A 56,561-nucleotide genomic window follows, 5' to 3' on the forward strand; every position below is an offset into this window, starting at 1 on the left:
TACGCGCTCGGCCTGATGATCTGCTTCTACTACTCGCTGACCGCGTTCGCCTGCGCCTGGTACTTCCGCAGGGAGCTCTTCCGCTCCGGCCGGGACTTCGTCTACAAGGGCCTGTGCCCGGTGCTCGGCGGCATCCTGCTCACCGGTGTCTTCGGCAAGACGCTCTACGACATGTGGGACCCGGCCTACGGCAGCGGCTCCTCGGTCCTCGGCGTGGGCTCGGTCTTCGTGATCGGCGTCGGGCTGCTGCTGGTCGGCCTGGTGATCATGCTGGTGATGCAGCGCAGGAGCCCCGCGTTCTTCCGGGGCGAGGTGCTGACGAAGGAGACGCCGTCGCTGGTGGTGGCGGACTGAACCCCAGCCGTGTGAACCCCTGAGCTGTATGAACCCCAGCCGTGTGAACCCCTGAGTCGAACGACGAACGAGGTGGCGGGACCGTCTTCCGGTCCCGCCACCTCGTTCGTCCGTCGCCGCCCCCGTCAGCGGCCGGGGAGCAGCCGCTCCACCGTCGCGTTGGCGGCCGGCAGGTCGGCCGCGGAGGCGGGCTTCTCCTGGGGGTCCAGAAGGCCGCTCAGCGGCACGACGGACGGCAGCGTGGCGTTGCCGAGGTCGGTGGTGCCGGCGGCGGCGGGCCCGGCGGCGCCGAGGCCCGCGGCGACGGCGAGACCGGTCAGGGCGAGGTTGCGGATCATCTTCATGCCCCCACCAACGAGCGGCCCCCGTGCCAGGTGGCGCCCGGCACTTCCTAGGATGCGTCCGTGTACACGGAAACGATGTGGTCGCTGCGCCCCGGTCGGGCCGAGGACGTGGAGCCGATCGCCGATCTGCGGGCGGTCGTGATGCGCGACGATCTGGTGCGGCTCGGCCGCTACGACGAGCACCGGGTGCGCCAGCGGCTGCGCGACGGCTTCTCCACGGAGCACACCTCGGTCGTCGAGGCCGACGGGACCCTCGTGGGCTGTGTGACGCTCCGCCCGTACGGCGACGGTCCCGGGCTCTACCTCGAACACTTCTACCTGGCCCCCGAGGCCCAGGGTGCGGGCCTCGGGACGGCGGTCCTGCGGGAGCTGCTTGCCCGGGCGGACGAGCAGTCCCTCCCCGTGCGGCTCGTCGTGGTGCGGGGCAGCAGGGCCCAGCGCCTCTACGAACGCGAGGGGTTCACGGTGGAGTCGACCGAGGACCCGATCGACGTCCTGATGGTGCGCGAGGCGCCGCTCAGAGAGCCACGCCCGCCGGCTGCCTGATCGTCACGTTGATCCGGTTGAACAGGTTGGTGAGGGCGACCATCATCACGATCGCCGAGAGCTGCTTCTCGTCGAAGTGGTCGGCGGCCGCGTCCCACACCGCGTCCGGCACGGCGTCCGAGGTGTCGGCCAGCCGCGTCGCGTGCTCGGCGAGCGCCAGCGCGGCCCGCTCCTCGTCCGTGAAGTAGGGCGCCTCGCGCCAGGCGGCGACGGCGAAGAGCTTCTCGTCGCTCATCCCCGCCTTCCGGGCGGACTTGACGCCGTAGTCGACGCAGAAACCGCAGCCGTTGATCTGGCTGGCACGCAGGTGCACGAGCTCCAGCGTCGACTCCGGGACGCCGCCCTGACGGGTGGCCTTCACCAGACTCTGGATGGCGGCTCCGGCGTCGGGCAGGACGTAGGCGGGGTTGGTCATCCGGGGGGTGATCTCGTGCAGCATGGTCGCTCCTCAGCGGTTGCGTGGTGCCGTTCGTGTTGCCTTCACCGCACTGACGGAGCGCGCGACGCGGATGTGACACGTCCCGGGAAGTTTTTCTCAGGAAGCCGGCTCCGCGATGAGCGCCGTGCCGACCGTGCGGAAACCGAGGCGCCCGTAGAGCCGGGCCACCGACGCGTCCGACGCCGAGAGGAAGACGGTCTCCACACCCGCGGCCCGGGCGTCGGCGACCAGTGCGGCGGTCACCGCGAGGCCCAGGCCGCGGCGGCGGGCGTCCGGCAGGGTGCCGACGCCGACGACCTCCGCGACCGGGCCGACCGGCTGGTACTGCCCGGCGGACAGGGCGGTTCCCGTCGCGTCCACCGCGGCGGCGAGCCGGGTGAGCCCCGCCTCGATCCTGCCGGCCAGGTTGGCGGCGGCCCCGGGCGCCGGGGCGACCCCGAAGGCCGCGAACGGCGCGGCGGCGGCCGACTCCAGGACGGCATCACCGGCGCCCACGATCCGTACGGTGACGTCCTCGGGCGTCGTGACCGCTGCGGGCTCCCCGTCCAGGACCATCAGCGGGTGCTCGTGCACCACGAGCCCGCTCTTCTCCACGGCCGCGCGCAGCCCCGGGGTCGTCTCCGCCACCCACTCGAACGCCTCGGGAGCGCCCAGCTCGCGCTGTCGCGCGCGCACGCGGTCCACCGCGTCGGCCGTCACCTCCCCGGTGTGCCCGAGCGTCGGCCGCGCGTAGTACGGCCACCCCTCTCCCTCCCGTACGAAGAGGGTGAGCGGCCCGAACTCCTCGGTACGGGCGGCGGATCGGGGGACGGTGTCGTAATAGGTCTCGAGTCGGCTCAGCATGCCGCTCATCCAAGCAGCCGGGCCACGGCAGCACAGGCGGATTTCCCTGCGGCCGGTCCGGCCGGCGCCTGTGGAGAGCCGGTTGCCGAGGGTGCGAGACGATGAGGGCATGACCGAGATCCTCACGCCCCGCCTCCTCCTTCGCCGCTGGACCGACGACGACCTCGTGCCCATGGCCGAGATCAACGCCGACCCCGAGGTGATGCGCTGGATCGGCGACGGATCGACCCGCGACCTGGAGCAGACCGCCGAGGACATCGAGCGGTGGGAGGAGGAGTGGGACGAGGAGGGCTTCGGGCTCTTCGCCGTCGAGCTCCTCGGCTCCGGAGAGCTGATCGGCTTCGCCGGACTCTCCGTGCCCGAGTTCCTGCCCGAACTGCGGCACGAGGTGGAGGTCGGCTGGCGGCTCGGACGGCCCTTCTGGGGGCAGGGATACGCCTCCGAGGCCGCCCACGCGGCCCTGGAGTTCGCGCTCCAGGACCGCGGCCTCGAGCGGGTCGTCAGCATCACCCACATCTCCAACGGGGCCTCCGAGAACGTCATGCGCAAGCTCGGCATGACCCCGGAGCGGGAGACGGACCACCCGGTCTTCGGCGTCCCGCTGCGGGTGTACGCGATCGACCTCAGCGAGTACCAGGGCTGATCAGCGGAGCTCCAGGAACACGGGGTTGGTGAAGGCCGCCAGCGCGCCGGGCAGCGGCGGCAGCGTCGCCGGGTGCCGTACCTCGGCCCGTACGTAGGAGGCGTACGCGGCCGTCGTCACCCACTCCACCGGCTGCGCGGCCGCCGGCGCCGTGTGCAGCACGCCCTGGTCCGTGACGAGGCGGACCGTGCCGCCCGCCGGGGCGCCGCCCACCGCCAGCCGGACGGTGACCGGCTCGTCCGCCGGCACCCGCAGCCGCCCGCCGATGCCCGCCGAACGCCCCCGGCCGTCCGTGACCGAGAGGTCGACCGAGACGGACGAGGACTCCGCGACGTACGAACGGCCCGCGCGCAGGCCCTCCAGGATCGCCTCCCGGCTCAGCTCGTCGGCCAGGACCACGGTCTGCGGGGTCCCGACGCGGTCCGGGTCGCGGTGGGCGTCGGAGTTGCCCATCGCCGGGGTCCAGCGGCCCTTCGCGAGCGCCGCGTCCCAGCCGGCCAGCGACACCTCGTCGTCCGGGGTGTAGGGACCGTTCCACACCTCGACCGCGTCCGCGTCGCCGAAGCCGAACTTCCAGTTGCAGCCGATGCAGGTGGCGTGCGGATGCGCCGGGACGACCAGGCCGCCCGCCCTGCGGATCTCGCGCGCGAAATGCCCGAAACGATTCTCCCGCGCCCGGTAGCGCCAGTCCACGAACGTGCCCGGGTCCGTCCCCACGGCCAGGACGTGGCCGTTGCGGGTGGTGACCTCCTCGCCGAGCAGGACCAGCAGGTCGTCCCCGGCGGCCTCGGCCCACGCCCCGTGCCCGGCATGGGTGTTGTGCTCGGTGGCGGTGAGGAAGTCGAGCCCGGCGGCGCGCGCGAGCGCGGCGACCTCGGCGGGCGTGCGGCGCCCGTCCGAGTGCACGGTGTGCAGATGGCTGTCGCCGCGGTACCAGGCCCTGCCCCGGCCCCCGGCCCGCTCGGGCGGGTACACGGGCCTGGGTGTGGGCAGCGAGGCGCCGAAGCGCAGGGTGATCGTCACCGAGTAGGTGAGCCCGTGCGGGGCCACCGTGTACGGGGCGAGCACGACGAACCAGGTCCCGGCCTTCAGCGGGCCGGCGACGTAGCCGGGTGTCGCCGCGTCCGCGCGGAGGAAGAACTCCGTGCGCGCCCCGCCCGACCACCCGCGGAAGCCCTTGCCCCCGAGTTCGGTGCCGCGCTGGTCGAAGATGCCGATGTCCAGGGCGTTGCCCTGGGTCCCGGCGGGAACGGCGGGGCGCTCGTACGTGTACGAGACATGGATCTCGCGCACTCCGCGGGGGATCTCGACGGGGAGGTACACATAGTCGGGGGAGCCGGGCGGCAGCGTGCCGCCGACCGTCTCCGTCCGGTCGCCGCCGGGAGAGCCGTCGGAGGAGCCTTCGGGGGCGGCGGCCGCGTGCGCGAAGCTCACGCTTCCCAAGGTAAGGGCGGAGGCGACGCTCGTCGTCAGGAGCGTTCGTCGGGTCGGTTCGCTCATGTCGGGCACCCTCGTAGTAGGGCGTGAACTCCCGGACAACGCAAGAGGCCCGTCGCGCCGCGGCTCTCGGAAATCCCCGCCGCAGCCCCTACCGTGCCGCTATGCGGATCTCGACCACGATCTTCCTGACCGACGAGACCATCACCCCCGTCCGCCTCGCGCGCGAGCTCGAACAGCGGGGCTTCGCCGGGCTCTACCTGCCCGAACACACCCACATCCCGATCGAGCGGACCACCCCCTACCCCGCGGCGGGCACCGAACTGCCCCGGGAGTACGGCCGCACCCTCGACCCCTTCGTCGCCCTCGGCCAGGCCTCCGCCGTCACCGAGCGGCTCGAACTCGGCACCGGCATCACCCTGATCACCGAGCACGACCCGATCGCCCTGGCCAAGCAGATCGCCACCCTGGACCACCTGTCGGGCGGACGCTTCACGCTCGGCATCGGCTTCGGCTGGAACAAGGAGGAGGCCGCGGACCACGGCGTGGAGTGGTCGACCCGGCGCGAACTCGGCCGGGAGCGCATGGCGCTGATGCGGGCGCTGTGGGCCGACGAACCGACGGCGTACGACGGCGAGTTCGGCGTGTCGGTGCGGGCGTCCTACGCCTATCCCAAGCCCGCCGGCGGCGCCCCGCGCACCCTCCTCGGCGGTGCGGCGGGCCCGAAGCTCTTCGCGCAGATCGCCGAGTACACGGACGGCTGGATGCCCATCGGCGGCCGCGGCCTGACCCAGTCGATGCCGGTGCTCCGCGACGCCTGGGAGCAGGCGGGCCGCGACCCCAAGACCCTCCAGGTCGTCCCGTACGCGGTCCTGCCCAATCCGGGCAAGCTCGCGCACTACGAGGAGCTGGGCTGCGAGGAGGTGGTGCTCCAGCTGCCCCCGGGGGACGAGAGGGAGGTGCTCGGAGTGCTGGACGAGTTCGCCCGGTACCTGTGACCCGATGATGCGGCCGGCCCGCCCTGCGGCCCTGTGTCCGCCGGCGGGCCCTCGTATGCTCGGTGCATGACGGATCAGCAGCCCGGACCGGCAGGACGGCCCACCGAGAACGCCATGCGCCGTGCCCTCAAGAGGGCCAGGGACGGAGTGGCGCTCGACGTCGGCGAGGCCGCCGTGCTGCTCCAGGCACGGGGGACGGACCTGGACGATCTGGTCGCCTCGGCCGGGCGCGTGCGGGACGCGGGCCTCGACGCCGCCGGGCGCCCCGGGGTCATCACGTACTCGAAGAGCGTGTTCATACCGCTCACCCGCCTCTGCCGCGACAAGTGCCACTACTGCACCTTCGTGACCGTGCCGGGCAAGCTCCGCCGCGCGGGACACGGGGTGTTCATGTCCCCCGACGAGGTGCTCGACATCGCCCGCCGCGGCGCCGAACTGGGCTGCAAGGAAGCCCTGATCACGCTCGGCGACAAGCCCGAGGACCGCTGGCCCGAGGCGCGCGAGTGGCTCGACGCGCACGGCTACGACGACACCCTCGCGTACGTACGGGCCATGGCGATCCGGATCCTGGAGGAGACCGGCCTCCTGCCGCACCTCAACCCGGGCGTGCTGTCCTGGACGGACTTCCAGCGGCTCAAGCCCGTCGCGCCGTCCATGGGGATGATGCTGGAGACGACGGCGACCCGGCTCTGGTCCGAGCCCGGCGGCCCGCACTTCGGCTCCCCCGACAAGGAGCCGGCCGTCCGGCTGCGGGTCCTGGAGGACGCCGGCCGCTCGTCCGTGCCGTTCACCAGCGGTCTGCTCATCGGGATCGGCGAGACGTACGAGGAGCGGGCCGAATCCCTCTTCGCGCTGCGCCGGGTCTCCCGCGCCTACCACTCCGTCCAGGAGCTGATCATCCAGAACTTCCGCGCCAAGCCGGACACGGCGATGCGCGGCATGCCGGACGCCGAGCTGGACGACCTGATCGCCACGATCGCCGTCGCCCGGCACATCATGGGCCCCTCGGCCTGCCTCCAGGCCCCGCCGAACCTCGTCGACGAGGAGTACGGACGGCTGATCGCCGCCGGGATCGACGACTGGGGCGGGGTCTCGCCGCTCACCATCGACCATGTGAACCCGGAGCGGCCCTGGCCGCAGATCGACACCCTCGCCGAGAAGTCCCGCGCCGCCGGTTTCGAGCTGCGCGAACGCCTCTGCGTCTACCCGGAGTTCGTCGGCCGCGGCGAGCCCTGGCTCGACCCGCGCCTGCTGCCGCACGTGCGGGCGCTCGCCGACCCCGAGACCGGGCTGGCCAATCCGGACGCGACCGTCCGCGGACTGCCCTGGCAGGAGCCGGACGAGGCGTTCACCGCGGCGGGCCGCACCGATCTGCACCGCACGATCGACACCACCGGCCGCACCCACGACCGCCGCGAGGACTTCGACGAGGTCTACGGCGACTGGGAGGCCCTGCGGGAGGCCGCCGCGCCCGGGATGGTCGCCCAGCGCATCGACACCGACGTGCGGGCCGCGCTCGCGACCGCGGCCGACGACCCGACGAAGCTCACCGACGACGAGGCGCTCGCCCTCCTGCACGCCGACGGTCCCGCGCTCGACGCGCTGACCCGGATCGCCGACGACATCCGCAGGTCGGTGGTGGGTGACGACGTCACGTACATCGTCACCCGGAACATCAACTTCACCAACGTCTGCTACACCGGCTGCCGTTTCTGTGCCTTCGCCCAGCGCCGCACCGACGCCGACGCCTACACCCTCTCCCTCGACCAGGTCGCCGACCGCGCCCAGCAGGCGTGGGAGGTCGGCGCGGTGGAGGTCTGCATGCAGGGCGGCATCCACCCGGACCTGCCCGGCACGGCGTACTTCGACATCGCGCGGGCGGTGAAGGAACGCGTGCCCGGGATGCACGTCCACGCCTTCTCGCCGATGGAGGTCGTCAACGGAGCGACCCGCACCGGGCTCTCGATCCGGGAGTGGCTGACGGCGGCGAAGGAGGCCGGGCTCGACTCGATCCCGGGCACGGCCGCCGAGATCCTCGACGACGAGGTCCGCTGGGTCCTCACCAAGGGCAAGCTGCCCACCGCCACCTGGATCGAGGTGGTGAAGACGGCCCACGAGCTGGGCATCCGCTCGTCCTCGACGATGATGTACGGGCATGTGGACCAGCCCCGGCACTGGCTCGGCCACTTCCGCACGCTGGCCCGGATCCAGCAGGAGACCGGCGGTTTCACGGAGTTCGTGACGCTGCCCTTCATCCACACCAACGCCCCCGTCTACCTCGCGGGCATCGCCCGCCCGGGCCCGACGGTCCGCGACAACCGCGCGGTCACGGCGATGGCGCGGCTGCTGCTCCACCCGTACATCCCGAACATCCAGACCAGCTGGGTGAAGCTCGGTGCGGACGGTGCCGCCGAGATGCTCCGCTCGGGCGCCAACGACCTGGGCGGCACGCTGATGGAGGAGACCATCTCCCGCATGGCGGGCTCCAGTTACGGCTCGTACCGCTCGATCCGGGATCTCGTCGCCATCGCGGAGGCGGCCGGCAGGCCGTCCCGCCCGCGCACGACGCTGTACGGCGAGGTGGCGGAGGAGCGGATGGTGGCGGCGCGGGCGTCCGACGGGCACCTTCCGGAGCTTCTGCCGGTGCTGCCTCAGCAATGAGGGTGCGGTGAAGGTCCCGGGGGACGGCCCGGGACCCGCGGGGGGAGGCGGAGGTCAGCCGACCAGCAGGTCCCGCTTCAGCTCCCTGAGTTCGCGGGCGTCGATGCCGAGACCCTCCTTCAGGTAGGACCGGAACGAGCCGTACTCCTCGCGGACCTCCGTGAAGCTCGCATTGAGATACTCGGGGCGCACGTCGAGCAGCGGCTTGTAGACCGCGGCCTGCGGGGCCGGGAGGCGGGAGAGGATCGCCTCGTTGGCGGCGGCCCGGTAGGTGTTGCTGGCCAGGTAGTCGGCCATCACCGTCTCCTCGGGGACACCGAGGGCGGTGAGCAGGGCCGCGTTGTTCCAGCCCGTGCGGTCCTTGCCGGCGGTGCAGTGGAAGAGGACGCCGTGGCGGTCCTCGTCCGCGATGCCGTCGAAGACCGAGGTGTACGCGGCCCTGGCGGTGTCGCCGCTCACCATGAAGCGGTTGCCCTCCGCCATCATCGCCTCGGCCTCGGCCGGGGTCTTCGGCATGGCGGTGAAGGTGGGCGTGCCCGCGAGGACGTCGGCGACGACATGGGTGGCGCCGGCCGGGACACGGTCGGGGTCCTTGGCGCGCTCGCTCTCCATGCGGAGGTCGAAGACGGTACGGATGCCGAGGCGCTTCAGCTTGGCGAGGTCGTCCGGGGTGAGCAGGTTGAGGGCGTCGGAGCGGTAGATCTCGCCCATCCTGACCCAGTGGCCGTCGCCGGTGCGGTAGCCGCCCGCATCACGGAAGTTGACCGTGCCCTGGAGCTTGATCAGCCGGTCGGCGAGGCGCAGTCCGGTGCCCCGGTCGGGGACGAGGTCGAACCAGCGGCGGTCGACGGCGCGCAGGCCGGAGACCGTGACCCTGCCCGTCGAGCCGCCACGGGCGACCGTGCGGCCGTCGGTGCGGACCGTCACGCCACGGACGCCGGGGGCGGTCCAGGCGACGGTGAAGGTTCCGTCGGGGTTCTCGGTGACGGTGGCGGACGTGAAGGGGACGGAGGAGCGGTCCCGGTGGGCGGAGTGGCCGCCCCGGTCGGAGCGGTGGCCGTCGTGCGCCGTGGCGGCCGGTGCGGTGACGCCCAGGACGAGGGCGGCGGCGACGGCGGCGGTGGCGGAGGTCTTGAATCGTGTCACGCGGCGGATCGTTCAAGCCATGTCGGAACTGCCGGTGAACGGCGGTCGAAGATGGACAGAAAGGCGTCCGATCGCAAAACGTTCCGTCCCGCGAATGTGCGAACCCGGTCGATTACAGTGCTGCGAGATCTGGTGCGCCGAGGGTTTCCGGGGGAGGGCACGTCGTGACCACGACCGCTGCGGCCGTGTGGGGCCGCGCCGAACAGCAGGACTTCCGGGCCCGGGTCCGCGGCTGCCTCCTCGGCGGTGCGGTGGGCGACGCCTTCGGCGCGGGGGTCGCGGCGCTCTCCCTGGACGGGATCAGGGCCGCCCACGGCCCGGAGGGACTCATGGAGCCGGCTGTCGCGTACGGCAGACGCGGCGCGGTCACCGCCGCCACCCAGATGACGCTCTTCACCGTCGACGGGCTGATACGCGCCCAGGTCCGCCGCGACACCGGGGCCTGGCACCCGCCCACCGACGTCCACCGCGCCCATCTGCGCTGGGCGGCCACCCAGCGCGACTGGGGCCCGGACGAGCGCCGTACGGACAACGGCTGGCTCGCCCGCGAGGAGTGGCTCTACGCCCGCCGCGACCCGGCCCGCGCCTGCCTCACCGGCCTCGGCGACGAGCTCCTCGGCACCCTCGACAGGCCCAAGAACCCGGACGCCGCGGACTCCGGGGCGCTCGTCCGCTCGGCTCCCTTCGGTCTCCTCGTCGGCTGGGAGCCGCAGCTCGTCTGCCAGCTCGCCGTCGAGTGCGCGGCGCAGACCCACGGCGGCCCGGCCGCCCACCTCGCGGCCGGCGCGCTCGCCGTCGTCGTCCACGGTCTCGCGCGCGGCGAGAGCGTGGACGGCTCCGTCCAGCGGGCGCTGGCGCAGCTCAGCCTCCGCCCGGGCCACGAGCCCGTCACCGACGCGCTCCAGCGGGCGCTGGGAGCCGTACGCCAGGGGATGCCGAACGCCCTGCGGGTCACGGATCTCGGCGCGGACGAGGATCGGGCCGAGGGCCAGCTCGCCGCCGCCGTCTACTGCGCCCTGGTCGGCGAGGACATCCGGCACGGCCTGCGCCTCGCGGTCAACCACGACGGCCCGTCCGCCGTGACGGGTGCGGTCACGGGCGCGCTCCTCGGCACCCTGCACGGCGAGACGGCCCTCCCGCCGGCCTGGCTGGCCGAGCTGGAGGGCCGTGCGACGATCCTCGAACTCGCGGACGACTTCGCGATGGAGATGACCCAGGGCGCCGCCCTGCACAGCCCCGCGGAGTCGCACCCCGGCTGGCTGGCCCGCTACCCCAGGGGCTGACGCCCGGGCCGCCACACCCGCGGTCGGGCGAGTGCCACGACCGCGGGCAGCCCGGACTACGACCGCGGGCAGCCCGGACTACGACCGCGGCCGGGCGGCGGGCTCGTCCGACGCCTGCGGCGGTACGGTGGCGCCGCCGTCCTCGTCCGGGTCCTCGTTGATCCTGGCCAGGATCGCGTCGCGCTCCGGGGTGTCCTCGGGCTTGACGAAGCCGATGAGGACGTACAGGACCAGCGAGGTCGCGAGCGGCGAGACGATCTGGATCTGGAGCTCGATGCCGTCCAGGCCGTAGTTGGTCAGCCAGAAGACGAACAGACCCGCGGCCCAGGAGACCAGCGCCGCCGTGGGGCCGGACTTCCGGAAGGTCCTCAGCAGACCCAGCATGAACGGGATCGCGATCGGGCCCATCAGACCGGCCACCCACTTGATGACGACGGTGATGATGTCCTTGAAGGTCGGCGAATTGACCTGGGTGGCGACCGCCATGGACAGCGCGAGGAACGCGATCGTCGACCAGCGCGCCGCGATCAGCCCGGCCTGCTGCGTCCAGCGCCGTGCCGCCTTGCTCATGACGGGGGCGATGTCCCGGGTGAAGACGGCCGCGATGGCGTTGGCGTCGGAGGAGCACATGGCCATCGTGTGGGAGAAGAAGCCGACGATGACCAGGCCGAGCAGTCCGTGCGGCAGCAGCTGCTCGGTCATCAGGGCGTAACTGTCGGAGGCGTCGGGCTTCTTCGGGTCGACGAGCAGCGGCGCGACCCACATGGGGAAGAAGAGCACCAGCGGCCAGACGAACCACAGGACCGCGGAGAGCCGGCCGGAGCGGGTGGCCTCGCGGGCGTTGGGGGTGGCCATGTAGCGCTGGGCCTGGTTCCACATGCCGCCGCTGTACTCGAAGGTCTTGATGAAGAGGTAGGCGAGCAGGAAGGTCAGCGTGTACGGGCCCGCCGTCGGCGCGGTGTGGCCCTGGAGCTCGGGCCGGTCCCAGACGTCCCACAGCGCGCTGACCCCGCCGAGCTCGGCGAGGACCGCGACGAGCATCGCGATACCGGCGAAGAACTGGATGATGAACTGGCCGAGTTCGGTGAGCGCGTCGGCCCAGAGGCCGCCGACCGTGCAGTAGACGCCGGTGATCACACCGGTGATGAGGATGCCCTGGTTGAGGGAGATCCCGGTGAAGACGGAGAGCAGGGTGGCGATCGCGGCCCACTTGGCGCCCACGTCGACGATCTTCAGCAGGACGCCGGACCAGGCGAGCGCCTGCTGCGTGGGGAGGTTGTACCGGTTCTTCAGGTACTCCAGCGGGGAGGCCACATGGAGCCGCGAGCGCAGCCGGTTGAGGCGCGGCGCGAAGAGGTGCGCGCCGATCGCGATGCCGATCGCGATGGGGAAGGACCAGGTGACGTACGAGGTGACGCCGTACGTGTAGGCGATGCCCGCGTACCCGGTGAACATCACCGCGCTGTAGCCCGACATGTGGTGCGAGATGCCGGAGAGCCACCAGGGCATCTTGCCGCCTGCGGTGAAGAAGTCGGAGACGTCGTCCACGCGCTTGTGGGACCAGACTCCGATCGCGACCATGACGCCGAAATAGCCGATGAGCACGGCCCAGTCGAGACTGTTCATTGAGCCCCCTCCAGGGGTCCGGTCCGCCTTGTGAACGCCGTTCATGGTGTGGGGAGTTGTCGGGCGAGGACAACGCGACGACGGGTCAAGAGAGGGTAAAATCGTTCTCCTTGTTGACCTGTGTTCACATCCCTGAACACAGATGAGGTCAAAAAGGGCCGCACGGTACGCCGTCGCGTGCCGTGCGGCCCGGTCTCCGCCCGCGTCCGCTACCGCATCAGCTCGCCCGCGTTGACGAGCAGCGACTGTCCGGTGATCGCCCGCGCCCGGTCGGAGGCGAGGAACGCCGCCGCCTCCGCCACGTCCCCGTCGGTCGCCAGCTCGGGCAGCGCCATCCGCTCCGTGAGCCGGGCGAGCACCTCGGCCTCCGGTACCTCCTCCGTGAGCGCCGCGAACTGGACGTACGCCTGGACCGGCGGGCCCCACATCCAGCCCGGCAGCACGGTGTTGACCCTGATCCGGTGCGGTCCGAGCTCGTGCGCCATCGAGTACATCGCCGAGGTCAGCGCCCCCTTCGAGGCCGCGTACGCCGCCTGCCGCACCTGCGAGGGCGCCGCGATCGCCGACTGCGTACCGATGAGGACGACGGAGCCGCCCCGCTCCTTCAGTGCCGGCAGGCAGGCCCGCGTCATCCGCAGGGTGCCGAGCAGATTGACGTCCAGGACGCCCTGCCAGGTCGCGAAGTCGGCGTCCTCGATCCCGCCGAAGTAGCTGTCCCAGGCGGCGACATGGACGACGGCGTCGATGGCGCCGAACCGCTCGAGCGCGAGCGCGGCGAGGGCCTCGCACTGAGCCTCGTCGGTGATGTCGGTGGCGCGATGGGCGGTGCGACGCCCCTCCGGGTCGATCTCGGCCGCGGACTTGGCCAGGTTGGCCTCGGTGCGCGCGCCGAGGACCGCGTTGCCCCCGTCCCGTACGACCGTCTCGGCGATCCTGTGTCCGAGCCCGGCGCCGACGCCCGACACGACCACGGTCTTTCCCTGGAGCAGCATCCGGGTGCCTCCCGACTCTGGCGATCGATCTGACGACCCGTCAGAGTAGGAGCCTCCGAAGGACAAGGGAAGGGGTACGCGCATGAGTGACGAGACGTACGCGGAGCTGGCGGCGGTCGGGCCGTACGGGGTGCACCCCGGCCACGCCCTGATCACGATGGTCGAGCCGCACCCCGGGCACGAGTACGCCTACAACCGCTGGTACGAGGACGACCACTACTACGCGGGCGCGATGGCGATGCCCTGGATGTTCGCGGGCCGCCGCTGGGTCGCCACCCGCGACCTCCAGGAGCTGCGCGCCCCGGAGAAGTCCGCCGTCGCCCAGCCGGTCACGGCCGGCTGCTACCTCTCCACCTACTGGGTCACCGAGGGCCGTTACGACGCCCACATGAAGTGGACCGTCGCCATCAACAAGCGGCTCAACCGCGACGCCCGCGTCTACCGCGACCGCACGCACGTCTTCACGGCCTTCCAGGACCACGAGGCGACCGTCTACCGGGACGGCGCGGCCGGCCCCCGCGACTTCCACGCCCTCGACCACCCGTACCAGGGCCTGATCCTCCAGGTGGTCGACGCGGAGGGCCCCGAGGCGCGGGCGGAGCTGCTCGAACGGCTCGTCGCACGCGAACTGCCCAAGCGGCTCACCGGTTCGCCCGCCGCGATGGTCACCGTCTTCCGCCCGACGCCGCTGCCGGGGGACAGGATGACCTACGTGAAGCAGGTCGAGGGCGTGGACACCCGGCTGACCCTGCTCTGGTTCCTGGAGCGCGACCCGCGCGCCTGCTGGGCGGACCACTTCGCCGACCTGGCCACGCTCGGCGCCGAGTCGGGCCGGTCCGAGCTGATCGCGCCCTTCATCCCCACGGTCCCGGGCACGGACCGGTACGTGGACCGGCTCCGCTGAGGACATGGCCGAGCCCCCTCGGCCAGGACGGCGGACCGGTCGAGAGGGCTCTTTCCGTACAAACCTGTGGTGCTCCGAACACGCGGGCTCAGAACGCCCCGTTGCTCACTTCGCCGACGAAGGCGTTCCACGACGCCGAGCCGAAAGCGAGGGACGGACCTTCGGGGGCCTTGGAGTCCCGGACCGCGATCGCCGCGACGACGGGCGACTTGACTTCGACGCAAGCCCCGTTGCCGCCGGAATAGGAGGACTTCGTCCAGGTGTCCGTAGCGCCCTGAATAATCGCCATGATCTTCACTCCGGTTCTGCCAGTGGTGTGTCGCGCCAACCTCCAGGCTGGCGTGATCGACGCTACTCGCCGGTCCCGGCGCGTGGGGCCGACGTTCACCCGACCGGATGGCATATTCCAACTGGGCTTCCGTGGGAGCGATTCCGCGGTGTACTGTGCCGACCTCTTCAGTCGGGGGCCGGGCCGAATGGCCAGTTTCACCCCCGAATCAGAGAATTCGGATGGATCAACCGTTTCCGGCGATTCAGCCGGCCGCGTAGGACTTGGCGATGTCCGAAATGAACTCCCGGGTCTGCTCGACATTCAGCGCCTGCGCCCGCAGATGTTCGTACATCACGCTGTACTTGGCGACGTCCTGCGCCTTCTCCAGATACAGGTCGCTCGTGACGCCCTCGATGTAGACGACGCTCGAATCCGACGTGTCCGGGAATTCCAGGATCGCGTAGTGACCGCTGATGCCCGGATGCGCGCCCATCTCGAACGGCAGCACCTGGACGGTGACGTGCGGCAGCTGCGACTGCTCGACGAGGTGCTCAAGCTGCTGGATCATCAGCTGTCTGTTGCCGACCACCCGGCGCAGCGCGCCCTCGTCGATGACCGCCCAGAGCCGCAGTGGACGCTCCTCGTCCTTGATCCGGTCCTGACGCCGGGTGCGGACGGTGACCCGTTTGTCGATGTCCGTCGGGCTCGACTCCGGCAGCGCGCCGTTGATCACGGCCTCCGCGTAGCCGTGCGTCTGCAGCAGGCCGGGGATGATCTGCGGCTCGTACACCCGCAGGCTCTCCGCGTCCGTCTCCAGGCCGATGTAGACGCTGTACGGGATGTCGCCGAAGGCGTGCCACCAGCCCTGCTGGCGCGAGTCCTTGGCCATCTGCATCAGCGACTCGACGACGCGCTCGTCCTCGACCTCGTAGACCCCGCACAGGTCGCGGACATCGCGCTGGCTGATGGAACGGCGGCCGTTCTCGAGGCGGCTGATCTTCGACTGGGAGACGAGGAGACGCTCGGCGACCTGCTCGGCCGTCATGTTCTTCGCTTCCCGGAGCCGGCGCAGCTCCTGGCCCAATCGGCGTCGCCTGACGGTGGGGTTGACGTTGGACGCCACGGGCACTGCACCTCCGGCTGTCGGCAGCGTAGCTGTGAGTATCTACTGCTTGGCAGACTGCCACCAAAGGTGCGGTGTGCGCTGGGAAATGACGACAACGTGTGCGGTGCGGACCCTGAGGTCCGCCCCGCACACGTCGTCCGTGCGGCTCCCTGACGGGTTCTGTGGTGCGTACGTGCTCAGTGCGCGGCGACGCGGGCCATGCTGCCGCGACGCGGCTGCTGCGGCACGCCACCCGGCGCACTGCGGCGCGGCTGGGCCGCCACGCCGTTCTGGACGTCCATCACGGCGTGCGCCACGAGTCCGCCCATGGGGTCGTGCCGGATCAGGTCGCGCAGCCGGGACCGCGACGACCGTCCTTCGTTCCCCGGGTACAGGTGCTTGCCGAGACCGACCGCGTGGGCCAGCGCGGCGAGCGCCGCGGTCCGCGGGTCCGGCGGTACGCCGGTGCGGATCGCACTGTCCAGCCGGGCCCTGATGTCCCGGCTGATAGCCGTGTCCGTCGCCTGGTAGCGAGTCGTCGGCAGTACTCCGCACATCTGGCCCTCCACGGCATGCACCATGCCGCAGCGCTCCAGATGAGCGAGGTAGATCTGGCGCAGCCCCAGTCGGGGCCCGCCAATCCAGTGGACGGCCCGTACCGGGCTGCCGCGACGGCGCAGCAGTTCCAGTGCGGAGTCCAGAGTCGGATCTCCGGTCGGCCGTGGCATCACCACGGCGATACGATCCCCGTCAGGGGCTATCCGTCCTGCCAGAGCCAGCTCCACTAGCTGTGCTCCGGCCAGGCCGAGGTCGAGCGACTGCGGCTGCGCTGTGGTACCCGTGGCCGGGTCCAGAGCGAGCAGCAGAAGCTCCTCCGGAATTGTTCTGCGGCTCCTGCCCATCCATGCCTCCCCGCGTGGATGAGTCACAGGGTGACCCCTCTCACATTCATCTGTCGAGAGCGCCTGGGTGCTTCGTACGGGAACCAGTAGGTATGTCGTTCTCGTCTAGCACCGGGGCCAAGGGGTTCACACAGGACACTGGTACACGGTTCGGACGTACGCATGACGCATGGAGGAGGCACGGTGGCGGGCGAGTCCCCCGACAAGGCGGAGCAGCAGGAGTCCTCGGAGGAGACGACTGCCGGCGGTGGCGGCCGGGATCCGCGGCTGTCGGTTCTCCGCGAGCCCGCGTCACCGGTCCAGGTCGACCAGCCGACGGCCGTCTTCAGGGCCCTGGCACCCCGCACGCCGGAGGACGACGCTCCGGCGGAGCCGGCGGACGCCGGGGAGTCGGTGGACGCCGAGGACGCCGAGGACGCCGAGGAGTCGGTCGAGTCGGTCGAGTCGGCCGAGTCGGCGGATGCCGAGGGCGCAGGGGACTCTGCTGAGGCGGCCGGGGAAAGCGACCGGCTGAGGGCCGCTGTGGCGGCCTGGGTCGCCACGGACGCCCCCGAGGCCGACAGTTCCGACGAGACGGCCTCCGACGGCGACGAGGACGCCGCAGCCGAGGACGCCGACGACGCCACCGACGATGCCGCCGAGGAGCCCGCGGAGGCTCCGCAGGACACCTCCGACGACTCGACCGAGCCCGAGACGGCGGACAGCGACACCGAAGCCGACACCGACGACGACGCGGCCGAGGAGGCGCCCGAGGAGGCGCCCGCCTCCGACGCCGGCGGCAGCTCCGAGCCCGCGCCCTCCGGAGAGTCCTGGTTCGCGCGCAAGGCCGCCGCGCAGGAGGCCGCTCCCGAGGCCGACGAGGCCGACGAGGCCGCGGACACCGCTCCCGACTCCGACTCCGACTCCGACGCCGAGGCCGACTCCGACACGGACCGCGACGCCGGTCCCGTCGATCAGCCCACCACCATGTTCCGGGCCGTCCGGCCGCCGGTCGTGGACCAGCCGACGACCGCACTGAAGATGCCGGTCGCCCCGCAGTCCACCCCCAAGCCCGCCCCGGAGCGCCCGAGCACCTTCGTGCCCCTCCGGGCCGAGACACCGGCGGCCTCCCCGGCGACCCCCAAGGCGGCCCCGGAGGCGCCCAGGCCCGCCGCCTCCGCCCCCGTACCCCCGCCGTCGCTCACCGAGCCCGAGCGGACCAGGCAGCAGCCCATGCCGCCGCTGCCCCCGCTCGACCTGCTCGCCGAGCTGACGAACACCCCGCCCCCGCCGCCGACCCCGATGCGCAACACCATGCGGCGCGTGCGGATCTGGACGCCGCTCGTCGTCCTGCTGCTGATCGTCTTTGCGGTCGTACAGTTCGTCAGACCGCTCCCCAAGCCCACCCTCACGCTCTCCGCCGCCCCCACCTTCACCTTCGAGGGCGGCGAGCTGCAGATGCCGTGGCCCTCCGAGGGCCAGGGCGCCGCCGAGGTCGAGGGCGTCGGCTCGCTCGGCACGTACGGGGCCCAGAAGCCCGCCCCGCTCGCCAGCGTGGCCAAGACCATGACGGCGTACGTGATCCTCCGCGACCACCCCATCAAGGGGAAGGACGAGGGCCCGGAGATCGAGATCGACAAGAAGGCCGCCGACGAGGCCGGCGCGCAGTTCGAGTCGACCGCGGCGGTCAAGGAGGGCCAGAAGTACACGGAGAAGGAGCTGCTCCAGCTCCTCATGATCCCGTCCGCGAACAACGTGGCCCGACGGCTCGCCCGCTGGGACGCCGGCTCGGAGGCCGCGTTCGTCGAGAAGATGAACGCCGCCGCCAAGGACCTCGGGATGACGGAGTCGACGTACACCGACCCGTCCGGCCTGGAGTCGACCACCGTCTCCACCCCGCAGGACCAGCTGAAGCTGGCGAAGGCGGTCATGCAGTACGACGTGTTCCGCGAGATCGTGAACATGCCGAACCTCACCGTCGACGGCATCCCCGGCCAGATCGAGAACAACAACAACATCGTGCTGGAGCCCGGAGTCAGCGGGATCAAGACCGGCTCATCGACGCCCGCGGGCGGCAACCTGCTCTGGTCCGCGAACACGGTGATCGACGGCAAGCAGCGCCGGATCCTCGGCATCGTCATGGGAGTGAAGGACGCCGCGACGCTGCACGAGAAGCTCCAGAAGTCGATCGACCTCAGCCTCGAGCTGATCCAGCAGGCACAGAAGGACGTCACCTCCGCGGCCGTGGTCCGCAAGGGCCAGGTCATCGGCCACATCGACGACGGCCTCGGGGGCCGTACCGCCGTCGTCGCCGACAAGGAGCTGAAGGCCGTCGGCTGGCCGGGTCTGAAGGTCGACCTGGAGCTCACCGACGGCGGCAAGGCCCTCCCGCACACCGGCAAGGCGGGCGACGTCGTCGGCCAGGTGTCCATCGGCACCGGCACCGGCAAGGTCAGCGCGCCCGTCTCCCTCCAGAAGGACCTGGTGGAGCCCGGCTTCGACAAGAAGCTGACCCGTCTGGGCTGACATGTCAGGGCGCCCCGGTCTCTCCGGGGCGCCCTGCTGTTAGCGTTCCGGAGACCAGGACATGGGCGAAAGGCAGTTCGGGAGTAGCACGGGAGAGGGCCGCGAGTGACCACCGCCGAGCCGACACGCGCCGACGAGAGCGTGCCCCCGCGTTCCTCCGCGCCCGAGCGCCCCTCCGCGCCCGAGCGTTCCTCCGCGCCCGCGCGGACCTCCGCGTCCGCGCGAATAGACCTCCCGACGCCCCGGAGACCCGCCGAACCGGCTCCCGCGCGGCGCCCGCGCAGGCGCCGCCGCTACCCCGTCATGATCGCGACGGCTCTCGCCGCGCTCACCCACGTGCTCTGGTTCTTCCTGTTCGCGAACAGCGGCGGCGACCTCGCCGCGCAGGACGCGTGGGCGGAGTTCGTGGGACGTCACCCGGACTCCGCGTACAACCTCGCCTGGTACGGCGGGATGCACCCGGTCTCGTACAGCGTCGTCTCGCCGTACGTGATGTCGGTGCTCGGCGTGCGCTCGACCATGATGATCGCGGGCACGGTCTCGGCCGGGCTCACGGCGCTGATCCTCGTGCGGGTACGGGCGGTGCGCAATCCGCTGGCGTGCTCGCTGGCGGGCGTCTTCGCGTTCCTGTGCAACGCGCTGTCGGGGCGGGTGACGTTCGGGCTCGGCATGATGTTCGCGCTGGGCGCCGTCGCGGCCGTCTTCTGCTGGCCGTACCGCTGGCGCCGCAGACGCTGGGCGAAGGCGGCGGTCGCCGCCCCGCTCGCCGGGCTCGCCACCGCCTGCAGCCCGGTCGCCGGGCTCTTCCTCGGCGTCGCGGCGGCGGCGCTCTTCCTGAACCGGCGCCGCCCGGGCGCGTACGCCCTCGGTCTCGCCCCGGTGCTCGTCGTCGCGCTCTCCTCCTGGCTGTTCCCCTTCTCCGGTACGCAGCCGATGTCGTGGGCCTCCACCGCGCTGCCGTTCCTCTTCGGGGTGCTGTGCCTCCTCCTCGTGCCGCGCGACTGGCGCACGGTCCGCACCGGCGCTGCCGTGTACTCCGCGGGCACGCTGCTGACCTGGCTGATCGACTCGCAGATCGGCTCGAACGTCTCGCGGCTCGTCATGCTCTTCGCGGGCGTGGTGCTGCTCGCCGCGCTGCCGTACGCGGTCCCGCGCTCCCGCAAGTGGTACGCGATCCTGCTGGCGTTCGCGGGGCTGAACGTCTGGATCGGGTTCAAGGGCGTCGACGACGTCATCCGGACCGCCCCGGACGCGTCGTGGACGCGCGAGGTCGCGCCGCTGATCAACCAGCTCCAGGTGCGCGGGGCGGAGAAGGCGCGGGTCGAGGTCGTGCCGGCCTCCAGCCACCGTGAGTCCTCCGCGCTCAGCCCGTACATCAACCTGGCGCGGGGCTGGAACCGGCAGGCGGACATGGAGCGCAACCCGCTCTTCTACGACGACACCCTGAACGCCACGAACTACCAGGACTGGCTGGACCGCTGGGCGGTGCACTACGTGGTCCTGCCGACCGGGGCACCGGACTCGGGCGCGGAGCTGGAGGCGGAACTCGTCGCGGACGGGCTGCCGTACCTGAAGCAGGTCTGGTCGGACGAGAACTGGCGGCTGTTCGAGGTGGAGAACCCGACCCCGCTCGCCGACCCGCCGGCCGACGTGCTGCGGGCGGGCGCGAACGAGGTCGTGATCGAGGTCGACGGCCCGGGGCGGGTGCTGATCCGGGTGCCGTACTCGCCGTGGCTGGCGCTGGTCGACGAGAACGGCGGCAAGATCGAGCCGCCGCAGGAGACGGAGGCGTCGAAGGCGGCCCGCGAGGAGTCGCCCGCGGAGCTGGAGAAGGTCTTCCTCAACGAGTCCGGCTGCCTGTTGAAGGCGGAGGCGGACGGGGAGGGAGACGAGTGGACGGAGCTCCTGGCGCCGAAGGCGGGCGTGTACCGGCTCTCCGCGCCGTACAAGTTCTTCCCGCGAGGAACCGCATGCCCGGAGGAACTCCGCTGATTCGGCCGTAAGGTGTGCGGCTATGGCATGCGAGGAATGCGGTGGAGCGGGCAGGGGCCCGCTGCCGGGGATGGCGTGCCGGCGCTGCGGCGGCGTCGACCTCACCGGGACACGGCGGGGCGGCGGCATCGACCGGACGAGTACACGGCGGGGCGGCGCGTGGGCGCTCGTGGCCGTGGTGGCCGTGGGCTGCCTGGCGCTGGTGGTGGCCCTCGGCGACGAGTCGGAGGAGCGGCCTCCGGCGGCGGCGTCGGATCCGCCGGTACGGACACTGCCGACGCGGAACGGCCCGACGGCCTTCCCCGGCGCGCCGGGCGGCGGTCCCGCCCTGCCGAGCGCGAGCACACCGCCCGACGGCTCTCCCTCGACGTCCGCCCACCCCTCCGCCGCCACGCGGCCTCCGCACCCCACTCTCCCTCCGTACGAGGTGTGGGCGGGCCCGGGCTGCACGGGAGCCGGCGCCAACTACACGGAGACGGGCCGGTTCAGCGACGGCTTCGAGGGCTGGTACACCGTGAACGTCGGCGGCTTCCGGGGCGGGGGCTGCGACGGCCGCTTCTCGGCCATGCCGATGTCGGGCAGCTCGACGAAGGACCGTGACAACCGGGCCACCTGGAGCTGGCACGTGGGCGAGGGGTACGGGACGTGCGCCCTGGCGGTCCACGTCCCGACCCCGCCGCGCCCCCAGGACGCGGCGGGCGAGCCCTCGGTCTACCAGGTCCTGGCGAACGGCACTCCGTACGCCACGTTCACCGTCTACCAGCCCGCCAACGTCGGTGCGCTCCTCCCGGTCGGCAGCTACCCCCTCGGCACCCCCACCTTCACGGTCCGCCTCCTGGACCGGGGCCTGGACTGGGGCTCGGAGGCGCGTGAGGGGGCACACCACGCGGCGGGCCAGATGCGGCTGACGTGCCGAGCGTGACCCCCGGCGGTACCGGTCACGGCCGCTGATCGGGGCGCTGGTGGGCGCCGATGTCGGTCGTGCCGTACAGACGGTTGCCGAAGTAGTCGTGCGGGCCCGCGTTCTCGACCGGCGTGCCCGCCCCGATCGCCGGAGAGCCGGAGCGCAGCCGCAGGTCGCGCGGGCTGTCCGGGGTGGCGTAGAGGAACTCGGGGGCCGCGGTGACGGCGCGGGCGTCGCTCGCCGGGACGGCGCCCACGCCCACGTAGAGGTTGTGGTCGTACGTGTTCAGCGCGTCGATGATCGGCGAGCCGCCCTCGGCCGTACTGACGAAGACGTTGTTGCGGAAGGTGACTCCGCCCTTGCCGTTGTCGCTGACCATCGCGGTGCCCGCCTGACCGGTGACGACGGTGCTGTTGTACACCTGGGTGTTGGTGCCTGGGGCCGGGGCGCCCGCGTACCCCAACTGGTCGTCCGCGTCCGCATGGAGCGTTCCCCTCTGCCGGTGCGTGGCCGTTCGGTGCGTGGCCGTTCGATGAGGGAGGCTTCCAGGGCTCGCGGGGTCCGGGCCATGCACAGAACGAGCGGGAGCTTGTGTTTCTGTCCCCGCCTCACGCACCGGCTTGACCCTCACGCCGCGTGAGGCTGAAAGGTGGGGCCCATGAGCGACCTTTACGAAGCGTTCGAGACGAGTCCCGTGCCCACCCCCGGCCCGGACGCGGTTCCACCGGAGCCGTTCCACGGCATCTACGGCATGCCCGCGTTCGTGACGATCCCCACGAACGACCTTGCGGAATCGGTGGACTTCTGGGTTCGCGGGCTCGGGTTCTTCGCGCTGTTCACCCTCCCCGGCAGACTCGTCCATCTGCGCCGGTGGCAGTTCCAGGACGTCCTCCTCGTCGCGGCCGACGGGGTCCCGGAGCAGCCACCGGCGATGAGCGCGAGCTTCGCGTGCGTCCTCAGCCAGGTGGATCCCCTGGTCGAGGCCTGCCGTACGCTGCGCCCGAACGCGGTCGACGGACCCCGGGACACCCTCTGGAACACCCGCGACGTGGCCGTGATCACTCCCGAGAACGCACGGATCGTCTTCACCGCGGCGAAGCCCTTCGATCCCGCCGGTGAGGAGGCGCGGAACCTTGAAGCCATGGGGATCACCCCACCGGGCGCGGGCTTCGGAGATCATGAGGAGCATGCGTGACGAAGCCGACCGCGATGCCCCTACCGAGGCTCACGGCTGGAGCGGGCCCGACGGCCGGACCGGTACCGAGGGCTGGACCGGCATCGACGGCTGGACCGGTACCGAGGGCCGGACCGGCACCGACGGCCGTACCGGCTCCGAGGGTCTGACCGTCGGTCAGGTCTCCGCACGTCTGGGCGTGACGGTCCGCGCCCTGCACCACTGGGACGAGATCGGCCTCGCCCGACCGTCGCTGCGCACGCCCGCCGGATACCGGCTCTACACCGCCGGCGATCTGGAACGCCTGCACCGCATCGTCGTCTACCGGGAGCTCGGCCTCGGCCTGGACAGGATCCGGGTCGTCCTGGACGACCCGGCCGCGGACCTGCCCGGTGCGCTGCGCGCGCAGCGCATCCAGGTCGACGAACGGATCGACCGCCTCCGGCGGCTCGGCGCCGGGCTGGACCGGATGATCGAGGCCCACGAGCGTGGTCTGCTGCTGACCGCCGAGCAGCAGGCCGCGATCTTCGGCCCCGACTGGGACCCGGACGCGTCCGCCAGAGCCCGTGAGCGTTACGGAGACACGACGCAGTGGCGGCAGTACGCCGAACGCTCGGCCGCGCGCGGACCGGAGGAATGGCAGGCCGTCGCGGACGCCAACGCCGAACTCGACCGTGCGCTCGCGGAGGCGATGGACGCCGGTGTCACACCCGGCAGCCCGGAGGCGAACCAACTCGTCGAACGTCACCGGGAGATGTTCGCCTCGTACTTCCCCCTCTCCCGGCAGATGCAGGTCTGTCTCGGCCGCATGTACGAGTCCGATCCGGGCTTCGCCGCCCACTACGACGGCATCCGGGCCGGCCTCGCCACGTGGTTCCGGCGGATCGTCGACGCCGGTGCGCGCGCCCACGGCATCGACCCCGACACGGCGACCTGGGAGTAGGGCCGTCGGGGAACGCCAGGCGTTCTCCCGTACAACCCTGGGTTCACGTCAGGGGTCCAAGAGGTCGGTGGGCGCCGACGTGCCGATGCCGGGCTTCCGCATGACATATAACCGTCGTACCCGAACATTCATTGCAGATATGTACAACCGTCCGGTCTTCTCACGGGTCTTGTGGGCGCGGCGTTCCACACCGCACCCACACGTCCTTCTCCGAGGAGGCCCCGCCCCATGCCACGCGCCCGCACCCGCGTCCGTACCTCCCGGTTCCGGCTGACCGCCGTCGCCGTCGCCCTGGCCGCCACGACCGCCGGCACGCTCGCCGGCCCGGCCACCGCCGCCACGGCACCCCCCGCCGGTGCGGGTGAGGCCGCGAGGCAGGGGGCCGGGGACGCGCCCTTCCCGTTCACCGGCGGCTATCTGACCGCCGGGCCCAGCGGGTTCCTGGGCGTCCGGACGGACGGCGTCCACGTCTGGATGCGGTACGCCGACGGCGCCGGCACCACGTTCCCGGACGTACCCGGGGTCACTTACCGGGGGGCCGCCGGAGCGGATGTCGTCGTGGCGAGCGAGGGCACCCGCCACACCGTCCACGACATGGCGGGGGGCGGCACACCGGTCGTCATCGACGTCCCGTACACGCTGCACGAGGTCAACGGATCGACGCTCGTGATGGTCGACACGGCCACCAAGGAGCTCCACCTCGTCAGCCGGGCGCCCGGCGGTGAGGTCGTCGACCGCAAGGTGACCGGGATGCCGGCCGGAGTCCCCTGGACGTTCTACGGCTCCACGCCCGGCACGGTCGCCGTGGAGACCTCGGCGCCGGACTTCGACTTCCGCCTCGCCCTGGTCGACGTGGCCACGGCCACCACCGTCGAGACGTACCTCACCGGCCGGCACAGCGGCTTCGCGCAGGTCACGCCCGACCGCGTGCTCTGGGAACCGCGGCTGGGCCAGACCAGGATCGTGGACCGGAAGACCAAGCAGGCCGAGACCCTCCCCTACCGGGCGCAGATCGTCCTCGGTGGCGACTGGCTGGCGATCACCGGCGCGGATCTCGTCGTCGACGGGGTCAGGTACCCGAACAGGCCCATGGTCCTGAAGTCGCTGAAGGACGGCCGGAAGATCCCGCTCCTCGACCTCGCGAACCACGGCACCCCGGTCGGCGACGGCACACTCCTGCTGGCAGGCGGCACCTTCGCGCAGGGCCAAGGTCTCTTCCGCCTCTCGATCGACGCGAGCGGCACCCCGGTGGCGTCCATGATCGCGGACGGGCAGCGCCCCCTGGGGCTGGTCGTGGAGCGGGCGAACGTTCCGAGCACGTACCGCTTCGACGGCACCGACAGCCGTGTGACCTGGCAGACCAGCGATGCGGACCTGGGCGTCTCGCTCGACCTGACGCACGTGGCCACCGGCCGCACGGTGTCGCTCTGGAGCTACTACGACACCTTCATCGGGTGGGACGGATACCTCGACCAGGTGATCGGCGCCTACAACGGCGCGTACACCTGGAAGCTGACCGCCCGCCCGGCCTCCGGGGTCGGTCCCGCGGGCGTGAAGACCGGTACGACCACGGTGGACCGCGGCACCGCGCCGCGCGACTTCAACGACAACGCCCACGCGGACGCCCTGGTCCGCGACAGCTCGGGCAACCTCTCCGCGTACGACATCAGCCAGTTGCTGGCCATGGGCAACAGCCCCGACTGCCACGAGGAGGGCTGCCCCCCGGTCGTGCGCGACCCGAAGCCGGACGTCCTCGGCACGGGCTGGAACACGTACACGCTGATGGCCGCCACGGACGATGTCGTCGGCCGCGACCGCGACGGTGTGCTGTGGCTCCACCGGAGCGAGAAGCAGAAGCTCCTGCCCCGTACGAAGGTCGGCGGCGGCTGGCAGGTCTACGACAAGCTGGTCGGCGGCTCGGACCTGAACGGCGACGGCCGCGGTGACCTCCTGGCCACGGACAGGTGGGGTGCGCTGTGGTTCTACGCCTCGACGGGTGATGCCAAGTCCCCGTTCGGGCCGCGGAAGAAGATCGGTGGCGGCTGGGGCGCCTACAACCTCCTCACGGCCCCGGGCAACATCGCGGGCGCCACGGGCGGCGACCTCCTGGCCCGCGACACCTCGGGCACGCTCTGGCTCTACCTGGGCAAGGGCGACGGCACGTTCACCGCCCGCCGCAAGATCGGCGGCGGCTGGCAGAAGTACACCCACGTGATCCCGGCGGGCATCAACGGCAAGGGCGTCGCCGACCTCTACGCCGCCGGCCCCTCGGGCTCCGCGTCCTACCGCGCCCGCAACAGCACGACCCACCCCTTCGAACAGGCCCACCCCCTGCCCCTGCGCGCCGACTCCACCCGCTTCAGAACCTTCTTCTGACTCCACCGCGACAAACCCGAAAGGCCACCTACCGAGATCGGTAGGTGGCCTTTCGGGTTTGTGCCCCCGGCAGGATTCGAACCTGCGACACCCGCTTTAGGAGAGCGGTGCTCTATCCCCTGAGCTACGAAGGCGTGGTGCTCGGGGCCCCGTGTTGGCGTGGTCCCGGGCTCTCCTGGGGGATGGCCAGGAGAGGTACCGGGGACAGCCTAGCGGACCGGGGTGGTGATTCGCTGGGGCCCTTCGGGTCAGCGGGTGACCTCGCGGTTGAAGACCGCGCGGGACCAGAGGTAGCCGGTCAGGGCGAGGGCCGCGCACCAGGCCAGGGCGATCCAGCCGTCGTTGCCGATCGGCGTGCCGAGGAGCAGGCCGCGCAGGGTCTCGTTGATCGGGGTGAAGGGCTGGTACTCGGCGAACCAGCGCAGCACCGTCGGCATCGAGTCCGGGGTGACGACCGCGCTGCCGAGGAAGGGCAGGAAGGTCAGCGGCAGCGGGCCGTTGCTCGCGGCCTCGACCGTCTTGGCGCCCATGCCCATCGCCGCGGACAGCCAGGCCATGCCGAAGGCCAGGAAGACGAGCAGACCCAGGGCGGCCAGCCACTCGATCAGCGAGGCGTTCGGGCGGAAGCCGATGGCGAGGGACACGCCCGTGACGAGCACCAGGACCGCCGTGACCTGGAGGACGCTGCCGAGGACATGGCCCGTGAGGATGGAGCCGCGGGAGATCGACATCGTGCGGAAGCGGTTGACGATGCCCTCCGTCATGTCGGTGCAGACGGACACGGCCGTCGCGACGGCCCCCGAGGTCGCCGCCATCAGGATGATGCCGGGCACCAGGTAGTTGATGTAGTCGCCGCGGTCCTCGCCCGCCCCGATGCCCATGCCGAGCGCGCCTCCGAAGACGTACACGAAGAGCAGCAGCATCAGCAGCGGCATCACGAGGATCGAGATCGTCATCGACGGGTAGCGCTGCATGTGCTTGATGTTGCGGCGCAGCATCGTCATGGAGTCGCGCAGGGCGTACGAGCGGGCGGGCTTGGCGGGCTTGGCCGGGGTGAGGGTGGCGGTGCTCATCGGGCCGACTCCTTCTGGGTGGTGGTGGCGTTCTGCTTGCCCGTGAGGGTGAGGAAGACGTCGTCGAGGTCGGGGGTGTGCACGGTGAGCGACTCGGCCCGCAGCCCGGTGTTGTCGAGCGTGTCGAGGATGGCGCGGAGGTTGGTGACCGAGCCGTCGCTGGGGATCTGCAGGGTGAGCGACTCGTTGTCGCGGGTGGCGATGCCGAAGATCGCGGCCGCCGAGGAGAGCTCGTCCTCGTCGGCGAACTGGAGGCGGACATGGCCGCCGGGGATCAGCCGCTTCAGCTCCTCCGCGGTGCCCTCGGCGACGAGCTTGCCGTGGTCGAGGACCGCGATGCGGTCGGCGAGGTGGTCGGCCTCCTCCAGGTACTGCGTGGTGAGGAAGATCGTCACGCCCTGATCCGTGACCAGGTCCCGGATCAGCTCCCACATCACGCGGCGGCTGCGGGGGTCGAGGCCCGTGGTCGGCTCGTCGAGGAAGATGATCCGCGGCCGGCCGACCAGCGTCATCGCCAGGTCGAGCTTGCGGCGCATGCCGCCCGAGAAGGTGGCGACGTTCTTGCGCGCCGCCTCGGTCAGCTCGAACCGCTCCAGGAGCTCGGCGGTGCGGCGCCGGCCCTCGCCGCGGCTCAGGTGGTGCAGGTCGGCCATGAGGAGCAGGTTCTCCTCGGCGGTGAGCAGCCCGTCGACGGCGGCGAACTGTCCCGTGACGCCGATCAGTCCGCGTACCGAGCGGGCGTCGGCGGCCACGTCGTGGCCCGCGATCCGTGCCTGGCCGCCGTCGGCCGTGATCAGCGTGGAGAGGATCTCCACGGTGGTGGTCTTGCCCGCCCCGTTGGGGCCGAGCAGGGCGAAGATCGTGCCCTCGGGGATCTGCAGGTCGATGCCGTCGAGCACCACCTTGTCGCCGTACGACTTGCGCAGGCCGATCGCGGAGATCGCCGCGGTGCGCGTGCTGGTGGCCGCTGGGGTCGCGGTGTTCATGTGAGCGGGCCTCTCTCTTCCGGGGTTCCAGGGGTGGTGCTGCGGGGCGGTGGTGCCGGCTCTGTTCGCCGGCCTGGCGCCGTGTGGCGCCACTTCTGTGCCGTGCTTGCGCCATCATGGTGACACATTCATGGCGCCATGTCGAGCCATCATGGCGCCATCCATGGTGGTGGGTTGGCGTCATGGCCCTGAGCTGGGGTTTTGGGTTCGGAGGAGGGAAGGGAAAAGGCGCCCCCGCCCCGGCCTGAGCCGGTGCGGGGGCGCCTCGCGAGGGGGCTGGGACGTCCGTTCAGCCGACCAGGGTGCGCTCCCGGCCGCCGTCCGTGTGCGTGTGTGGCGCCGCTTCCGCCCGGCCGAGCTTCTCGCCCTCGACGTCCACCCGGGGCAGGATCCGGTCCAGCCACTTCGGCAGCCACCACGCGGACCTGCCGAGCAGGGCGAAGAGCGCGGGCACGATCGCCATACGGACGACGAAGGCGTCGAAGAGCACGGCGATCGCGAGGGCGAACCCGATCATCTTGACGAAGTCGTTGTCCTCGACGATGAACCCCGAGAAGACGCTCATCATGATGACCGCGGCCGCGGCGACCACCCGGCCCCCGTAGCGGAAGCCGTCGACGACGGCCTCACCCGGGCGCGCTCCGTGGACGTACGACTCACGCATCCGGCTGACCAGGAAGACCTCGTAGTCCATCGCCAGGCCGAAGACCACACCGATCATGAAGATCGGCATCGTGCTCATGATCGGGCCCGGTGCGTCGATGCCGAAGACGTCCGCGAGCCAGCCCCACTGGAAGACCGCCACGACGGCGCCGAGAGCCGCGGTCACCGACAGCAGGAAGCCGAGGGCCGCCTTGAGCGGGACCAGGACGGAGCGGAAGACCACCATCAGAAGCAGGAAGGCGAGGCCGACGACCAGACCCAGGTACGGCAGCAGTGCGTCGTCCAGCGTCTGCGAGAAGTCGATGAACATGGCCGTCTGACCGGTGACGAGGATCCGGGACGCCGTGCTCTTCTCCAAGCCCCCCGCGACGTCGCGGAGTTCGCGTACCAGCTCCTCGGTCTTCTTCTCCGTCGGTCCCGTCTCCGGGATGACGTTGAGAATCGCGGTGTTGCCCGCCTTGTTGGCCGTGGCCGGCGAGACCGAGGCCACGCCGTCCGTCTTCAGCAGTGCCTTGCCGATCTCGTCGCCGACGGCCTTGGCGTCCTTGGCGTCCTTCGTCTGTACCGTCACCAGCAGCGGGCCGTTGAAGCCGGGACCGAAGGACTCCGAGAGCAGGTCGTACGCCTTGCGCTGCGTGGTCTCCGTCGACATCTGACCCTCGCCGGGCAGGCCGAGCTCCAGGCTCGCGGCCGGTACGGCGATCGTGCCCAGGCCCACGACGCCGACGAGCAGCACGGCGACCGGGTGGCGCAGGACGTAACTCGCCCAGCGGGAACCCAGGTTGGGCTTGGTCTTCCGCGCCAGCTTCGCCGCGTGCTTGGCGGCCCTGCGCTGCTTGCGGTCCGACAGCGGCTTGACCGCGTACGCCAGACGTCCCTTACGGGCCATCACCTTGACCGGCGCGAAGCCGAGAAGCGCGGGCACGAGCGTGATGGCGACGAGTACGGCGACCGCGACGGTACCGGCCGCGGCGAGGCCCATCTTGGTCAGCATCGGGATGTTCACCACGGCGAGCCCGGCGAGGGCGACGACGACCGTGAGGCCCGCGAAGACGACGGCCGATCCCGCGGTGCCGACGGCCCGCCCCGCCGCCTCCTCCGGAGTGCGCCCCTCGGCCCGCTCGGCGCGGAACCGGGACACGATGAACAGCGCGTAGTCGATGCCGACCGCGAGGCCGATCATCATCGCGAGCGTCGACGTCGTACCGGACAGGCCCAGCGTCGAACCGAGCGCCGTGATCCCCGAGATGCCGATGCCGACGCCGATCAGCGCGGTGATGAGCGGCATTCCGGCCGCGATCACCGAGCCGAAGGTCAGGACGAGGACGATCGCGGAGACCAGGATGCCGATCTGCTCGCCGGTGCCGCCCATCGCCTGCTCGATCCTCACGGCGTCACCGCCGGCCTCGACGGTGAGCCCCGCCCGACGGGCCTCCTCCGTCGCCGCGTCCAGGGCGTCGTGCGCCTTGTCGTCGACCTCCATCGCGGGGACCTTGTACGTCACCACCAGGTAGGCGGTCGTCCCGTCCTCGCTGATCGTGACATCGGGGTACGCGTACGGGTCGGCGACGCCCGCCACCTGCGGGGACGACGCCCCCAGCCGGGCCACGAGGCGCTCCACCCGGGCCCGCTGCGCGGGCTCGGTGACCTTCGAGCCCTCGGGGGCGCGGACGACGACCCGGGCGCCGGCGCCGTCGGCGCTCGCGTCCGGGAACTTCTCGGTCAGCAGGTCGAAGGCCTCCTGCGACTCGGTGCCCGGCATGGAGAACGTGTCGGCGGGCGGCGCCGGCGCGGTCGAGGCCGCGTAGCCCATGCCGCCGAAGATCAGCAGCCAGAGCAGCACCATCACCCCCCGGCGGCGGAAGGCGAGGCGGCCCAGTCTGGAAAGGAACGTAGCCACGGTGGGCTCCCGTCTGGTCGGTGAGGCGGGGTCAGGTGAGGTGAGGAGGGCCCGTCGTCCGGCGGCGGGCAGCGCAAGATGGCGCCTTGACGGCGCAGGGGTGGTGGCGCGGTGGTGCACGAACAGTGCGAGGTGCGGAGGCGAGGTGCGGCGGGCCAGGCCACGGCGCTGAGCGCGGGCCGGGCGGGGGCCGAGGAGGAGCGATGCCCTCAGGAAGGGGGCAGGCAGGGGGATGGGGCGACAGCGGTACGTCGCGGCATCGCGGGGCCCGGCGGTGGGGCCATGGGGGGGCCGGTGGGTGTTACGCAAGCCCCTCAGGGGGCACAGCCGGATTCGCTCCGGGGCGGGCCGAAGGGTGGCGGGCCGAAGGGCGGCCGGCCGTCAAGCCGCCCTTCGTAAGGCGTCCACCCAGGCGGTACCGGCTCTCAGGCGCGGCGGATGACGATGTCGCCGACGCTCGTGCGGCCCCGGACCTCGACCGTCTCGTCGGACTGGCCGGGGCCCTCGGCCGCGCCCAGCTCGTTGCGCACCCGGCCCGCCTTGGACCGTACGTCGAGCCAGGCGGCCGTGCCCTCGGCGATGCCGACCTCCAGACCGCCCGCGGCGGAGTCCAGGGTGATCTGCCCGCGCACCACCTCGTCGAGGCGGATCGCGCCGCTCGCCGTCTTGGCGGTGACGGAGGACTCGGCGCGTGCGACGCCGATGGGGCCGTTGGACGAGTTCACGCGCAGCTCGCCGCTGATCTCGCCGATCGCGGTCTCGCCGTTGAGGTTCTTGATGGTCGCCGAGCCGTCGATCCGGCCGACCCGTACCCGGCCCGAGCCCTGGATCTCGGCCTCGCCCGTCGTGCGGTCGACCAGGATGTCGCCGTGCGAGGTCTTCAGCCGTACGGCCGCGGCCTCCTCCAGCTGGATGTCCCCCGCGGCGGTCGTCAGGCGGCAGTTCCCCAACCGTCCCTCGCCGATCAGCTCGCCGAGACCCGTGGTGCCGATCAGCTCCGAGCCCGCGGGCAGTTCGACGGTGACGTCGACGGCCCCGACCTTGCCGAAGAGCGAGCGCTTCTTGGGGCCCTTGACCAGAAGCTTTCCGCCCGCGCAGGTCACCTTGGTCTCGGCGGCGGCCTGGACGTCCAGCTTGTCTCCGGGGTCGCTCGGCATCACCTCGACGACGGTGTCGGTGCGCTTGCCCGCGACGATCCGGGCCCGCCCGATCTCGATCTCGACGGTGGCGGAGAGGGGTTCGGGGGTTTCGAACGTGGGCATGGCTGAGCCGTCCTTTGGCTGGGTGGAGGTGAGCGCTGGGCGAGGTCTCTCGGTGGGGCGGTGCTGCGGTGCCTCAGCGGCGCGGTGGCGCGGGGTGCAGTGGCGCGGTGGCGCCGTGGCGCGAGGTGGTTCCCGGACGTCCGGGTGTGGCTAGCGGACCCAGCCGGTGAAGCCCTGTCCGACGGCCGGGCCCAGGCCCGTCGTGCCGGTACGGGTCCGGCCGGCCGCACCTCCGGGTTCGAGGGCGGCGGTCACGGCCCGGACGAGCCAGGCGTTGACCGAGAGTCCCTCGCGGCTCGCCGCCTCCTCGACCCGGAGCTTGAGCTGGGCCGGCGGTCGGAAGTTGATGCGCGAGGGGGCGCCCTCCTCGGCCTCCGCGGGGAGCGGCGGCGGGGGCGGCGGCGCCGGCAGCGAGGCCTCGGGCTCCTCGAAGACGTCGGCGGTGGGCGGCGGCGTCACCACGAACTCGGGGTTGAGCCCGCGCAGTCGCAGGTCGACCGAGCCGGGCGCCAGGTCACGGGTGACCTCGTCCATCGCGTCCGACAGGGCGTTGAGGAGCGTCAGGCGGGCGGCCGACTCGAGCTGACCGGTGAGGCGGTCGGCCAGGGCGCGCGCTTCGTCGCCTCCGGCCTCGGCGGCCACGCCGAGCTCATGGCGGAGATTGTCTACGTAGGGCGTGAGGTCCATGACGCAATAGTGGCACCATCGTGGCGCCATTGCAAGTCTCGTGGCGCCATGATGCGCCACGAGGTGCCATGAGGCGCCACGGTGCGCCACGAGGTGCCAGGGCATCGCCGAGTGGCGCCATGGGCGGAGCGGTCGTTCCGGACCCGGTGCCGAGCCCGGTGCCGAGCTCCGCGCCGAGCTCCGCGCCGAGCTCCGCGCCGAGCTCCGCGCCGGGCCCGTGCCGGGCCCCGCCCTGAGCCCCGCGCCGGGCTGCGGCTCCGGGCCCGTGCCGAGCCCCGCCGTGAGCCCCGTGCCGGGCTGCGGCTCCGGGCCCCGTGCCGGGCCGGTGGTGGCGGTGTGCGGCGGCGGTTGACGAGGTGGGAGGGTGTGCATAGCGTCCGAGCGGGTGAGCAGGCGCTCAGGGAAGGTGGTCGTCGTGGGTGGTGCCGTCGATCGGCTGGTCGAGCCCGGGGCGCTCTTCGCCGTCGAGGACGGGGTGTACGTCGAGGGCCCCCGCACGCTGCGCGAGTTCGTCGAGGCCACCTGGGCCTACGGGGACCGGCCCTTCCTCGTCTCCGAGGACGGGGTGCTGAGCTACCGGGAGTTCTTCGACGCCGCCTGCGGTCTCGCCCGGAGCCTCGTCGACCAGTACGGGCTGCGGCCGGGGGACCGCGCTGCCGTCGCCATGCGGAACCATCCCGAGTGGCAGATCGCCTTCTGGGCCGCCCAGCTCGCCGGCCTCGTCGCCGTACCCCTCAACGCCTGGTGGACCGAGGACGAACTCGCGTACGCCCTCGACGACTGCAGGCCCCGCATCCTCCTCGTCGACGGGGAGCGGGAGGAGCGCGTACGGGCGTGGGCGCGGGAGCACCACGTGCCCGGCATCGTCTTCCACGGCGCAGCCCCCGCGAGCCCCCACGGCGTTCAGGGCCCCGACCCGCTCACCCGCGCCGGCGGCGGCGCCGGATTCCAGGCGTACGTGCGCGACACCGACTCCCTCCTCGGGCCGCCGCCCGTCGACGTCCTGCCGGAGCACGACGCGACGATCATCTACACCTCCGGCACCACCGGCCGCCCCAAGGGCGCCGTCGCCACCCACCTCGCGCAGGCCGGGGCCGCGATGAATCCGCGGTACTACGCCGCCGCCTCCGCCCTCGGCCGCGGCACGCTGCCCGGGCAGGGCCCGGCGCCCGTGTCGCTCACCACGTTCCCGTTCTTCCACGTAGCCGCCTTCACGTCCTTCTACTCCGTCATGGCCGCCGGCGGGACCCTCGTCCTCATGCGGAGGTGGGACGCCGACAAGGCGCTGGAGCTGATCCGGCGCCACCGCGTCACCCACTACGCCGGTGTCCCGACCACCGCCCTCCAGCTGCTCGACCGCGCCGAGGAGACCGGCGATCCGCTGGAGAGCCTCGTCATGTTCAACACCGGAGGCGCCGCCGCCCCGCCCGAGATCGTCGCGCGCCTCACCGCCGCGTACGGGGAGCGCGTCGAGCCCCGCAACGGCTACGGGCTCACGGAGACCTGCGGCGGCGTGTTCGCCAACTTCGGTGCCGAGTACCGCGCCCATCCGCACAGTGTCGGCCGCCCCACGCCCGCCACCGAGGTCCGTGTCGACCGGCCCGACGCGGCCGGTGTGGGGGAGCTGTGGCTGCGGGGGCAGTCCCTCGTCCGCGGGTACTGGGGCGACGAGGCCGCCACCCGGGAGGCCTTCACCGAGGACGGGTGGTTCCGCACCGGCGACCTCGCCCACCTGCGCGACGGCCGCGTCACCATCGTCGACCGGCTCAAGGACATGGTGATCCGGGGCGGCGAGAACGTGTACTGCGTCGAGGTCGAGGCCGTCCTCCACGCGCACCCCGAGGTCCTCGACGCCGCCGTCCTCGGCGTACCGCACCCCGCCCTGGGGGAGGAGGTCGCCGCGGTCGTACGGCTCAAGGAGCCGGCGGCCGTCACCGCCGAGGAGCTGCGGGCGCACGTCGGCGCGCGCCTCGCCGCGTTCAAGGTGCCCGCCCACATCGTCGTACGGGGCGAGGAGCTGCCCCGCAACGCCACCGGGAAGGTGCTGAAGCGGCAGCTGCGGGAGGAGCTCGCGCAAGCGCCGGCGGAAGCGCTCCCGGAAGGGCCGGCGGAGGCGTCGGCCGAACAGCTCCGGCCCCGGGGGCAGGCCCCGGACGGCATCCGGGTCGAAGGCGACCTCAGGAGCGTGTGATCCGGACGCGGTATCCGCCCTTCCCGTCCTCGTCCACCACCGTGATGCCGATGCCGTTCGTCCGGTCCGTGAAGGTCTCGCCCGGGCGGTACGGAGCGTCCGACAGCTCCGCGTGGACGTTCGGGCGGCGCGTGCAGCCGCCGCTGTCCTTGTCGCTGTCCGCCACGGTCACCGGACCGTTCCCGGTGTCGACGTCCGACTCGACCCGGTAGATCAGGACGCCCGGCTCGCAGACGGCCTCGTCGTTGCCCTCGCGGGTGCGGACCTCGACCGCGTACCCGGACGTGTCCGAGAGCGGCACGAAGGCCAGCTTCCGGCCGCCCGTCGTCGCCAGCGGGGTCAGGACGTACTCGGTGGTGCCCTGCCGGGACGAGCAGCCGATCTGGTGGTTGTCCAGCCAGCCCAGCTTCCACTTGTGCCAGCCGAGCAGGTCGTTGTTGGCCCCCCAGTCCTCGGACATGATGTCCCAGTGCCCGACCGTGCCCCCGCCGTCGACGGTGTAGAGGTCGGGCAGGCCGAAGACATGGCCGTTCTCGTGCGGCAGGACGCGGAATCCGGTCTCGGCGTACGTTCCCGAGCCGTCGTCCTGGCGGCTGTAGACGAAGGACGTGTTCGAGAGGGGGACGCCGTCCGCGTACGGCGCCTCGTCGTTCCCGGAGAAGGTCACGGACAGGACGGTGTCCAGGGCCGAGGGCCCGGCGTTCGGGGTGACCAGGATGTTGACCAGGTCGTACGCGCTGAAGTCCACCTTCGGGTCGGCGGCCTTCACGATGTCCTCGACGAGGCCGCGGTACCCCGGTTCGTACGGTGAGCCGCGCTCTATCCCGTACGAGGCGAAGGGCTGCGGCATGCGCAGCCAGTCGGGTATCGGGGCCTCGGGGTGGTAGTGCAGGCGCCCGTACGAGCTGGTGCTGAACCATTCCGCCGTCTGCGGGAAGAACTCGTCGTAGCGGCTGAGCGCTGTGCCCTCCCCGGGCGCGTCGGGGAAGTCGACCATCAGGTTGAGGGCTCTGATCCGGCCCGTGGAGCGGGCGTACCCCGGGGCGGTGGGTATCCCCTCCGACATCTGCACACCCATCGTCGTCGTGATCCGGCACGGCCCGAGCGCCGCCGCGGCGTCCGCGCCGTCCGCCGGGGGCGCGGACGCCACCGGGCCGGCCGAGGCGGGGGCCGGGCCGGGGAGCGTGGAGCTGGCCGAGGCGAGCGCGGCGAGTGCGACGGCGGCCGTCGCGGCGAGAGCGACGGGTCTGCGTATGTGCCGGCGGGTCTGCTGCATCGGTCGCCTCTCCTGATCAGAGCTGCTGTTCGATCAGCCTGTGTCGGGAGGCGCGGAGGCGCGCGCCGGGTTGGCCCGATCGTGGGTATTCCACGGAACGGTGGAGGTGTGACCCAGATCACATTCAGGGTGGGAAATAACCGGGGACTCCCTCCCCGTTTAAGCCTGTGTTCGAGGAAGTGGGGACTCGGTCCCCGTATCGGAATCCGAGTCGTCCGGATCATCAGAAGGAGGCAGTGGCGTGACCACCGAAACCGGCACCGCGCCCGCCCGTCGCGCACCCCGCCCGCGGGCCGACGCCCTGCGCAACCGCGAGCGGATCGTCACGGCGGCCCGGGAGATGTTCGTCGAGTTCGGCCCGCAGGTGCCGCTCGACGAGATCGCGCGCCGCGCCGGGGTCGGCAACGCCACGCTCTACCGCAACTTCCCCGAGCGCAACGACCTCATCCACGAGGTCGTCGTCTCCGTCACGTCCCGCACCACGGACCTGGCGGAGGAGGCGGCCGCGGCCGTGGACGCGGGGGAGGCCGACGCCTTCGACGCGCTCCGCCGCTTCACCCACGGCGCCGCCGACGAGCGGATCGGCGCCCTGTGCCCGATGCTCGACGGCACCTTCGACGCGAACCACCCCGAACTGCACGCCGAACGCACTCGGTTGGAGACGGCCGTACAGGGCCTCGTCGACCGTGCGCACCGGGCCGGCAGGCTCCGCACCGATGTCGGTGTCGGGGATCTGATGGTGGCCGTGTCCCAGCTGACCCGCCCGCTCCCGGGCACCGCCTGTCTGAACATGGACCGCTTCGTCCACCGTCATCTGCAGCTGTTCCTGGACGGCCTCGAAGCGCCCGCGCGCTCCGTGCTGCCCGGCTCGGCCGCCACTCTGGAGGATCTGCGGGGCGACTTCTGCGAAAGCGCCCCCGAGCCGACCGTCCCGTAACCCGGTCACGTCACTCTTCTCGACCCACGTTCCTTACGTCCAGTTTTTCCTTTACGCACCAAGAGGTGGCTCCCCCCATGTCCGAAACGGATCCCAGGCGCTGGAAAGCCCTGGTCTTCATCGCCCTCGCCCAGCTGATGGTCGTGCTCGACGCGACGATCGTGAACATCGCGCTGCCCTCCGCCCAGCAGGACCTGGGGATCTCGGACGGCAACCGGCAGTGGGTCATCACGGCCTATGCCCTCGCCTTCGGCGGTCTGCTGCTCTTCGGCGGCCGCATCGCCGACCTGTGGGGCCGTAAGCGCACCTTCGTCGTCGGTCTGATCGGATTCGCCGCCGCGTCCGCCCTCGGCGGGGCCGCGACCGGCGAGGCGATGATGCTCGGTGCCCGCGCGCTCCAGGGCGCGTTCGGCGCGCTGCTCGCGCCCGCCGCGCTCTCCCTGCTCGCGGTGATGTTCACCGACGCCAAGGAGCGCGCCAAGGCCTTCGGCATCTACGGTGCGATCGCCGGTGGCGGTGGCGCCGTCGGTCTGATCCTCGGCGGCTTCCTCACCGAGTACCTGGACTGGCGCTGGACCTTCTTCGTCAACATCCCGTTCGCGATCGTCGCCGCCGCCGGCGCCTACTTCGTGATCCGTGAGCCGGCCGGTGGCCGCAACCGCTCGCCGCTCGACATCCCCGGCGTCGTCCTCTCCACCCTCGGTCTGGTCGCGCTCGTCTACGGCTTCACCCGCGCCGAGTCCGCGGGCTGGTCCGACGCCACGACGATCGGCATGTTCGTCGGCTCCGCCGTGCTCCTCGCCGCGTTCGTCCTGACCGAGGCGAAGGTCAAGTCGCCGCTGCTGCCGCTGCGCGTCCTGACCGAGCGCAACCGCGGCGGTGTGTACCTCTCGCTGGGCCTGGCCGTCATCGCGATGTTCGGCCTGTTCCTCTTCCTGACGTACTACCTCCAGGTCGTGAAGGGGTACTCGCCGGTCAAGACGGGCTTCGCGTTCCTCCCGATGATCGCGGGCATGATCGTCGGCTCGACCCAGATCGGTACGCGGCTGATGACGCGGGTTCCCCCGCGCTGGCTGATGGGTCCGGGCTTCCTGACCGCCGCCGTCGGCATGCTGCTGCTGACGCAGCTGGAGATCGGCACCTCGTACGCCGGCCTGATCCTCCCCGCGCAGCTGCTGCTCGGCCTCGGCATGGGTACGGCGTTCATGCCGGCCATGTCGCTCGCCACGCACGGCGTCGACCCGCGGGACGCCGGTGTGGCCTCCGCGATGGTCAACACCTCGCAGCAGGTCGGCGGCGCCATCGGCACGGCTCTGCTGAACACGATCGCGGCCTCGGCCACGACCGCGTACATCGCCGACCACGCCGCCGGTGCCACGAGCCAGGGTGCGCAGAAGCTGCTCCAGCTCCAGGGCATGGTCGAGGGCTACGCGGCGGCCATCTGGTGGGCCGTGGGCATCCTGGCCGTCTCGGCCGCGATAGCCGTCGCTCTCATCAACACCGGCAAGCCGGATGTCGGCGTGGTCGCCGGCTCGGGTTCGGGCGAGGGTGAGGGCGCCGAGGACGAGGTCAGGATCCCCGTCATCGCGCACTGACGCTCCGGCCCCGGCCCCGCCCGGGGCCCGCCACCCGGCCGCTTCCTGCCCTGGTTCCGCTCAGCGGAGCCAGGGCAGGTCCGCGTTCGGGTCCGTCGGCTGGAGGCCCTCCGCCATCACCTTCATGATCGCTCCGAGCTGAGCCACCTGCTCCGCGCTGAGCCGGTCGAACATCGCCTGCCGTACGGCGGCGACGTGGCCGGGGGCCGTCCGCCTCAGCACCTCGTACCCCTCGTCCGTGAGGCGCGCGAACTGCCCGCGCTTGTCGGAGGGGCAGTCCTCGCGCACCACCCATCCGCTCTTCTCCAGACGGGCGACGGCGTGGGAGAGCCGGGAGCGCGTGATCTTGGCGTCCTTGGCCAGCTCGGTCATCCGCAGCCGGCGCCGGGGCGCCTGGGAGAGATGGACGAGCAGGCCGTAGTAGATGTGCGGCATGCCGGCGTCGCGCTGCAGCTGGCGGTCGAGGTGGTCCTCGAGGAGGGTGGTGGCGTGGAGGTACGCGCGCCAGACGCGCTGCTCCTCGTCGCTGAGCCAGCGGGGCGCGTCCGTCTGCGCCGCTTCCGCCGTCTGCACTGTGCCGTCGGGTGCCGTGGTCATGCGATCCATCCTACGACTCGTCCTTGAAAGTTGAACTACATCGTCCTACGCTCGGAGTGAGGCAAGCTTGAACCTTCAAGCACCCCTGCCTCGCCCCTCACTCGCACCTCGGATCACGGGAGGCGGTCGTCATGGACGCCACGCTGGAACGGATGCCCGCCCTCTATCTCTCGCACGGCGCCCCGCCGCTCGCCGACGACCCGGTCTGGCCCGGCCAGCTCGCCGCCTGGGCCGCCGGGCTGCCCCGACCCAAGGCGATCCTGATGGTCTCAGCCCACTGGGAGGAGGCCCCGCTGGCCCTCGGTGCCACCGAGACGCTGCCGCTCGTCCACGACTTCTGGGGCTTCCCCGAGCACTACTACCAGGTGCGGTACGCGGCGCCCGGCGCGCCCGAACTCGCCGCGTCCGTCCGCGCGATGCTGCGCGGCCCCGGTACGCCGGTGCAGGACGTCCCCGACAGGGGGCTCGACCACGGCGCGTACGTCCCACTGGTGGAGATGTTCCCGGACGCCGACATTCCCGTACTCCAGATCTCCCTGCCCACCCTCGACCCGCGGAAGCTGATGGACATCGGCCGCCGGCTCGCGCCGCTGCGCGACGAGGGTGTTCTCCTCGTCGGCAGCGGATTCTTCACCCACAACCTGGCCGCACTGCGGCACGTGGGGCCGGGGGTGCCCGGCTGGTCGGCGGAGTTCGACGACTGGGGGCAGCGCGCGCTGGAGGCGCGGGACGTCGACGCGCTCCTGGACTTCGAGCACACGTCCCCGGCGGGCCGCCTGGCCCACCCGCGCACGGAGCACTTCGCGCCGCTCTTCGTCACTCTGGGCGCGGCGGACGCGGCCGGGGACCTGGACGGCGGTCGGAGTGTGATCGACGGCTTCTGGATGGGCCTCGCGAAGCGCTCGGTCCAGTTCGGGTAGGCGGAAGGGGCAGAGCAGGGGTCCGGCGGGTCCGTACGGACCCGCCTCCCTCGACCCGCGTCACGAGGGCCGTACGACTGCTCTCTCGTACCAGGCCACGTCCCAGTAGCGGCCGAACTTCCGGCCGACCTCTCCGTACGTGCCGATGTGGCGGAAGCCGAACCGGGTGTGGAGGCGGACCGAGGGCTCGTTCGGCAGCGCGATCCCCGCGTACGCGCGGTGGACGTCCTCGGTCGCGAGGGCCTCGAAGAGCCGCTCGTAGAGGAGCGTGCCGATGCCGCGGCCGGCTGCGTCGGGGGAGAGGTACACGCTGACCTCGACGGAGGTGGAGTACGCCGGTTTCGGGCGGAACGCGCTACTGGTGGCATATCCGAGAATGCGGCTTTCCGTCCCCTTCCGGTCGTCGTGAGCAACCAGAAGGCGATGCGGGCCGTCTTCAGGGTAGGAGCGGAGCCAGGGAAGCCGCCGCTCCGGAGTGAAGGGTTCGGTGTCGAAGGTGATCGCGGTCTCGCGGACGTAGTGGTTGTACAGCTCCGTGAGCGGCGCCAGGTCACCTTCCGTGCCCGGCCTGACCTGCGCCTCTGTACATCTGGACGGCATGTGGACCCCCTCGGTGGCGGCACAGGGTACTGCATGATCGCGAAAATCGATGCGCCGCGTGGGAATTCTGTCCTGATTCCAGTCGTTGTTTCCGTCGGATGCAGGGCACCCGGAAGGGTGTCGCGACCTACTCAGCAAGGGAGCACGCATGGCAACCCGTGCCGTCGCCCGTCGTCAGTCCTCCGCCACCAGCGGTAGCGGCAAGAGCCGGGCGAGCAGCGTTCGCGTCGTGGGCGGGGAGATCGCCGACCGCGACCTGGTCGGCATGTACCTCGACGAGATCGCACGCACGCCCCTGCTCGACGCCGCCAAGGAGGTCGAGCTCTCCCAGACCATCGAGGCGGGTGTCTACGCCCGGCAGATCCTCGACGGCACAGTGACATCAGCCGCCGCCGAGGGCTCCTCCGAGGCTGGGAAGAAGGCGTCCCGCGAGGAGCTCGAAGCTCTGTACGAGGCGGGCGAGCGTGCCAAGGACCTCTTCATCAAGTCGAACCTCAGGCTGGTCGTCGCCGTCGCGCGACGCTACCCGCGCAGCGGTCTGCCGCTGCTCGACCTGATCCAGGAAGGGAACGCGGGCCTGGTCCGCGCGGTCGAGAAGTTCGACTACGCCAAGGGCTTCAAGTTCTCGACGTACGCCACGTGGTGGATCCGCCAGGCCATCACGCGGTCCATAGCCGACCAGTCGCGCACGATCAGGCTCCCCGTCCACCTGGTGGAGGAGCTCGGACGGATCCGGCGCGTGCAGCGCGAGTTCAACCGGGAGAACGGCCGGGAGCCGGAGCCCGCCGAGGTCGCGGCGGAGCTGGGCTCGACGCCCGAGCGGGTCGTGGACGTCCTGGACTGGGCGCGGGACCCGGTCTCGCTGAACATGTCGGTGGACGACGAGGGCGAGACGCAGTTCGGCGACCTCCTGGAGGACACGTCCGCGGTGTCGCCGGAGCAGTCCGTGCTGACGCTGCTGCGCAGTGAGGAGCTCGACGACCTGATCGACAAGCTCGACCACCGTACGGCGTCGATCATCCGCATGCGGTACGGCATCGAGGACGGCCGTGAACGCACGCTGACCGAGGTCGGCAAGGAACACGGCCTGACGCGTGAGCGGATCCGCCAGATCGAGAAGCACGCGCTCCTGGAACTGAAGAAGATGGCCCGCGACACGGGCTTCGACGCGGTGGCCTAGAGCGGTCCGCCCCCGGGGTGACCGGTGACGCCGCCGCCCCCGCGGGCGGGGTCACCGGGGCCGCCCGGCACGGTGTCGCCCGTGCGGCGGGCCGTCGGCGCGGGGTGCCCCCGAGCCCGGCCCGCCCCTCCGGCCGGGCGTTCACCCCGTCGTTGCCGTCGTTGCCGTCGTGGTCGCCGCCTTCGCCGCTGCCGCCGACAGGCGAGCGCCCAGATCCTTCGCGTACGTCGTCAGCGAGGACGGCGCGTGGATCGTGAACGGGGCGTCCACCAGGGCCAGCCGGATGGCCAGCCATTCCGTGGAGTCCGCGGTGCGCGTGCGCAGCCGGCACGTGGTCGCGCCCGTCGGCGTCGGGGTGAGGTGCGCCGGGAGACGGGCCGCCACGAAGTCGGCGGGGGCGTCGAAGGTGACGTCCAGGTCCAGTTCCGGCTGTGCCCGGGACATCGAGCGCGTCATGTACTCGGCCGCACCGCCCGCCGGCAGCTCCCGCGGGGTGAAGCGCGCCCCCGTCGCGAACGGGTCGGACACCCGGTCGACCCGGAACGTCCGCCAGTCCTCGCGCTCCATGTCGTACGCCACGAGGTACCACCGCCGACCCGTCGACACCAGCCGGTACGGCTCGACCAGGCGGCGCGACTCGGTGCCGTCCCCCGCGCGGTAGCCGAACCGCAGCCGTTCCTGCGCCGTCACCGCGCCCGCGAGGGCCGTCAGCGTCGACGGCGCGACCGTCGCGCCGTCTCCCCGTGTCAGCGGGATCGTCGCGTTCTGCAGCGTGGAGACCCGGTGCCGAAGCCGCGACGGCAGCACCTGCTCCAGCTTGGCCAGCGCGCGGACCGACGCCTCCTCCACGCCCTCGATCGCGTGCCCGGCACCCGCCCGCAGGCCCACCGCGATCGCGACCGCCTCCTCGTCGTCGAGCAGCAGCGGCGGCATGGCCGTACCGGCGACCAGGCGGTACCCGCCCACCGCGCCCTTCGTCGCCTCCACCGGATAGCCGAGCTCCCGCAGCCGGTCGATGTCGCGGCGGATCGTGCGCCCGGAGACCGAGAGCCGCTCGGCGAGTTCGCTGCCCGGCCACTCACGCGGTGTCTGGAGCAGCGAGAGCAGATTCAGGAGTCGTGCCGGAGTGTCCGTCATGTGTTCCAGCATGCGTCGCATCTAGGACATCAGCTGACCTACATGCCCTCTACGTTTCTCCTATGAGTTCACACGACGCCGCCGTGCAGGGTGCCGCGGCCACCGACCGCAGGCGCTGGATAGCCCTCGCCATCGTCATGACCGCCGCCTTCATGGACCTGGTCGACGCCACGATCGTCAACATCGCGATCCCGAGCATCGAGCGGAACCTCGGCGCGTCCTTCGGCGCGATCCAGTGGATCACCGCCGGCTACGCCCTGGCGTTCGCCGCCGGTCTGATCACCGGCGGCCGTCTCGGCGACATCTACGGCCGCAAGCGGCTGTTCCTCCTCGGAACGGCCGGCTTCACCCTCGCCTCCGCGCTCTGCGGCTTCGCCGCGAACCCGGAGATGCTGGTCGCCTCCCGCCTGCTCCAGGGCGCGGCGGCGGCGATGATGGTCCCGCAGGTCCTGTCGATCATCCACGTCACCTTCCCCGCGCACGAGCGCGGCAAGGTCTTCGGCATGTTCGGCGCCATCATCGGCCTCGGCGCGGTCTCCGGCCCGCTCCTCGGCGCGCTGCTCACCCAGTGGAACATCGCGGGCCTCGAATGGCGCCCGATCTTCCTGATCAACCTGCCGGTCGGCATCGCCGGCCTGATCCTGGGCCGGAAGTTCATCACCGAGTCGAAGGCGCCCAAGGCGCTCCGTCTCGACATCGTCGGCGTGCTGCTCGTGACGCTCGCGCTGCTGATGCTGATCTACCCGCTGACGCGCGGCCGTGAGCTGGACTGGCCGCTCTGGGGCCACCTGTGCATGGCCGGCAGCCTCGTCGTCTTCGCCGCCCTCATCGCGTACGAGAAGTACAAGACGAAGAAGGACGGCTCGCCGCTTCTCGAGCTGACGCTCTTCAAGGTGAAGAGCTTCGCGGGCGGTATCGCGGTCCAGTTGACGTTCGGTGTCGTGATGGGCATCTTCTTCCTGGTCTGGACGCTGTACATGCAGGTCGGTCTGGGCTGGAGCCCGCTCAAGGCGGGTCTGACGGGCGTGCCGTTCTCGATCGCCGTCTCGACGGCCGCCGGGCTGTCGGTGCAGAAGCTCGTCCCGCGCTTCGGGCGCAAGGTGCTGCAGACGGGTGCGGTGACGATGGCCGCGGGCATGCTCCTCTACCTGTGGGAGGCCGGGCGGTACGGGACCGGCATCGAGGCCTGGCAGATGATCCCGCCCCTCGTCGTCATGGGCGTGGGCATGGGGCTGATCGTGGCCCCGCTGACGGACGCGGTCCTCTCGGACGTGCCGCGCGAGCACGCGGGTTCGGCCTCGGGCCTCATCAACACGACCGGTCAGATGGGCAACGCGCTCGGACTCGGTCTGGTGTCGGTCGTCTTCTTCGGCGTGATCGACGAGGAGCGGCTGGCGAAGGCCCCGGCGGAGATCGGAGCGGCGTTCACCGACGCGTTCCAGAACGCGCTGGGGTGGGCGGTGGCGGTGCTCGCCGTGATCTTCCTGGTGATGTTCGCGCTGCCGGCGAAGCCGAAGCAGCACATCGAGGGCGCGGACGCGGACGAGGACGGGGGTCCGGAAGCGTCCGTGACCGTCGAGAAGGAGTCGGTGCTCACGCACTGACCCGCCTCGCACGACGACGCAAGGCCCGGACCGGGAATGCCCCGGTCCGGGCCTTGCGTGGTTCCACCCCTCAGGTCAGGAGCGGTTCACCACACCTCCGGCGTCCAGAGCGCGGGAGAACTTGGTGGTGCGCAGCACCACCGGAGTGGGTGTGTTCTGGAGGAACCAGGCCTCGTCCCAGGTGAACTGGCCGTTGATGTCGCCATGTGTCTGGTACACCTGGCCGCCCGTCGTGAGCACCTTGATGTAGGCGTCGTTGCCCTGGGCTTCGATGCCGACAGCACACACGTTCGGCGGATAGCCGGGGTTGGCGGGGTCCATGCCGACCGGCGTGGCGTTGGTGAGGTCCTGCCAGGAGATCGGCCCACCCAGCGAGGTCGCCTGACCGGCGAACACCTTGCCACCGGTGAGGACGGCCTGGAAGTCCCGGGTGTCGCTGGGGGCGTAGAGGTCGATGTCGGAGCAGGGCCCCGTGGCGCCGGTCGCACCCGTCGCCCCGGTGGCGCCCGTTGCGCCGGTGGCACCCGTGGCACCCGTAGCGCCTGTCGCGCCCGTGGCTCCGGTGGCGCCCGTCGCGCCCGTGGGTCCGGTGGGACCGGTGGCCCCGGTGGCTCCCGTGGCGCCCGTCGCACCCGTGGCGCCGGTGGCGCCCGTCGGGCCCGTCGGGCCGGGCCTGACGTTCTGGCAGTGGTCGGGGTCGCCGACGGGCGCTGCCAGTACGTAACGGTCGTACGCCCCCTGAGACGACGACTGCAGGTACTGCGCCAGGCTGCCGCCCGTGTACTGCTGGACCTGGTGGTCCACATAGCCGTTGAGATCACCGAGCGGGGGAGCGCCCTCGTGCGGCATCGGGGCGCTCTTCTCGTGCGACACCGGGCCCCACAGCACCGGGTCCGAGCTCTGCTCGTTGTGCGGGCGCTGGTTGTGGTCCTGGCAGTCGTCACCCCCCGACGGCGCGCCTGCGACGTTCACTCCCGAAGGTCCGGCCGCGCCCTCGGGGGAGGCGGATCCGGGGGTCGTGAACCCCGTGAGAACAAGTGCGATCGAAGCGATGGCGCCTCCGTTGAGCCAGGCGCGGCGTCGCGGAAGCGGGCCCAGAGCGGACCTCGTCCTGGAATCAGGACTCATGCAACAGCTCCTTACTTCATCCGGATCGAGTGATGCACCGGAAACGAGTTCGAGCTTCCTTTCAGATCATCGGATCGCGCTCACGCCGTCTTTACGGCTCCGGGAGGACTGTCAACGCTTGGCCTACCGCCACCATCCCCCTGGGTGCGTACGCGGCGGCGAACCTGAAAGCGCCTGTCGGCGTGGTGTCTCCGGCGGTACCGGCCCCGTGCTTAAGGTCGCCCCCCACCGACCCCGCCGAAGTGGTGTTGCCGTGAAGCCGTCCTTCTGCTTGTGCATGATCGTCAAGAACGAGGCCCGGGTCATCGAACGGTGCCTCTCCTCCGTACGGGACCTCGTGGACACCTGGGTCATCTCCGACACAGGGTCGACCGACGGGACCCAGGAGCTGATCCGTAAGGCGCTCGACGGGATCCCCGGCGAGCTGCACGAGGAGCCGTGGGTGAACTTCGGGCACAACCGGAGCCTGAACGTCTCCCACGCCCGGGGCCGCGCCGACTACCTCCTGCTCCTCGACGCCGACCTCGTCCTGCGGCAGGACGGCCCGCTGCCCGCGCTGACCGCCGACGGCTACATGCTGCGCCACGAGGGCGCGACGGAGTACCGCATCAAGCGCCTGGTCAGGGGCGATCTCCCGTGGCGGTACGAGGGCGTGACGCACGAGTACCTCACCGCGGACCGGGACCACGTTCAGGAGAACCTCGACGCCCTCGTCATCGAGGACCACGCCGACGGGGGGTCGCGGCACGACAAGTTCGAGCGCGACGCCCGGCTCCTCTCCGCCGAGCACGAACGCGACCCCGCCAATGCCCGCACGGTCTTCTACCTCGCCCAGACCATGCGGGACATGGGCCGTACGGGTGAGGCGATCGACCTCTACGAGCGCCGCGCGAGCATGGGCGGCTGGATCGAGGAGGTCTACTACGCGCTGCTCCAGTCCGGGGTCCTCAGGGCGGACACGGGCGACTGGCCGGCCGCGGCGGACGCCCTCTCCCGCGCCTGGGAGGCGCGCCCGGAGCGCCTCGAAGCCTGCTACGAGCTGGCGGCGCGGCTGCGGAAGCTGAACCGTCACCACAGCGCCCACGCGATCGTCTCGGCCGCCGTGGACCGCGAGCCGCCGGACGACATCCTGTTCACCCAGCCGTGGGTGTACCGGTGGGGGCTGCTGTTCGAGTTCTCGATCACCGCCTACTGGGTCGGGGACTTCGCCGGGTCCCTCGCCGCCTGCGACCGGCTCCTGGCCATGCCGGACCTGCCCGGCGCGTACCGCGACCAGACCGTGCGGAACCGCGAGTTCGCCGTCCAGAAGCTCGGGCTCGCCGCCGTCCCCGAGCCGGCCGCCGCGGCCCCCGTCACCGCGACACGGGGCTGACGCCCATGGCGCCCCCTCCTTCCGCTCCTCCGCCCGTCGCCTCCCCGGCACGCGACCGCACCGTGCCCGTACGCGTCCGGCGCCCCGGCGCACGGCCGGACGGGCGGGGGCGGCGGCCCGGGGTGTGGCTGTGGCCGACGCTGCTCACCTTCGCCCTGACGGTGTACGGGATCGGGCGGCCGCTGCTGTGGCAGGACGAGCTCACCACCTGGGAGGTGGCCCGCCGCTCCACCGGCCGGCTGCTCGACACGCTCCAGCACGTCGACGCGGTCCTCGGGACCTACTACCTCCTCCTGCACGGCTGGATGAGCGTCTTCGGGGACTCCGCCACCGCGCTGCGCCTGCCCTCGGCGCTCGCGATGGCGGGCACCGCCGGCTGCACGGCGCTGATCGGGCAGCGTCTCGTCGGCCGGCGCGCGGGGCTGGCCGCCGGCCTGCTGTTCGGGCTCGTCCCCGTCGTCACGCGGTACGCCCACGAGGCCCGGCCCTACGCCCTCGTGGTCCTGGCCGCCACCCTGGCCACCCTGCTGCTGCTCCGGGCCCTGGAACGCCCGGAGAGCCGGTGGCGCTGGGCCGCGTACGCCGGGTGCGTGGCGGCGGTCGGGCTGCTGCATCTGATCGCCCTGACCGTTCTGGCCGGGCACCTCGTCCTCGTGGTCCGGCGGTCCCGCGCGGAGCGCCCGGCCGGCCTCCGTTTCGGTCTCGCCGCGCTGGCCGGAACGGCGGCCGCCGGTCCGGTGGTTCTCCTGGGCCGGGCCCACGCCGGCCGCCAGATCTCCTGGATCCCCGGTCCCGACCTGTGGAGCCTGGTCACCTTCCTGCCGCAGCTGTACGCCTCCGCGCTGGTCGCCGGAGCGGTGACCGTCCTGGCGGTCCTGGCCGCCGCCGACCGCCACGGGGCGCCGGTGGGCCGGGCGAGAGTGAGCCCGGCGGTGGGCCCGGAGTCCGACGGAGCCGAAGCCGGAGGCCCCGTGACCGACCGGCCCGTGACCGACCGGCCCGAGGCCGGAAGCTCCGCGGTCCTCGCCCTCTACGCCCTCGCCCTGCTGCCACCGCTGGTGCTCTGGGCGGTCTCGCACGGCGACGTCTCGTACTTCTACTACCGCTACCTGATCTTCACCCTCCCCGCCTGGGCCGTGCTGGCCGGGGCGGGGATCGCCGGTCCGCATCGACGCCTCCGCTCGCGGGGAGCCGTCGCGGGGGTGCTCGTGGCGCTGGTCCTGCTCACGCTGCCCGATCAGCAGGCGGTGCGCGGACCGTTCGCCCACTTCTGGCAGGGCGTCGACTACGAGGGTGCGGCACGGACGATCGAGAAGTACCACCGGTCCGGCGACGCGGTGGTGTTCGACCGGGGGGACGACCACTGGCGCATGCTCGACGTCGGCGTCCGCTTCTACCTGGCGGACGGGCTGCGACCACGCGACGTCTTCCTGGCCACGGGGGCCGCCGACCGTGCCGACCTGTGGGCGACGGAGTGCCCCGACCCTGGCGCGTGTCTGCAGGACGAGCCGCGGATCTGGCTCGTCGTGGCCGGCGACGCGGCCGATCCGCTGGACGCCCTCCCGGCCGCGCAGGCGCGGGCCCTCAGGGCGCGCTACGCCGCGACCGGCGCCGAGCGCCTGACCGGCGTGACGGTGGCCCTGCTCGTCCGCGTCCCCTAGACCGGCTTTCACCGGAGGGCGGCCCGAACGGCCGCCCTCCCCGGACGCCGTGCCTCACCGCACCCGGGCGCGGCGCTCCATCGCTTCGCGTGCCGTGCACTCGTCCTCGTAGACCTCGCACATGTGGCGGCCGTCGGGGGTCGCCGTGTGCTCCACCTCCCAGAGGCTCAGCTCGGTGCCGTCGAGCAGCAGGAACGCGTGCTCGTAGAGGGTGAAGCCGGCGTCCCGGCCGCCCTCCGACGCGTACTGACGGCCGAACGCCTGCGTGATGTGGTGCGCGTACGCCACGCGCAGCCGGCGCGCGGTCTCCTCGCCGGGCCGGTCCTCGTTCTCCGCGCGGCGCAGCACGCGCCGGGCGTGGTCCGCCGAGTCCTCGGCGACGTACTTCCGGGGCTGCTTCGGTATCCGGCGGGACAGCAGGGCGCCCAGCAGCTCCAGGTCGCCGTCCTCGTCGAAGTCCGGGTCGCTGGAGCGCCCGACGCCCCAGCCCGGGGAGAAGCGGGCGGGGAGCCGGGAGGCGGCGAGCCGGGCCTCCGCCTCGTCCGCGTACAGCTCGTGCTGCTCGGTGCCGTCCCGGCCGGAGTTGTGCACCAGCTCCCAGAGGCTGAGCGTCGTGCCGTCGGCCAGGAGGCAGGTGTGGCGATACGTGGTGCGGTGCAGCGACGCGCTGTGGTGCGAGGAGTGCAGCGCGCTGGAGTGGGCGAACGCCGTCTCCAGGCGCTCGATCGTGGAGTCGGGCAGGTCGAAGGAGTTGAGCGCCCGGCCGAGGAGGCGCTCGACGTGCGTCTCGGTCGTCTCGTACGGATCGAGATGATCCTGCGGATCGTTCAAGAAGGTCTCCAGGCCGTCGCCGCATGTCACTTGGTGCTTGCTTAACGTAGTCCCTGGGTCTGACATCGTGTCCGGGGTTCGGCAAAACGACGGGGGCGTACGGGAAGTTCCCGCGCGCGGGTCGGTGTTCGGCTCAACTCCCTTTGTTGGACGGGGAGTCGACAAGCGGCGCGGGTCCGTACAGCTCGCGGTACGAGGGGAAGTCCCCGCCCGGTCCCGTCACCCCCTCGGCGGTCTCCCGGACCGCCCGCACGATCGCCCGGGTGACCAGGTCCGCGCCCGCCGCCAGGATCTCGTTGAGCGCGAGCGGACCGGCGTCCGGGCCCGGCTCGCGCGCGCCGGTCGCGAGGGCGAAGACGGTGTCGCCGTCGTTGAGGAGATGGACCGGACGGACGGCGCGCGCGATGCCGTCGTGCGCCGTGCCCGCGAACTTCTGCGCCTGCGCCCGGGTCAGCGCGGCGTCCGTCGCGACGACCGCGAGGGTGGTGTTGAGGGGCGGCGGCGTGTTCCTCGCCAGGGCTTCGGCGAGGCGCAGCCGCGCGGCCTCGTGGACGGCCGGCTCCGGGTGGGCGGGCCGGCCGTGGAAGTACTCCCCGTACAGCGCGCCGGTCTCCGGATCGACCGCCGAGCCGACCGCGTTGACGACGACCAGCGCGCCGACCGTGATGCCCGACTCCAGGACCGTGCTCGCCGTGCCGACCCCGCCCTTGAGCCCGCCGACGACGGCGCCCGTGCCCGCCCCGACCGCGCCCGTCTCCACGCGCGCGTGGAGCTCCGTCGCCGCGGCGGCCTCCACCGCCGACCGCCCCGTGGAGGCGTCCGGCCGGGCCGAGAAGTCGCCGCCGCGGCCGAGGTCGAAGACGCAGGCGGCGGGGACGACCGGGACCACGTGCGAGGGCTCGGGCCCCACCCGTACGCCTCGCCCCCGCTCCTCCAGCCAGGCCATCACTCCGGCCGCCGAGTCGAGTCCGTACGCGCTGCCGCCCGTGAGGACCACGGCGTCGATCCGCCGGACGACGTTACGGGGGTCGAGGGCGTCGGTCTCCCGCGTGCCGGGTCCGCCGCCGCGCACGTCCACGCCGGCGACGGCCCCGCCCTCGGGGGCGAGGACGACGGTGGTTCCGCTGAGGGCCCGCGGCCCGGCCACGCGCGCGTGGCCGACCCGCAGCCCCGGCACGTCCGTGATGGCGTCATGGTTCGTCATGGTGCCTGCGTACCACGCCTGTTCGATCAGTGCCCGTGGCCGGGGCCGGAGCCGCGCGAGAGGGGGTTGCGCGTGGCCAGCGTCACCCCGACCGCCACGGTCGCCGCCGCGACGAGACCGGCCAGCAGGACCGCCCAGTGGCCGGCAAACGTGCACATGAGGATCGCCAGCGACGAGACGGGCAGGACGAGTTGCTGGGCGATGCCGACCTTGAAGTACCGGGCGTGGAGCAGCCACACGCAGAGCAGGAAGAGCGCGGTCGGGATCGTCACGGCGGAGGAGGCGGCGAGCGTGGAGAGGTGGGCCTTGCCCACCGTCTGCTCGACGGCGATCTCGATCCCGGCACCGATGGCGGCGGCGGAGGCGAAGATCAGGTAGTGGCCGTAGCCCCAGAGGAACCCCTGCCGGTTGGAGTGGAGGCGGACGTGGGCGGGGGCGGCGAAGTAGATCCACCAGGCGGCGTACACGATCAGCAGGCCGCCCGCGGCGATCGGGAGCAGCTCGTCGAGGGCGTCGTACTCGCTGACGCCCGTCTTCACGGCGACCGTCGCGGCAGCGATGGTCTCGCCGAGCACGATGATGGTGAAGAGGCCGTAGCGCTCGGCGATGTGATGCGCGTGCCAGTGGGTGTTGGTGTTCTTCTCCGCGATCGCGGGGACCGCCAGCTCGGCGACGATCATGACGACGAAGATCCAGGTGCGGGCGGACTCGGGTGCCCACAGGAGGGCGGTCCAGCCGATCTGGCAGAGGACCACGCCCGCCGCGTACCGGCGGCACATCGCCCGCTCGGCGGGGTCCGTCGCGTGATGGGCGGCGCGCAGCCACTGGAACGAGAGGGCGAGCCGCATGACCACGTAGCCGAGCACGGCGACGAGGAAGTCGTCCTCGAAGACGCGGGAGATCCCGGCGGCGAGGATGAGGACGCCGGCGATCTGGACGAACGTGGCGACGCGGTAGAGGACGTCGTCGTTGTCGTAGGCGGAGGCGAACCAGGTGAAGTTCATCCAGGCCCACCAGATCGCGAAGAAGACCATCGCGTAGTGGCCGATGCCGTCGGCGGCGTGGTGCTCGGCGACCGCGTGCACGAGCTCGGCGCCGGCCTGGGCGACGGCGACGACGAAGCAGAGGTCGAAGAAGAGCTCGAGCGGTGTGGCGGCGCGGTGCGCCTCGGCGCGGGATCGCGCGATGAGGGGCAGGAACGGTTGCGTCATGCGCCACAGGACATCAGAGCCGGGCCCGGCCCGCGGCCTTCGGCACGCGGACCCGCGCGCGGCCGGCTGCCCGGGGTTCCTAGGGCCCGGGTGGGACGGGACCTCCGCCCGGCGGGGTCACGACCATGGCCTCTGACCCGGCCCATGGGTACGCACGCAGCCTGGAAGGGCAAAGGAAAGCCCCGATCCCAGGGAAGCGCCATGAGTTCCGTACTCCAGGACACCAGAGACGCGACGAGCGGGCCGGCACCCTCGTACGACGCGGAGCAGTACCGCCCGGGCCGGCCGATCACCGACTGGGAGCCGGAGAACGAGCTCTTCTGGAAGTCGATCGGGAAGCGCGTCGCGAGCCGCAATCTGTGGATCGCGGTCCCGGCGCTCCTGGTGGCCTTCGTCGTCTGGCAGGTGTGGAGCGTCACCGCGACCAACCTGCAGGACGTCGGCTTCGGGTTCTCCACCTCGCAGCTGTTCTGGCTGACGGCCGTCCCCGGTCTGACGGGCGGCACCGCCCGGATCTTCTACACCTTCCTCGGCCCGAGGATCGGCCAGCGCCGCTTCACGGCACTGTCGACCGTCGTGCTGATCGTGCCGCTGATCTGGCTGGGCGTCGCGATCCAGGACCCGTCGACCCCGTACGTCGTCATGGTCGCCATCGCGGCCCTGTGCGGCATCGGCGGCGCGAACTTCGCCTCCTCGCTCGCCAACATCGGCTTCTTCTTCCCGAAGGCGAGGAAGGGCAGTGCGACCGGCACCAACGGCGGCCTTGGCAACCTGGGCGTCTCGGCGGTGCAGCTGCTGACGCCGATCGTCATCACCTGGTCGACGATCGCGATCGGCACGGCCCAGCACAGGCCCGACGGAACCCCGGTCCACCTGCAGAACGCCGCCTTCATCTGGGTGCCCGTGGTGCTCGTCCTCGCGGCGGTGGCGTGGTTCGGCCAGAACGACCTGAAGGTCGCCGCGACCCCCTTCAGCCGACAGAAGATCATCTTCAGGCGCAAACACAACTGGCTGATGACCTGGCTGTACGTCGGCACCTTCGGTTCCTTCATCGGCTTCGCGGCCGCCCTGCCGATGCTGATCAAGACCACGTTCCCGGACTACTCCGTCGCCGCCTACGCCTGGATGGGCCCGGCCGTGGGCGCCCTGGCCCGGTGGGCGGGCGGCTGGGTCGCGGACAGGCTGGGCGGCGCGCGGGTGACGATCCTGTCCTTCGTGGGCATGGCGGCCTCGATCATCGGCGTCATCTCCTTCCTCCCGTCGGGGTCGGACACCGGCGGCTTCCACGGCTTCTTCCTCTGCTTCCTGGCGGCGTTCTTCTTCTCCGGCATCGGCAACGGCTCGACCTTCCGCCAGATCCCGGTGATCTTCCGTTCGACCCATCTGAAGGGGCTGACGGAGGGCACCCCGGAGTACACGAAGGCGCTGAAGCAGTCGGAGATGGAGTCCGGCGCGGTCACCGGCTTCACCTCGGGGGTCGCCGCCTTCGGCTTCTTCTTCATCCCGGCCCTCTTCGGCTCGATGGCGGTGACCAGCGCGATGTGGGGCTTCGTCGCCTTCTATGCCGGCTGCACGGTCGTGACCTGGTGGTTCTACGCCCGCAAGGGTGCGGAGGCGCCCAGCTGACCGGCGTACCACCGCGCTTTCCGAAGACCGTCGCGCTCCCGGAAGACCCCGCCCCGGCGGGGTCTTTCCGCATGCCCGCGACGGGACCAAAGACCGTCGACCGGTGACCAATGCCGCCCCGGACGACCGGTCGGGAGGAGTGCAATGGGAGACAGGCAACGACGCGATCGAACGAAGCGAAGAAGGCGGTGCGGGCCATGACGGCGACCCCTGCTGAGGCAACGGTGAACGAGCGGGCCTGGAAGGGCTTCCGGGGCGGACTCTGGCGCGACTGCGTCGACGTCCGCGACTTCATCCAGCAGAACTACACGCCGTACGAGGGCGACGCCTCCTTCCTCGCCGGTCCCACCGAGCGCACCACCGCCGTGTGGAAGGCCGTCACCGACCGCTTCCCCGAGGAGCGCGCCAAGGGCGTCCTCGACGTCGCGTACGACACCCCCTCCACCATCACCGCCCACGCCCCGGGCTGGATCGACCGCGACAAGGACCTGATCGTCGGCCTGCAGACCGACGCCCCGCTGAAGCGCGCGATCATGCCGTACGGCGGCTGGCGCATGGTCGCCGGCGCCCTGGAGACCTACGGCTATCCGGTCCCGGCCGAGCTGGAGAAGGTCTTCACCGAGTACCGCAAGACCCACAACGCCGGTGTCTTCGACGCCTACACCCCCGAGATCCGCGCCGCACGCAAGGCCGGCGTCATCACCGGTCTCCCCGACGCCTACGGCCGCGGCCGCATCATCGGCGACTACCGCCGAGTCGCCCTCTACGGGGTCGACCGGCTGATCGCGGTCAAGCGGGAGGAGAAGGAGGAGCTCGACTCCCTTCCCGCCGACGGCCGTTCGCTGGAGGAGACCATCCGGCTGCGCGAGGAACTGGCCGAGCAGATCCGCGCGCTCGGCGAGCTGAGGACGATGGCGCGCTCCTACGGCCACGACGTCTCCGGCCCCGCGACGACCGGCCGCGAGGCCGTCCAGTGGCTGTACTTCGCCTATCTCGCCGCCGTGAAGGAGCAGAACGGTGCCGCGATGTCCCTCGGCCGGACCTCCACCTTCCTGGACGTCTATCTCCAGCGTGACATCGAGGCCGGAATCCTCACCGAGGAGCAGGCGCAGGAGCTCGTCGACGACTTCATCATCAAGCTCCGTATCGTCCGCTTCCTGCGCACCCCCGAGTACGACGAGCTGTTCTCCGGCGACCCGACCTGGGTCACCGAGTCCATCGCCGGCATGGGCGAGGACGGCCGTCCGCTGGTCACCCGGACCTCCTTCCGCTATCTCCAGACCCTCTACAACCTCGGCCCGGCGCCCGAGCCGAACATGACCGTCTTCTGGTCGCCCCGACTACCCCCGGGCTTCAAGGAGTTCTGCGCCAGGGTCTCCATCGACACCTCGTCCGTGCAGTACGAGTCGGACGAGCTGATGCGGCCCCGCTTCGGGGACGACACCGCCATCGCCTGCTGCGTCTCGGCGATGCCCGTCGGCCGGCAGATGCAGTTCTTCGGGGCCCGGGTGAACCTCGCCAAGACCCTCCTCTACGCGATCAACGGCGGCCGCGACGAGAAGTCCGGCGCCCAGGTCGGCCCGGCCACCGGGGCGATCACTGCCGACGTCCTGGACTACGACGAGGTGATGGCCCGGTTCGACGCGCAGATGGAGTGGCTCGCCGCCACGTACGTCCACGCGCTGAACGTCATCCACTACATGCACGACAAGTACGCCTACGAGCGGGTCGAGATGGCGCTCCACGACCGCGACGTGCGCCGCACCATGGCGTGCGGCATCGCCGGCCTGGCGGTCGCCGTCGACTCGCTGGCCGCCGTCAAGTACGCCAGGGTCACCCCGGTCCGGGACGAGACGGGTCTCGCGACCGACTACCTGGTCGAGGGCGCCTACCCGGCGTACGGCAACAACGACGACCGTGCCGACGAGATCGCGGTCCGGCTGGTCGAGGAGTTCATGAGGAAGGTGCGCAGGCACCCGACCTACCGGGACGCGGAACACACCCAGTCCGTCCTGACCATCACGTCCAACGTCGTCTACGGGAAGAAGACCGGCAACACCCCCGACGGGCGCCGTTCCGGTGAGCCGTTCTCCCCGGGCGCCAACCCGATGAACGGCCGCGACACCCACGGCTACGTGGCCTCGGCACTGTCGGTCGCCAAGCTGCCGTACGAGCACGCCGAGGACGGCATCTCGCTGACCAGCACCGTCACCCCCGACGGACTGGGCCGGACCCCCGAGGAGCGGATCAGGAACCTGGCCGGTGTCCTCGACGGCTACATGGCGAGCGACGGCTTCCACATGAACGTCAACGTCCTGAACAGGGATGTGCTCATCGACGCCATGGAGCACCCCGAGAACCATCCGCAGCTGACCATCCGGGTCTCGGGATACGCGGTCAACTTCGTCCGGCTCACCCGCGACCAGCAGCTGGACGTCCTCAACCGCACCTTCCACGGCTCGCTGTAGAGGCCGGCCATGACCATGATCACGTCCCCGCCCGCGCCCGCGCCCGCACCCGCGCCCATGCCCG

48 protein-coding genes and 1 tRNA gene (2 of these 49 only partly in view) are annotated in these 56,561 nt (G+C 71.7%); 24 read left to right on the forward strand and 25 right to left on the reverse strand.

Annotation, left to right across the window (positions count from 1 at the left end):
- A protein-coding gene (locus tag ACFVGW_RS18865; RefSeq protein ID WP_383222782.1) for an APC family permease crosses the window boundary here: on the forward strand, positions 1–354 show its end. 1,218 nt of this gene lie to the left of the window's left edge; the window shows 354 of its 1,572 coding nt (coding positions 1,219–1,572); its start codon lies beyond the left edge, outside the window; it ends in the stop codon at positions 352–354.
- A gap of 125 nt (positions 355–479) precedes the next feature.
- Here ACFVGW_RS18865 and ACFVGW_RS18870 read toward each other — a convergent pair whose 3' ends face one another.
- On the reverse strand, positions 480–698 hold the full coding sequence (locus ACFVGW_RS18870) for a hypothetical protein (RefSeq protein ID WP_385852772.1): 219 nt from the start codon (positions 696–698) through the stop codon (positions 480–482).
- Between the two features lie 75 nt (positions 699–773).
- Here ACFVGW_RS18870 and ACFVGW_RS18875 point away from each other — a divergent pair, with 75 nt between their 5' ends.
- Complete coding sequence (locus tag ACFVGW_RS18875) at positions 774–1,244, forward strand: GNAT family N-acetyltransferase (RefSeq protein WP_383223023.1); 471 nt, start codon at positions 774–776, stop codon at positions 1,242–1,244.
- On the opposite strand, the gene ACFVGW_RS18880 is transcribed toward ACFVGW_RS18875, so the two are convergent.
- Both ACFVGW_RS18880 and ACFVGW_RS18885 read right to left on the reverse strand, forming a co-directional pair.
- A complete protein-coding gene (locus ACFVGW_RS18880) occupies positions 1,216–1,683 on the reverse strand; it encodes a carboxymuconolactone decarboxylase family protein (protein WP_352187133.1) in 468 nt (155 codons plus the stop codon). The two genes, ACFVGW_RS18875 and ACFVGW_RS18880, sit on opposite strands and share 29 nt — an antisense overlap.
- 96 nt (positions 1,684–1,779) lie before the next feature.
- Positions 1,780–2,535, reverse strand: coding sequence for a GNAT family N-acetyltransferase (locus ACFVGW_RS18885; RefSeq protein WP_385852905.1), 756 nt, complete (start codon positions 2,533–2,535; stop codon positions 1,780–1,782).
- Between the two features lie 100 nt (positions 2,536–2,635).
- Here ACFVGW_RS18885 and ACFVGW_RS18890 point away from each other — a divergent pair, with 100 nt between their 5' ends.
- Positions 2,636–3,169 carry a GNAT family N-acetyltransferase gene (locus ACFVGW_RS18890; RefSeq protein WP_383222787.1) on the forward strand — a complete coding sequence of 178 codons (534 nt, stop codon included), beginning with the start codon at positions 2,636–2,638 and terminating at the stop codon, positions 3,167–3,169.
- Here ACFVGW_RS18890 and ACFVGW_RS18895 read toward each other — a convergent pair whose 3' ends face one another.
- Positions 3,170–4,669: a CehA/McbA family metallohydrolase gene (locus tag ACFVGW_RS18895; protein WP_385852773.1), complete on the reverse strand. Its 1,500-nt coding sequence runs from the start codon at positions 4,667–4,669 to the stop codon at positions 3,170–3,172.
- A gap of 101 nt (positions 4,670–4,770) precedes the next feature.
- Here ACFVGW_RS18895 and ACFVGW_RS18900 point away from each other — a divergent pair, with 101 nt between their 5' ends.
- Both ACFVGW_RS18900 and ACFVGW_RS18905 read left to right on the forward strand, forming a co-directional pair.
- Entirely contained in the window at positions 4,771–5,604 is an 834-nt protein-coding gene (locus ACFVGW_RS18900) for an LLM class F420-dependent oxidoreductase (RefSeq protein ID WP_385852774.1), read from the forward strand.
- Between the two features lie 66 nt (positions 5,605–5,670).
- Positions 5,671–8,265 (forward strand): bifunctional FO biosynthesis protein CofGH, encoded by a 2,595-nt coding sequence (locus tag ACFVGW_RS18905; protein WP_385852775.1) that lies wholly within the window; start codon positions 5,671–5,673, stop codon positions 8,263–8,265.
- 54 nt (positions 8,266–8,319) lie between these two features.
- On the opposite strand, the gene ACFVGW_RS18910 is transcribed toward ACFVGW_RS18905, so the two are convergent.
- Positions 8,320–9,411, reverse strand: a complete 1,092-nt coding sequence (locus ACFVGW_RS18910; RefSeq protein WP_385852776.1) for a tyrosine-protein phosphatase — start codon at positions 9,409–9,411, stop codon at positions 8,320–8,322.
- Positions 9,412–9,575: 164 nt separating this feature from the next.
- Here ACFVGW_RS18910 and ACFVGW_RS18915 point away from each other — a divergent pair, with 164 nt between their 5' ends.
- Entirely contained in the window at positions 9,576–10,694 is a 1,119-nt protein-coding gene (locus ACFVGW_RS18915; RefSeq protein WP_385852777.1) for an ADP-ribosylglycohydrolase family protein, read from the forward strand.
- Positions 10,695–10,772: 78 nt separating this feature from the next.
- Here the strand turns inward: ACFVGW_RS18915 and ACFVGW_RS18920 are convergent, their stop codons facing one another.
- Both ACFVGW_RS18920 and ACFVGW_RS18925 read right to left on the reverse strand, forming a co-directional pair.
- The gene (locus ACFVGW_RS18920; protein ID WP_385852778.1) at positions 10,773–12,320 is read right to left on the reverse strand and encodes a sodium:solute symporter family protein; all 1,548 of its coding nucleotides are present in this window, start codon (positions 12,318–12,320) and stop codon (positions 10,773–10,775) included.
- A 209-nt stretch (positions 12,321–12,529) separates the two neighbouring features.
- On the reverse strand, positions 12,530–13,312 hold the full coding sequence (locus ACFVGW_RS18925; RefSeq protein WP_383288165.1) for an SDR family oxidoreductase: 783 nt from the start codon (positions 13,310–13,312) through the stop codon (positions 12,530–12,532).
- Between the two features lie 82 nt (positions 13,313–13,394).
- Between ACFVGW_RS18925 and ACFVGW_RS18930 the strand changes: the two genes are divergently transcribed.
- Positions 13,395–14,216, forward strand: coding sequence for a hypothetical protein (locus ACFVGW_RS18930; RefSeq protein WP_385852779.1), 822 nt, complete (start codon positions 13,395–13,397; stop codon positions 14,214–14,216).
- A gap of 88 nt (positions 14,217–14,304) precedes the next feature.
- Here the strand turns inward: ACFVGW_RS18930 and ACFVGW_RS18935 are convergent, their stop codons facing one another.
- The 3 genes from ACFVGW_RS18935 to ACFVGW_RS18945 form a co-directional block, all read right to left on the reverse strand.
- On the reverse strand, positions 14,305–14,505 hold the full coding sequence (locus ACFVGW_RS18935) for a DUF397 domain-containing protein (RefSeq protein WP_385852780.1): 201 nt from the start codon (positions 14,503–14,505) through the stop codon (positions 14,305–14,307).
- A 244-nt stretch (positions 14,506–14,749) separates the two neighbouring features.
- The gene (locus tag ACFVGW_RS18940) at positions 14,750–15,610 is read right to left on the reverse strand and encodes a helix-turn-helix transcriptional regulator (protein ID WP_352187144.1); all 861 of its coding nucleotides are present in this window, start codon (positions 15,608–15,610) and stop codon (positions 14,750–14,752) included.
- A 179-nt stretch (positions 15,611–15,789) separates the two neighbouring features.
- Entirely contained in the window at positions 15,790–16,494 is a 705-nt protein-coding gene (locus ACFVGW_RS18945; RefSeq protein WP_352187145.1) for a GPP34 family phosphoprotein, read from the reverse strand.
- Between the two features lie 162 nt (positions 16,495–16,656).
- Between ACFVGW_RS18945 and ACFVGW_RS18950 the strand changes: the two genes are divergently transcribed.
- From ACFVGW_RS18950 to ACFVGW_RS18960, 3 genes are all read left to right on the forward strand, one after another.
- Positions 16,657–18,999: a serine hydrolase gene (locus ACFVGW_RS18950; RefSeq protein WP_385852781.1), complete on the forward strand. Its 2,343-nt coding sequence runs from the start codon at positions 16,657–16,659 to the stop codon at positions 18,997–18,999.
- Between the two features lie 105 nt (positions 19,000–19,104).
- Positions 19,105–20,991, forward strand: coding sequence for an MFS transporter (locus ACFVGW_RS18955; protein WP_385852782.1), 1,887 nt, complete (start codon positions 19,105–19,107; stop codon positions 20,989–20,991).
- A 22-nt stretch (positions 20,992–21,013) separates the two neighbouring features.
- The gene (locus ACFVGW_RS18960; protein WP_385852783.1) at positions 21,014–21,913 is read left to right on the forward strand and encodes an adhesin; all 900 of its coding nucleotides are present in this window, start codon (positions 21,014–21,016) and stop codon (positions 21,911–21,913) included.
- A 16-nt stretch (positions 21,914–21,929) separates the two neighbouring features.
- Here ACFVGW_RS18960 and ACFVGW_RS18965 read toward each other — a convergent pair whose 3' ends face one another.
- Positions 21,930–22,316: a hypothetical protein gene (locus ACFVGW_RS18965; RefSeq protein WP_385852784.1), complete on the reverse strand. Its 387-nt coding sequence runs from the start codon at positions 22,314–22,316 to the stop codon at positions 21,930–21,932.
- A 237-nt stretch (positions 22,317–22,553) separates the two neighbouring features.
- Here ACFVGW_RS18965 and ACFVGW_RS18970 point away from each other — a divergent pair, with 237 nt between their 5' ends.
- From ACFVGW_RS18970 to ACFVGW_RS18980, 3 genes are all read left to right on the forward strand, one after another.
- On the forward strand, positions 22,554–23,090 hold the full coding sequence (locus ACFVGW_RS18970) for a VOC family protein (RefSeq protein WP_385852785.1): 537 nt from the start codon (positions 22,554–22,556) through the stop codon (positions 23,088–23,090).
- Positions 23,083–24,012 (forward strand): MerR family transcriptional regulator, encoded by a 930-nt coding sequence (locus tag ACFVGW_RS18975; protein WP_385852786.1) that lies wholly within the window; start codon positions 23,083–23,085, stop codon positions 24,010–24,012. Before ACFVGW_RS18970 ends, ACFVGW_RS18975 begins: the two co-directional genes overlap by 8 nt.
- A 228-nt stretch (positions 24,013–24,240) precedes the next feature.
- Positions 24,241–26,388 carry a hypothetical protein gene (locus ACFVGW_RS18980; RefSeq protein ID WP_385852787.1) on the forward strand — a complete coding sequence of 716 codons (2,148 nt, stop codon included), beginning with the start codon at positions 24,241–24,243 and terminating at the stop codon, positions 26,386–26,388.
- Positions 26,389–26,449: 61 nt separating this feature from the next.
- Here the strand turns inward: ACFVGW_RS18980 and ACFVGW_RS18985 are convergent.
- From ACFVGW_RS18985 to ACFVGW_RS19010, 6 genes are all read right to left on the reverse strand, one after another.
- Positions 26,450–26,522, reverse strand: a tRNA-Arg gene (locus tag ACFVGW_RS18985).
- Between the two features lie 114 nt (positions 26,523–26,636).
- Positions 26,637–27,461 (reverse strand): ABC transporter permease, encoded by an 825-nt coding sequence (locus ACFVGW_RS18990; protein ID WP_383222880.1) that lies wholly within the window; start codon positions 27,459–27,461, stop codon positions 26,637–26,639.
- Positions 27,458–28,447 carry an ATP-binding cassette domain-containing protein gene (locus ACFVGW_RS18995; protein ID WP_385852788.1) on the reverse strand — a complete coding sequence of 330 codons (990 nt, stop codon included), beginning with the start codon at positions 28,445–28,447 and terminating at the stop codon, positions 27,458–27,460. The genes ACFVGW_RS18990 and ACFVGW_RS18995 overlap by 4 nt, the downstream gene beginning before the upstream one ends.
- 289 nt (positions 28,448–28,736) lie before the next feature.
- Positions 28,737–31,010 carry an MMPL family transporter gene (locus tag ACFVGW_RS19000; RefSeq protein ID WP_385852789.1) on the reverse strand — a complete coding sequence of 758 codons (2,274 nt, stop codon included), beginning with the start codon at positions 31,008–31,010 and terminating at the stop codon, positions 28,737–28,739.
- Positions 31,011–31,435: 425 nt separating this feature from the next.
- Complete coding sequence (locus ACFVGW_RS19005) at positions 31,436–32,272, reverse strand: DUF4097 domain-containing protein (RefSeq protein WP_385852790.1); 837 nt, start codon at positions 32,270–32,272, stop codon at positions 31,436–31,438.
- A 150-nt stretch (positions 32,273–32,422) separates the two neighbouring features.
- On the reverse strand, positions 32,423–32,959 hold the full coding sequence (locus ACFVGW_RS19010) for a hypothetical protein (protein WP_385852791.1): 537 nt from the start codon (positions 32,957–32,959) through the stop codon (positions 32,423–32,425).
- Positions 32,960–33,344: 385 nt separating this feature from the next.
- On the opposite strand from ACFVGW_RS19010, the gene ACFVGW_RS19015 reads away from it, so the two are divergent.
- Positions 33,345–35,150: a class I adenylate-forming enzyme family protein gene (locus tag ACFVGW_RS19015; RefSeq protein ID WP_385852792.1), complete on the forward strand. Its 1,806-nt coding sequence runs from the start codon at positions 33,345–33,347 to the stop codon at positions 35,148–35,150.
- Here ACFVGW_RS19015 and ACFVGW_RS19020 read toward each other — a convergent pair.
- Positions 35,137–36,426, reverse strand: coding sequence for a M6 family metalloprotease domain-containing protein (locus ACFVGW_RS19020; RefSeq protein ID WP_385852793.1), 1,290 nt, complete (start codon positions 36,424–36,426; stop codon positions 35,137–35,139). The two genes, ACFVGW_RS19015 and ACFVGW_RS19020, sit on opposite strands and share 14 nt — an antisense overlap.
- A 241-nt stretch (positions 36,427–36,667) precedes the next feature.
- On the opposite strand from ACFVGW_RS19020, the gene ACFVGW_RS19025 reads away from it, so the two are divergent.
- Together ACFVGW_RS19025 and ACFVGW_RS19030 are read left to right on the forward strand one after the other, a co-directional pair.
- Positions 36,668–37,363 carry a TetR/AcrR family transcriptional regulator gene (locus ACFVGW_RS19025; protein WP_352187160.1) on the forward strand — a complete coding sequence of 232 codons (696 nt, stop codon included), beginning with the start codon at positions 36,668–36,670 and terminating at the stop codon, positions 37,361–37,363.
- Positions 37,364–37,440: 77 nt separating this feature from the next.
- A complete protein-coding gene (locus ACFVGW_RS19030) occupies positions 37,441–38,958 on the forward strand; it encodes an MFS transporter (protein ID WP_352187161.1) in 1,518 nt (505 codons plus the stop codon).
- Between the two features lie 60 nt (positions 38,959–39,018).
- Here the strand turns inward: ACFVGW_RS19030 and ACFVGW_RS19035 are convergent, their stop codons facing one another.
- The gene (locus ACFVGW_RS19035; protein ID WP_385852794.1) at positions 39,019–39,564 is read right to left on the reverse strand and encodes a MarR family winged helix-turn-helix transcriptional regulator; all 546 of its coding nucleotides are present in this window, start codon (positions 39,562–39,564) and stop codon (positions 39,019–39,021) included.
- Between the two features lie 122 nt (positions 39,565–39,686).
- Between ACFVGW_RS19035 and ACFVGW_RS19040 the strand changes: the two genes are divergently transcribed.
- A complete protein-coding gene (locus ACFVGW_RS19040; protein WP_385852795.1) occupies positions 39,687–40,475 on the forward strand; it encodes a dioxygenase in 789 nt (262 codons plus the stop codon).
- 60 nt (positions 40,476–40,535) lie between these two features.
- On the opposite strand, the gene ACFVGW_RS19045 is transcribed toward ACFVGW_RS19040, so the two are convergent.
- Complete coding sequence (locus ACFVGW_RS19045) at positions 40,536–41,075, reverse strand: GNAT family N-acetyltransferase (RefSeq protein ID WP_385852796.1); 540 nt, start codon at positions 41,073–41,075, stop codon at positions 40,536–40,538.
- Positions 41,076–41,223: 148 nt separating this feature from the next.
- Between ACFVGW_RS19045 and ACFVGW_RS19050 the strand changes: the two genes are divergently transcribed.
- Complete coding sequence (locus tag ACFVGW_RS19050; protein ID WP_385852797.1) at positions 41,224–42,255, forward strand: RNA polymerase sigma factor RpoD/SigA; 1,032 nt, start codon at positions 41,224–41,226, stop codon at positions 42,253–42,255.
- Between the two features lie 141 nt (positions 42,256–42,396).
- Here ACFVGW_RS19050 and ACFVGW_RS19055 read toward each other — a convergent pair whose 3' ends face one another.
- Positions 42,397–43,392: a helix-turn-helix transcriptional regulator gene (locus ACFVGW_RS19055; RefSeq protein ID WP_385852798.1), complete on the reverse strand. Its 996-nt coding sequence runs from the start codon at positions 43,390–43,392 to the stop codon at positions 42,397–42,399.
- A gap of 62 nt (positions 43,393–43,454) precedes the next feature.
- Here ACFVGW_RS19055 and ACFVGW_RS19060 point away from each other — a divergent pair, with 62 nt between their 5' ends.
- Positions 43,455–44,996 (forward strand): MFS transporter, encoded by a 1,542-nt coding sequence (locus ACFVGW_RS19060; RefSeq protein ID WP_385852799.1) that lies wholly within the window; start codon positions 43,455–43,457, stop codon positions 44,994–44,996.
- A 75-nt stretch (positions 44,997–45,071) separates the two neighbouring features.
- Here ACFVGW_RS19060 and ACFVGW_RS19065 read toward each other — a convergent pair whose 3' ends face one another.
- Positions 45,072–46,124, reverse strand: coding sequence for a hypothetical protein (locus ACFVGW_RS19065; protein WP_385852800.1), 1,053 nt, complete (start codon positions 46,122–46,124; stop codon positions 45,072–45,074).
- 277 nt (positions 46,125–46,401) lie between these two features.
- Here ACFVGW_RS19065 and ACFVGW_RS19070 point away from each other — a divergent pair, with 277 nt between their 5' ends.
- Entirely contained in the window at positions 46,402–47,496 is a 1,095-nt protein-coding gene (locus tag ACFVGW_RS19070) for a glycosyltransferase (RefSeq protein ID WP_385852801.1), read from the forward strand.
- 5 nt (positions 47,497–47,501) lie between these two features.
- The gene (locus ACFVGW_RS19075; RefSeq protein WP_385852802.1) at positions 47,502–49,157 is read left to right on the forward strand and encodes a glycosyltransferase family 39 protein; all 1,656 of its coding nucleotides are present in this window, start codon (positions 47,502–47,504) and stop codon (positions 49,155–49,157) included.
- A gap of 54 nt (positions 49,158–49,211) precedes the next feature.
- On the opposite strand, the gene ACFVGW_RS19080 is transcribed toward ACFVGW_RS19075, so the two are convergent.
- The 3 genes from ACFVGW_RS19080 to ACFVGW_RS19090 form a co-directional block, all read right to left on the reverse strand.
- A complete protein-coding gene (locus ACFVGW_RS19080; protein WP_385852803.1) occupies positions 49,212–49,988 on the reverse strand; it encodes a DUF6227 family protein in 777 nt (258 codons plus the stop codon).
- A 133-nt stretch (positions 49,989–50,121) separates the two neighbouring features.
- Positions 50,122–51,192 (reverse strand): P1 family peptidase, encoded by a 1,071-nt coding sequence (locus ACFVGW_RS19085; protein ID WP_385852804.1) that lies wholly within the window; start codon positions 51,190–51,192, stop codon positions 50,122–50,124.
- Positions 51,193–51,218: 26 nt separating this feature from the next.
- Positions 51,219–52,403, reverse strand: a complete 1,185-nt coding sequence (locus tag ACFVGW_RS19090) for a low temperature requirement protein A (protein ID WP_385852805.1) — start codon at positions 52,401–52,403, stop codon at positions 51,219–51,221.
- 201 nt (positions 52,404–52,604) lie between these two features.
- Between ACFVGW_RS19090 and ACFVGW_RS19095 the strand changes: the two genes are divergently transcribed.
- The 3 genes from ACFVGW_RS19095 to pflA all read left to right on the forward strand — a co-directional run.
- Positions 52,605–54,029: an MFS transporter gene (locus ACFVGW_RS19095; protein WP_385852806.1), complete on the forward strand. Its 1,425-nt coding sequence runs from the start codon at positions 52,605–52,607 to the stop codon at positions 54,027–54,029.
- A 197-nt stretch (positions 54,030–54,226) separates the two neighbouring features.
- Positions 54,227–56,497, forward strand: a complete 2,271-nt coding sequence (gene pflB / locus ACFVGW_RS19100; RefSeq protein ID WP_385852807.1) for a formate C-acetyltransferase — start codon at positions 54,227–54,229, stop codon at positions 56,495–56,497.
- Between the two features lie 9 nt (positions 56,498–56,506).
- Positions 56,507–56,561 carry the 5' end (the start) of a pyruvate formate-lyase-activating protein gene (gene pflA / locus ACFVGW_RS19105; protein WP_385852808.1) on the forward strand. It continues 785 nt past the right edge of the window, so only the first 55 of its 840 coding nucleotides appear in the window; the start codon lies at positions 56,507–56,509; its stop codon lies beyond the right edge, outside the window.

The organism is Streptomyces sp. NPDC127129 (genome assembly GCF_042671585.1).
Lineage (GTDB): Bacteria > Actinomycetota > Actinomycetes > Streptomycetales > Streptomycetaceae > Streptomyces.

Excerpts from the sequence above, each read along its gene's own strand:
- ACFVGW_RS18870 (WP_385852772.1), bottom strand. The coding sequence starts at position 698 with ATGAAGATGATCCGCAACCTCGCCCTGACCGGTCTCGCCGTCGCCGCG.
- ACFVGW_RS18875 (WP_383223023.1), top strand. The coding sequence starts at position 774 with ATGTGGTCGCTGCGCCCCGGTCGGGCCGAGGACGTGGAGCCGATCGCC.
- ACFVGW_RS18880 (WP_352187133.1), bottom strand. The coding sequence starts at position 1,683 with ATGCTGCACGAGATCACCCCCCGGATGACCAACCCCGCCTACGTCCTG.
- ACFVGW_RS18885 (WP_385852905.1), bottom strand. The coding sequence starts at position 2,535 with ATGAGCGGCATGCTGAGCCGACTCGAGACCTATTACGACACCGTCCCC.
- ACFVGW_RS18890 (WP_383222787.1), top strand. The coding sequence starts at position 2,636 with ATGACCGAGATCCTCACGCCCCGCCTCCTCCTTCGCCGCTGGACCGAC.
- ACFVGW_RS18895 (WP_385852773.1), bottom strand. The coding sequence starts at position 4,669 with ATGAGCGAACCGACCCGACGAACGCTCCTGACGACGAGCGTCGCCTCC.
- ACFVGW_RS18900 (WP_385852774.1), top strand. The coding sequence starts at position 4,771 with ATGCGGATCTCGACCACGATCTTCCTGACCGACGAGACCATCACCCCC.
- ACFVGW_RS18905 (WP_385852775.1), top strand. The coding sequence starts at position 5,671 with ATGACGGATCAGCAGCCCGGACCGGCAGGACGGCCCACCGAGAACGCC.
- ACFVGW_RS18920 (WP_385852778.1), bottom strand. The coding sequence starts at position 12,320 with ATGAACAGTCTCGACTGGGCCGTGCTCATCGGCTATTTCGGCGTCATG.
- ACFVGW_RS18925 (WP_383288165.1), bottom strand. The coding sequence starts at position 13,312 with ATGCTGCTCCAGGGAAAGACCGTGGTCGTGTCGGGCGTCGGCGCCGGG.
- ACFVGW_RS18930 (WP_385852779.1), top strand. The coding sequence starts at position 13,395 with ATGAGTGACGAGACGTACGCGGAGCTGGCGGCGGTCGGGCCGTACGGG.
- ACFVGW_RS18935 (WP_385852780.1), bottom strand. The coding sequence starts at position 14,505 with ATGGCGATTATTCAGGGCGCTACGGACACCTGGACGAAGTCCTCCTAT.
- ACFVGW_RS18945 (WP_352187145.1), bottom strand. The coding sequence starts at position 16,494 with ATGGGCAGGAGCCGCAGAACAATTCCGGAGGAGCTTCTGCTGCTCGCT.
- ACFVGW_RS18950 (WP_385852781.1), top strand. The coding sequence starts at position 16,657 with ATGACGCATGGAGGAGGCACGGTGGCGGGCGAGTCCCCCGACAAGGCG.
- ACFVGW_RS18960 (WP_385852783.1), top strand. The coding sequence starts at position 21,014 with ATGGCATGCGAGGAATGCGGTGGAGCGGGCAGGGGCCCGCTGCCGGGG.
- ACFVGW_RS18970 (WP_385852785.1), top strand. The coding sequence starts at position 22,554 with ATGAGCGACCTTTACGAAGCGTTCGAGACGAGTCCCGTGCCCACCCCC.
- ACFVGW_RS18975 (WP_385852786.1), top strand. The coding sequence starts at position 23,083 with ATGCGTGACGAAGCCGACCGCGATGCCCCTACCGAGGCTCACGGCTGG.
- ACFVGW_RS18980 (WP_385852787.1), top strand. The coding sequence starts at position 24,241 with ATGCCACGCGCCCGCACCCGCGTCCGTACCTCCCGGTTCCGGCTGACC.
- ACFVGW_RS18990 (WP_383222880.1), bottom strand. The coding sequence starts at position 27,461 with ATGAGCACCGCCACCCTCACCCCGGCCAAGCCCGCCAAGCCCGCCCGC.
- ACFVGW_RS18995 (WP_385852788.1), bottom strand. The coding sequence starts at position 28,447 with ATGAACACCGCGACCCCAGCGGCCACCAGCACGCGCACCGCGGCGATC.
- ACFVGW_RS19005 (WP_385852790.1), bottom strand. The coding sequence starts at position 32,272 with ATGCCCACGTTCGAAACCCCCGAACCCCTCTCCGCCACCGTCGAGATC.
- ACFVGW_RS19010 (WP_385852791.1), bottom strand. The coding sequence starts at position 32,959 with ATGGACCTCACGCCCTACGTAGACAATCTCCGCCATGAGCTCGGCGTG.
- ACFVGW_RS19020 (WP_385852793.1), bottom strand. The coding sequence starts at position 36,426 with ATGCAGCAGACCCGCCGGCACATACGCAGACCCGTCGCTCTCGCCGCG.
- ACFVGW_RS19030 (WP_352187161.1), top strand. The coding sequence starts at position 37,441 with ATGTCCGAAACGGATCCCAGGCGCTGGAAAGCCCTGGTCTTCATCGCC.
- ACFVGW_RS19035 (WP_385852794.1), bottom strand. The coding sequence starts at position 39,564 with ATGGATCGCATGACCACGGCACCCGACGGCACAGTGCAGACGGCGGAA.
- ACFVGW_RS19040 (WP_385852795.1), top strand. The coding sequence starts at position 39,687 with ATGGACGCCACGCTGGAACGGATGCCCGCCCTCTATCTCTCGCACGGC.
- ACFVGW_RS19045 (WP_385852796.1), bottom strand. The coding sequence starts at position 41,075 with ATGCCGTCCAGATGTACAGAGGCGCAGGTCAGGCCGGGCACGGAAGGT.
- ACFVGW_RS19050 (WP_385852797.1), top strand. The coding sequence starts at position 41,224 with ATGGCAACCCGTGCCGTCGCCCGTCGTCAGTCCTCCGCCACCAGCGGT.
- ACFVGW_RS19055 (WP_385852798.1), bottom strand. The coding sequence starts at position 43,392 with ATGACGGACACTCCGGCACGACTCCTGAATCTGCTCTCGCTGCTCCAG.
- ACFVGW_RS19060 (WP_385852799.1), top strand. The coding sequence starts at position 43,455 with ATGAGTTCACACGACGCCGCCGTGCAGGGTGCCGCGGCCACCGACCGC.
- ACFVGW_RS19065 (WP_385852800.1), bottom strand. The coding sequence starts at position 46,124 with ATGAGTCCTGATTCCAGGACGAGGTCCGCTCTGGGCCCGCTTCCGCGA.
- ACFVGW_RS19070 (WP_385852801.1), top strand. The coding sequence starts at position 46,402 with ATGATCGTCAAGAACGAGGCCCGGGTCATCGAACGGTGCCTCTCCTCC.
- ACFVGW_RS19075 (WP_385852802.1), top strand. The coding sequence starts at position 47,502 with ATGGCGCCCCCTCCTTCCGCTCCTCCGCCCGTCGCCTCCCCGGCACGC.
- ACFVGW_RS19085 (WP_385852804.1), bottom strand. The coding sequence starts at position 51,192 with ATGACGAACCATGACGCCATCACGGACGTGCCGGGGCTGCGGGTCGGC.
- ACFVGW_RS19090 (WP_385852805.1), bottom strand. The coding sequence starts at position 52,403 with ATGACGCAACCGTTCCTGCCCCTCATCGCGCGATCCCGCGCCGAGGCG.
- ACFVGW_RS19095 (WP_385852806.1), top strand. The coding sequence starts at position 52,605 with ATGAGTTCCGTACTCCAGGACACCAGAGACGCGACGAGCGGGCCGGCA.
- pflB (WP_385852807.1), top strand. The coding sequence starts at position 54,227 with ATGACGGCGACCCCTGCTGAGGCAACGGTGAACGAGCGGGCCTGGAAG.